The organism is Flavobacterium sasangense DSM 21067, assembly GCF_000686885.1.
Taxonomy (GTDB): domain Bacteria; phylum Bacteroidota; class Bacteroidia; order Flavobacteriales; family Flavobacteriaceae; genus Flavobacterium; species Flavobacterium sasangense.
This window is the reverse complement of the sequence record NZ_JMLU01000002.1, coordinates 57,672-115,342: the sequence shown is the minus strand read 5'-3', so window position 1 is coordinate 115,342 and position 57,671 is coordinate 57,672. Positions and strand designations below refer to the sequence as shown.

The 57,671-nt window shown below is 32.5% G+C and carries 53 protein-coding genes (2 of these 53 cut by a window edge); 21 read left to right on the top strand and 32 right to left on the bottom strand.

Annotated elements, in window-relative coordinates; genetic code table 11:
* Positions 1-239: the start of a glycosyltransferase family 2 protein gene (locus tag BP92_RS0102500; RefSeq protein WP_026724597.1), read on the bottom strand. The gene continues 880 nt to the left of window position 1, outside the view; 239 of the gene's 1,119 nt are visible here — the first part of the coding sequence; its start codon is at positions 237-239; its stop codon lies beyond the left edge, outside the window.
* A gap of 183 nt (positions 240-422) precedes the next feature.
* Between BP92_RS0102500 and BP92_RS0102495 the strand changes: the two genes are divergently transcribed.
* The 6 genes from BP92_RS0102495 (at position 423) to BP92_RS0102470 (ending at position 6,231) form a co-directional block, all read left to right on the top strand.
* Positions 423-2,285 carry an ABC-F family ATP-binding cassette domain-containing protein gene (locus BP92_RS0102495; RefSeq protein ID WP_026724596.1) on the top strand — a complete coding sequence of 621 codons (1,863 nt, stop codon included), beginning with the start codon at positions 423-425 and terminating at the stop codon, positions 2,283-2,285.
* 80 nt (positions 2,286-2,365) lie between these two features.
* Positions 2,366-3,190: an O-methyltransferase gene (locus tag BP92_RS15675; protein ID WP_051604359.1), complete on the top strand. Its 825-nt coding sequence runs from the start codon at positions 2,366-2,368 to the stop codon at positions 3,188-3,190.
* A gap of 93 nt (positions 3,191-3,283) precedes the next feature.
* A complete protein-coding gene (locus BP92_RS0102485) occupies positions 3,284-3,985 on the top strand; it encodes an ABC transporter ATP-binding protein (protein ID WP_026724595.1) in 702 nt (233 codons plus the stop codon).
* 27 nt (positions 3,986-4,012) lie between these two features.
* Positions 4,013-4,522 carry a hypothetical protein gene (locus BP92_RS0102480; RefSeq protein ID WP_026724594.1) on the top strand — a complete coding sequence of 170 codons (510 nt, stop codon included), beginning with the start codon at positions 4,013-4,015 and terminating at the stop codon, positions 4,520-4,522.
* Between the two features lie 61 nt (positions 4,523-4,583).
* Positions 4,584-5,954 (top strand): MATE family efflux transporter, encoded by a 1,371-nt coding sequence (locus tag BP92_RS0102475; RefSeq protein ID WP_026724593.1) that lies wholly within the window; start codon positions 4,584-4,586, stop codon positions 5,952-5,954.
* A 46-nt stretch (positions 5,955-6,000) separates the two neighbouring features.
* Positions 6,001-6,231 (top strand): hypothetical protein, encoded by a 231-nt coding sequence (locus BP92_RS0102470; RefSeq protein WP_008253940.1) that lies wholly within the window; start codon positions 6,001-6,003, stop codon positions 6,229-6,231.
* A 42-nt stretch (positions 6,232-6,273) separates the two neighbouring features.
* On the opposite strand, the gene meaB is transcribed toward BP92_RS0102470, so the two are convergent.
* Positions 6,274-7,365 (bottom strand): methylmalonyl Co-A mutase-associated GTPase MeaB, encoded by a 1,092-nt coding sequence (gene meaB / locus BP92_RS0102465; protein ID WP_026724592.1) that lies wholly within the window; start codon positions 7,363-7,365, stop codon positions 6,274-6,276.
* Positions 7,366-7,461: 96 nt separating this feature from the next.
* Between meaB and BP92_RS0102460 the strand changes: the two genes are divergently transcribed.
* Together BP92_RS0102460 and BP92_RS0102455 are read left to right on the top strand one after the other, a co-directional pair.
* On the top strand, positions 7,462-8,373 hold the full coding sequence (locus BP92_RS0102460; protein WP_026724591.1) for an AEC family transporter: 912 nt from the start codon (positions 7,462-7,464) through the stop codon (positions 8,371-8,373).
* Positions 8,374-8,398: 25 nt separating this feature from the next.
* Positions 8,399-9,796 carry an FAD-binding oxidoreductase gene (locus BP92_RS0102455; RefSeq protein ID WP_026724590.1) on the top strand — a complete coding sequence of 466 codons (1,398 nt, stop codon included), beginning with the start codon at positions 8,399-8,401 and terminating at the stop codon, positions 9,794-9,796.
* Between the two features lie 30 nt (positions 9,797-9,826).
* On the opposite strand, the gene BP92_RS0102450 is transcribed toward BP92_RS0102455, so the two are convergent.
* The 7 genes from BP92_RS0102450 to BP92_RS0102420 all read right to left on the bottom strand — a co-directional run bounded on the left by BP92_RS0102450 (position 9,827) and on the right by BP92_RS0102420 (position 16,746).
* Entirely contained in the window at positions 9,827-10,306 is a 480-nt protein-coding gene (locus BP92_RS0102450) for a hypothetical protein (RefSeq protein ID WP_026724589.1), read from the bottom strand.
* A 24-nt stretch (positions 10,307-10,330) separates the two neighbouring features.
* Positions 10,331-10,732, bottom strand: a complete 402-nt coding sequence (locus BP92_RS0102445; protein WP_026724588.1) for a hypothetical protein — start codon at positions 10,730-10,732, stop codon at positions 10,331-10,333.
* A 1-nt stretch (position 10,733) separates the two neighbouring features.
* Positions 10,734-11,306 (bottom strand): hypothetical protein, encoded by a 573-nt coding sequence (locus BP92_RS0102440; protein ID WP_026724587.1) that lies wholly within the window; start codon positions 11,304-11,306, stop codon positions 10,734-10,736.
* A gap of 87 nt (positions 11,307-11,393) precedes the next feature.
* On the bottom strand, positions 11,394-14,750 hold the full coding sequence (gene secA / locus BP92_RS0102435) for a preprotein translocase subunit SecA (protein ID WP_026724586.1): 3,357 nt from the start codon (positions 14,748-14,750) through the stop codon (positions 11,394-11,396).
* 87 nt (positions 14,751-14,837) lie between these two features.
* A complete protein-coding gene (locus BP92_RS0102430) occupies positions 14,838-15,059 on the bottom strand; it encodes a DUF2795 domain-containing protein (protein ID WP_002986941.1) in 222 nt (73 codons plus the stop codon).
* 167 nt (positions 15,060-15,226) lie between these two features.
* Positions 15,227-15,796 (bottom strand): cob(I)yrinic acid a,c-diamide adenosyltransferase, encoded by a 570-nt coding sequence (locus BP92_RS0102425; RefSeq protein ID WP_026724585.1) that lies wholly within the window; start codon positions 15,794-15,796, stop codon positions 15,227-15,229.
* A gap of 68 nt (positions 15,797-15,864) precedes the next feature.
* Positions 15,865-16,746: a PPK2 family polyphosphate kinase gene (locus BP92_RS0102420; protein ID WP_026724584.1), complete on the bottom strand. Its 882-nt coding sequence runs from the start codon at positions 16,744-16,746 to the stop codon at positions 15,865-15,867.
* Between the two features lie 65 nt (positions 16,747-16,811).
* Between BP92_RS0102420 and BP92_RS0102415 the strand changes: the two genes are divergently transcribed.
* The 7 genes from BP92_RS0102415 to BP92_RS0102385 all read left to right on the top strand — a co-directional run bounded on the left by BP92_RS0102415 (position 16,812) and on the right by BP92_RS0102385 (position 21,968).
* The gene (locus BP92_RS0102415; protein WP_026724583.1) at positions 16,812-17,633 is read left to right on the top strand and encodes a DUF6929 family protein; all 822 of its coding nucleotides are present in this window, start codon (positions 16,812-16,814) and stop codon (positions 17,631-17,633) included.
* Between the two features lie 152 nt (positions 17,634-17,785).
* Positions 17,786-18,319, top strand: a complete 534-nt coding sequence (locus BP92_RS0102410; protein WP_026724582.1) for an RNA polymerase sigma factor — start codon at positions 17,786-17,788, stop codon at positions 18,317-18,319.
* Positions 18,320-18,321: 2 nt separating this feature from the next.
* Positions 18,322-19,215, top strand: coding sequence for a hypothetical protein (locus tag BP92_RS0102405; protein ID WP_026724581.1), 894 nt, complete (start codon positions 18,322-18,324; stop codon positions 19,213-19,215).
* A gap of 39 nt (positions 19,216-19,254) precedes the next feature.
* Positions 19,255-20,379 carry a carboxypeptidase-like regulatory domain-containing protein gene (locus BP92_RS16645; protein WP_051604358.1) on the top strand — a complete coding sequence of 375 codons (1,125 nt, stop codon included), beginning with the start codon at positions 19,255-19,257 and terminating at the stop codon, positions 20,377-20,379.
* Positions 20,369-20,710, top strand: coding sequence for an FEKKY domain-containing protein (locus tag BP92_RS0102395; protein WP_150111850.1), 342 nt, complete (start codon positions 20,369-20,371; stop codon positions 20,708-20,710). Before BP92_RS16645 ends, BP92_RS0102395 begins: the two co-directional genes overlap by 11 nt.
* A gap of 103 nt (positions 20,711-20,813) precedes the next feature.
* Positions 20,814-21,416 carry a leucine-rich repeat domain-containing protein gene (locus tag BP92_RS0102390; protein WP_150111849.1) on the top strand — a complete coding sequence of 201 codons (603 nt, stop codon included), beginning with the start codon at positions 20,814-20,816 and terminating at the stop codon, positions 21,414-21,416.
* A 15-nt stretch (positions 21,417-21,431) separates the two neighbouring features.
* A complete protein-coding gene (locus BP92_RS0102385) occupies positions 21,432-21,968 on the top strand; it encodes a hypothetical protein (RefSeq protein ID WP_026724578.1) in 537 nt (178 codons plus the stop codon).
* Between the two features lie 24 nt (positions 21,969-21,992).
* Here BP92_RS0102385 and BP92_RS0102380 read toward each other — a convergent pair whose 3' ends face one another.
* Positions 21,993-23,627 carry an ABC-F family ATP-binding cassette domain-containing protein gene (locus BP92_RS0102380; protein ID WP_026724577.1) on the bottom strand — a complete coding sequence of 545 codons (1,635 nt, stop codon included), beginning with the start codon at positions 23,625-23,627 and terminating at the stop codon, positions 21,993-21,995.
* A 181-nt stretch (positions 23,628-23,808) separates the two neighbouring features.
* On the opposite strand from BP92_RS0102380, the gene BP92_RS0102375 reads away from it, so the two are divergent.
* Positions 23,809-25,929, top strand: coding sequence for a M3 family metallopeptidase (locus BP92_RS0102375; RefSeq protein WP_026724576.1), 2,121 nt, complete (start codon positions 23,809-23,811; stop codon positions 25,927-25,929).
* 38 nt (positions 25,930-25,967) lie between these two features.
* Here BP92_RS0102375 and BP92_RS0102370 read toward each other — a convergent pair whose 3' ends face one another.
* The 8 genes from BP92_RS0102370 to BP92_RS0102330 form a co-directional block, all read right to left on the bottom strand.
* Positions 25,968-26,582 carry a DEAD/DEAH box helicase gene (locus tag BP92_RS0102370; protein ID WP_026724575.1) on the bottom strand — a complete coding sequence of 205 codons (615 nt, stop codon included), beginning with the start codon at positions 26,580-26,582 and terminating at the stop codon, positions 25,968-25,970.
* A 78-nt stretch (positions 26,583-26,660) separates the two neighbouring features.
* The gene (locus BP92_RS0102365; protein ID WP_026724574.1) at positions 26,661-27,824 is read right to left on the bottom strand and encodes a sigma-54-dependent transcriptional regulator; all 1,164 of its coding nucleotides are present in this window, start codon (positions 27,822-27,824) and stop codon (positions 26,661-26,663) included.
* Positions 27,825-27,894: 70 nt separating this feature from the next.
* On the bottom strand, positions 27,895-29,193 hold the full coding sequence (locus BP92_RS0102360; protein WP_026724573.1) for an ABC transporter permease: 1,299 nt from the start codon (positions 29,191-29,193) through the stop codon (positions 27,895-27,897).
* A gap of 2 nt (positions 29,194-29,195) precedes the next feature.
* A complete protein-coding gene (locus BP92_RS0102355) occupies positions 29,196-30,116 on the bottom strand; it encodes an ABC transporter ATP-binding protein (RefSeq protein WP_026724572.1) in 921 nt (306 codons plus the stop codon).
* A 163-nt stretch (positions 30,117-30,279) separates the two neighbouring features.
* Positions 30,280-31,398, bottom strand: a complete 1,119-nt coding sequence (dnaJ, locus tag BP92_RS0102350; RefSeq protein ID WP_026724571.1) for a molecular chaperone DnaJ — start codon at positions 31,396-31,398, stop codon at positions 30,280-30,282.
* A 55-nt stretch (positions 31,399-31,453) separates the two neighbouring features.
* Entirely contained in the window at positions 31,454-32,017 is a 564-nt protein-coding gene (locus tag BP92_RS0102345; RefSeq protein ID WP_026724570.1) for a nucleotide exchange factor GrpE, read from the bottom strand.
* A 141-nt stretch (positions 32,018-32,158) separates the two neighbouring features.
* Positions 32,159-33,067 carry a TIGR01777 family oxidoreductase gene (locus BP92_RS0102335; RefSeq protein ID WP_026724569.1) on the bottom strand — a complete coding sequence of 303 codons (909 nt, stop codon included), beginning with the start codon at positions 33,065-33,067 and terminating at the stop codon, positions 32,159-32,161.
* 112 nt (positions 33,068-33,179) lie between these two features.
* Positions 33,180-33,635 carry a DUF4442 domain-containing protein gene (locus BP92_RS0102330; RefSeq protein WP_026724568.1) on the bottom strand — a complete coding sequence of 152 codons (456 nt, stop codon included), beginning with the start codon at positions 33,633-33,635 and terminating at the stop codon, positions 33,180-33,182.
* Positions 33,636-33,866: 231 nt separating this feature from the next.
* Between BP92_RS0102330 and BP92_RS0102325 the strand changes: the two genes are divergently transcribed.
* The 4 genes from BP92_RS0102325 (at position 33,867) to BP92_RS0102310 (ending at position 37,809) form a co-directional block, all read left to right on the top strand.
* A complete protein-coding gene (locus BP92_RS0102325) occupies positions 33,867-34,196 on the top strand; it encodes a PadR family transcriptional regulator (RefSeq protein ID WP_026724567.1) in 330 nt (109 codons plus the stop codon).
* Positions 34,197-34,201: 5 nt separating this feature from the next.
* Positions 34,202-35,959, top strand: coding sequence for a PspC domain-containing protein (locus BP92_RS15665; RefSeq protein ID WP_051604357.1), 1,758 nt, complete (start codon positions 34,202-34,204; stop codon positions 35,957-35,959).
* Between the two features lie 2 nt (positions 35,960-35,961).
* Positions 35,962-36,687, top strand: a complete 726-nt coding sequence (locus tag BP92_RS15660; RefSeq protein ID WP_051604356.1) for a head GIN domain-containing protein — start codon at positions 35,962-35,964, stop codon at positions 36,685-36,687.
* A gap of 285 nt (positions 36,688-36,972) precedes the next feature.
* On the top strand, positions 36,973-37,809 hold the full coding sequence (locus tag BP92_RS0102310) for a GIN domain-containing protein (RefSeq protein ID WP_026724566.1): 837 nt from the start codon (positions 36,973-36,975) through the stop codon (positions 37,807-37,809).
* A 68-nt stretch (positions 37,810-37,877) separates the two neighbouring features.
* On the opposite strand, the gene BP92_RS0102305 is transcribed toward BP92_RS0102310, so the two are convergent.
* From BP92_RS0102305 to BP92_RS0102275, 7 genes are all read right to left on the bottom strand, one after another.
* Positions 37,878-40,142 carry an aconitate hydratase gene (locus BP92_RS0102305; RefSeq protein ID WP_026724565.1) on the bottom strand — a complete coding sequence of 755 codons (2,265 nt, stop codon included), beginning with the start codon at positions 40,140-40,142 and terminating at the stop codon, positions 37,878-37,880.
* Positions 40,143-40,256: 114 nt separating this feature from the next.
* Positions 40,257-43,028, bottom strand: coding sequence for a bifunctional aconitate hydratase 2/2-methylisocitrate dehydratase (locus tag BP92_RS0102300; protein ID WP_026724564.1), 2,772 nt, complete (start codon positions 43,026-43,028; stop codon positions 40,257-40,259).
* 280 nt (positions 43,029-43,308) lie between these two features.
* The gene (locus tag BP92_RS16640) at positions 43,309-44,418 is read right to left on the bottom strand and encodes an acyltransferase family protein (protein WP_051604355.1); all 1,110 of its coding nucleotides are present in this window, start codon (positions 44,416-44,418) and stop codon (positions 43,309-43,311) included.
* A gap of 40 nt (positions 44,419-44,458) precedes the next feature.
* Positions 44,459-45,412, bottom strand: a complete 954-nt coding sequence (locus BP92_RS0102290; protein ID WP_026724563.1) for an AAA family ATPase — start codon at positions 45,410-45,412, stop codon at positions 44,459-44,461.
* 95 nt (positions 45,413-45,507) lie between these two features.
* Complete coding sequence (locus tag BP92_RS0102285) at positions 45,508-46,866, bottom strand: peptidylprolyl isomerase (protein ID WP_026724562.1); 1,359 nt, start codon at positions 46,864-46,866, stop codon at positions 45,508-45,510.
* The gene (locus tag BP92_RS0102280) at positions 46,850-47,701 is read right to left on the bottom strand and encodes a hypothetical protein (RefSeq protein ID WP_026724561.1); all 852 of its coding nucleotides are present in this window, start codon (positions 47,699-47,701) and stop codon (positions 46,850-46,852) included. The genes BP92_RS0102285 and BP92_RS0102280 overlap by 17 nt, the downstream gene beginning before the upstream one ends.
* A gap of 4 nt (positions 47,702-47,705) precedes the next feature.
* Positions 47,706-49,673: a peptidylprolyl isomerase gene (locus BP92_RS0102275; protein ID WP_026724560.1), complete on the bottom strand. Its 1,968-nt coding sequence runs from the start codon at positions 49,671-49,673 to the stop codon at positions 47,706-47,708.
* Positions 49,674-49,799: 126 nt separating this feature from the next.
* On the opposite strand from BP92_RS0102275, the gene BP92_RS0102270 reads away from it, so the two are divergent.
* Positions 49,800-51,395 (top strand): peptide chain release factor 3, encoded by a 1,596-nt coding sequence (locus BP92_RS0102270; RefSeq protein ID WP_026724559.1) that lies wholly within the window; start codon positions 49,800-49,802, stop codon positions 51,393-51,395.
* A gap of 251 nt (positions 51,396-51,646) precedes the next feature.
* Here the strand turns inward: BP92_RS0102270 and BP92_RS0102265 are convergent, their stop codons facing one another.
* The 7 genes from BP92_RS0102265 to BP92_RS0102235 all read right to left on the bottom strand — a co-directional run.
* On the bottom strand, positions 51,647-52,273 hold the full coding sequence (locus BP92_RS0102265) for a DUF6705 family protein (protein WP_026724558.1): 627 nt from the start codon (positions 52,271-52,273) through the stop codon (positions 51,647-51,649).
* Positions 52,274-52,359: 86 nt separating this feature from the next.
* Entirely contained in the window at positions 52,360-52,986 is a 627-nt protein-coding gene (locus BP92_RS0102260; RefSeq protein WP_026724557.1) for a DUF6705 family protein, read from the bottom strand.
* Between the two features lie 12 nt (positions 52,987-52,998).
* Positions 52,999-54,423: a hypothetical protein gene (locus BP92_RS0102255; RefSeq protein WP_150111847.1), complete on the bottom strand. Its 1,425-nt coding sequence runs from the start codon at positions 54,421-54,423 to the stop codon at positions 52,999-53,001.
* Between the two features lie 192 nt (positions 54,424-54,615).
* Entirely contained in the window at positions 54,616-55,497 is an 882-nt protein-coding gene (locus BP92_RS0102250) for a bifunctional 5,10-methylenetetrahydrofolate dehydrogenase/5,10-methenyltetrahydrofolate cyclohydrolase (RefSeq protein WP_026724555.1), read from the bottom strand.
* A gap of 63 nt (positions 55,498-55,560) precedes the next feature.
* Positions 55,561-56,898 (bottom strand): signal recognition particle protein, encoded by a 1,338-nt coding sequence (gene ffh / locus BP92_RS0102245; RefSeq protein ID WP_026724554.1) that lies wholly within the window; start codon positions 56,896-56,898, stop codon positions 55,561-55,563.
* Between the two features lie 134 nt (positions 56,899-57,032).
* A complete protein-coding gene (locus tag BP92_RS0102240) occupies positions 57,033-57,500 on the bottom strand; it encodes a hypothetical protein (RefSeq protein ID WP_026724553.1) in 468 nt (155 codons plus the stop codon).
* A 46-nt stretch (positions 57,501-57,546) separates the two neighbouring features.
* Positions 57,547-57,671, bottom strand: the 3' portion of a protein-coding gene (locus BP92_RS0102235; RefSeq protein ID WP_026724552.1) for a hypothetical protein. The gene runs 907 nt beyond the window's last position; the window shows 125 of its 1,032 coding nt (coding positions 908-1,032); its start codon lies beyond the right edge, outside the window — the gene reads right to left on this strand; the stop codon is at positions 57,547-57,549.

Genomic DNA, 57,671 nt, shown 5'->3' with positions numbered 1-57,671 from the left:
CCTTTGGCTTGAGCAACTCCAATGTTATTTCCTTTTGGGAAACCTAAATTATCTTTATTTTCAATGAGTTTGATGTGCGGAAATTTGGTTTTCATCATCTCACAACTATCATCTGATGATGCGTTGTCAATGACAATAATTTCACCGTCAATGCCTTCCAATGCTTTTTGGACACTTAGCACACACTGCTCTAAAAAATAGCGCACATTGTAGTTGAGAATGATTACGGATAGTTGCATGGATTTAATTTTCAATATTCAATTAGTCAATGTGCCAATTAATTGATAAGTCAAAGTTGCAATATTTATTTATAAAATACAAAAATACGAATTTGAAATAATAAAGCTATTTTTGCAAAACGATTGGCTCAACTTGTTCCGAAAGTTGGAATTGCCATATTGTCTAATTGACAAATTAAAATAATGAATTACCTATCAGTCGAAAATATATCAAAATCTTATGGCGAACGTGTGTTATTTGACAACGTTTCGTTCGGAATTAACAAAGATCAAAAAATAGCTTTTATCGCTAAAAACGGTTCAGGAAAAACCACGATTATGAACATGATTAATGGTTTGGACGAACCTGATACCGGTCAAGTGGTAGTTCGAAAAGAGATTAATATGGCGTTTTTGTCGCAAAACAATAATTTGCAAGACGAATTAACCATTGAGGAAAATATTTTTGCTTCGGATAATGAAATTCTGAAGGTAATTGAACGCTACGAAAAAGCTTTAGAAAATCCGAATGACGAAGAAGCGTATCAAAGAGCTTTTGACGATATGGACCGCCATAACGCTTGGGATTTTGAAACGCAATTCAAGCAAATTCTATACAAGCTAAAGTTGGAAGACTTAAAAATGAAAGTCAAAAACATGTCGGGTGGACAAAAAAAACGTCTTTCGCTAGCCATTATTTTAATTAGTAAACCTGATTTATTAATTTTAGACGAGCCAACCAATCACCTTGATTTAGAAATGATTGAATGGTTAGAAGATTATTTTGCAAAAGAAAACATCACGTTGTTTATGGTAACGCACGACCGTTTCTTTTTGGAACGCGTTTGTAACGAAATTATCGAATTAGACAACGGAAAAATCTACCAATACAAAGGCAATTATTCTTATTATCTAGCCAAAAAAGAAGAACGTTTGGCTTCAGAAAATGCAACAATTGACAAAGCACAAAACTTATTCGTAAAGGAATTGGCATGGATGCGCCGTCAACCAAAAGCTAGAACGACGAAATCAAAATCGCGTCAAGATGATTTTTACAAAATTAAAGAAGTTGCCGAAAGTCGAAGAAAAGAAAATGTTGTAGAGCTCGAAATCAACATGGAACGCATGGGAAGCAAGATTATCGAAATGGTAAAATTGAATAAGAATTTCCCTGACCGAACCATTTTAAAAGATTTCAGCTATTCCTTTCAACGTGGCGAACGCATTGGAATTATTGGTAAAAACGGAACCGGAAAATCGACTTTTTTAAATATTTTAACCCAAACCATTCAACCTGATTCGGGTAAAGTGATTATTGGTGACACGATTAAAATTGGGTATTACACACAAAGTGGTATCAACCCGAAACCAGGACAAAAAGTAATTGATATCATCAAAGAATATGGCGAATATATTCCGTTAACTAAAGGAAAAATTATTTCGGCTTCGCAATTATTGGAACGCTTTTTATTTGATGCCAAAAAACAATACGATTTCGTTGAAAAATTAAGCGGTGGCGAATTGAAACGTTTGTATTTATGTACTGTTTTAATTCAAAATCCGAATTTCTTGATTCTGGATGAGCCAACGAATGATTTGGATATTGTAACATTAAACGTTTTAGAAAGTTTTCTTTTAGATTATCCAGGATGTTTATTAGTCGTAAGTCACGACAGATATTTCATGGATAAAATTGTAGATCACTTATTTGTTTTTAGAGGTGAAGGCGAAATTGAAGATTTCCCAGGAAATTATTCTGATTTTAGAGCGTATGAAGATTCGGCGGAACCAAAAGTTTTAAATTCGGTAAGTACTGAAAAAACAAATTGGAAGGAAAAACAAACGGCTTCAACTGGATTAAGTTTCAACGAACAGAAGGAATTCAATAAAATTGAAAGAGAAATCAAAGATTTAGAAATTCAAAAGAAAACCATCGAACAAGAATTCGCCGACGGAAAAGTTGCTGATGATAAAATTGAAGCAAAAGCGAATGAATTACAAAAAATCATTCAAACTTTAGAAGAAAAAGAAGAACGTTGGTTTGAATTATCGAGCAAAATGGAATAATAATTAGTATTCAGTCGCAGTCGCAGTAAGCAGAGAAAACTGTGACTGAAAACTGTGACTGAAAACTGTGACTGAAAACTGTGACTATAATTAAATCCTACATAAAATTCCTTTTCCATTCCAAAAACGAACATGGAGTGCATTCGCCATTTGTGTTTGATTTAGTTACGAAATGTTTTTATGACAACACCAAATATCCAGAATACGAAACCTTAAAATCGTATAGAAAATCGCTTTTAGAAAATAAAAACACGATTGAAGTAACCGATTTTGGTGCTGGTTCACGAGTTTTTAAATCAAATACCAGAGCAATTTCAAAAATCGCACAAACCGCTGGAATTACTCCAAAAAATGCAGAACTACTTTTTAGAATTGTTCGTTATTTTCAACCAAAAAGCGTTTTAGAAATTGGCACTTCATTAGGATTGGCTACTTCTGCACTTTCATTGGGAAATAAAAATTCGGACATTATCACTTTAGAAGGTTGTCCAAATACGCAAAAGCAAGCGCAAGTTCAATTGCAAGAACAAAATTCAAATTTTCAAAATATTGAATTCGTTAATACCGAATTTTCAAGCTATTTTAAAACCCTTGACCTTTCACCCATAACCCATCACCTAATCTATTTCGATGGCAATCATTCCAAAAAAGCGACTTTAGATTATTTTGAAGCCTTACTTCCTACGATTTCAAATGATTCTGTTTGGATTTTCGATGATATTCATTGGTCAACTGATATGGAAGAAGCTTGGGAAATCATAAAAAATCATCCAAAAGTTTCCGTTACGATTGATACTTTTCAATGGGGAATCATATTCTTTAGAGCCGAACAACAAAAAGAACATTTCATCATCAATCCGAATAAAACGATTAGTTCACACTTGTTTGAAAGAATTCGTTTTTAGTTGTAACAAATTCCTTTCTTTTTCTACTTATAATAGAATCGGAATTTAAAACTTCTGAAATCATAATTCGTTAATCAACATTCGACATTCAACATGGCAAATCCGTTAATCAAAATAACCAATATCAAAAGAGATTTCCCTTTAGGAAACGAAATCGTGTATGTGTTAAAAGGCATCGATTTAGAAATTAATAAAGGGGAATATGTAGCGTTGATGGGACCTTCAGGTTCTGGAAAATCCACTTTGATGAATATTTTAGGTTGTTTGGATACGCCAACTTCAGGAACTTACATTTTGAACGGAAAACACGTAAGTGAAATGCAAGACGATGAATTGGCGGGAATTCGTAATAAAGAAATTGGATTCGTTTTTCAAACGTTTAACTTAATGCCTAGAACAACGGCTTTGGATAATGTAGCTTTACCAATGGTTTATGCAGGTCATTCTAAATCGGAACGCGTGGAACGTGCAACTGAAGTATTGACACAAGTGGGACTTCAAGACCGTATGGATCACAAACCGAATCAGTTATCGGGTGGTCAACGTCAGCGTGTTGCGGTTGCGAGAGCTTTGGTTAACAAGCCTTCTATCATTTTAGCCGATGAGCCAACAGGAAACTTAGACAGTAAAACTTCAGTAGAAATCATGAATTTATTCAACGAAATTCACGCCAACGGAAACACTGTAATTCTTGTAACTCACGAAGAAGATATTGCCGCTTACGCTCACAGAATCATTCGTTTACGCGACGGACTTATTGAAAGTGATTCACAAAATCCGAATATTAAAAAGTAAAGTTACTTTCAATCCTCAATTGCATAAATGAATAATGTAATAAAGATATATTCGGCAGTAAATGTAAAATCATTTGTCACACTTTTTTGGACTATCATTGGACTTGCAGTATCGGTAATTGCTTCAATTTTTGCATATACTTTAATTAAAGATGGATATTGGAAAATATCTTTTTTCACTTTACCCTTTATTTTATTATCACCTTATATAATATTTTTTATTATAAAATCTAAAATAATATTAACTAATGATTCTATAATACGAAAAGTTCCATTTAGCAGAAAAGAATTGAAATATTCTGAAATTAAAACATTTAGAATTTACGATACAATTGGAAATGGATATGGTTCAGTTTCTTATTTTGAAACTAAAAAACCAAATTCAAAAAGTCTATTTACTTTAAAAACAATTTTTGTATCGGATATAGAAAATTCTCATCCAAATAAATTCACAAAGGGAAAACAATTTACTTTTCATGACACAAATGATATTTACTCATTTCTTGAAGAGAAAATTTCTAGTAATCAAGTTCATTAAGTAATATTTTATTATTGAAAAATCTTTTTCAAAATAACTACCTTTGCTCAAAATTGCCAAAATGACTTTTTCCGACTACACAAAAGAATTTTCACAAAACTTAAAACTCGCCTACCCTATTATTTTAGGAATGTTAGGTCATACCATTGTGGGAATTGTGGATAACATCATGGTCGGAAAATTAGGTCCAACAGAATTAGCGGCGGTTTCATTAGGAAACAGTTTTGTCTTCATTGCCATGTCATTAGGAATTGGATTTTCAACAGCCATTACACCTTTAGTAGCCGAATCTGATGGAAAAAATGATGTAGCTGGTGGTCGTTCGGCTTTTCATCATGGGTTGTATTTGTGTACGATTTTGGGTGTCGCTTTATTTACCTTAATTTTCTTTTCGAAACCACTTATTGCATACATGGGGCAACCGGAAGCTGTAGTGGATATGGCAAAACCGTATTTAGATATTGTTGGTTTTTCGTTGATTCCGTTAATTATGTACCAAGCTTACAAACAGTTTGCTGATGGTTTGAGCGAAACTAAATATTCCATGTGGGCTACTATCATTGGAAATATTACCAATGTAGTTATCAACTATTTTTTAATTTACGGAATTTGGATCTTCCCAAAATGGGGCATCGTTGGAGCTGCCGTAGGAACTATCGCTTCTCGTTTTGTGATGTTAGGTTTTATGCATTATATGATGAATTTAAAACCAAAATTTCATCCGTATTTTAAAGGATTTAGCTTGAAAGAAATTAAAAAAGAAGTCAACCAAAAAATCATTAAAATTGGAATGCCTTCTGCTATGCAAATGTTCTTTGAAGTCGCTTTATTTACAGGAGCCATTTGGTTATGTGGAATGATTGGAACTACAAGTCAAGCTGCAAACCAAATTGCGTTGAGTTTGGCTTCGTTAACCTTTATGTTTGCCATGGGATTGAGCGTTACAGCTATGATTCGTATTGGAAACCAAAAAGGATTAGAAGATTATGTTACCTTACGAAAAGTTGCAATTTCCATCTTCTTATTAACGATAATAATTGAAGTAGTTTTCGCCTTGTTATTTGTACTATTACATACGAGTTTACCCTATATTTTCGTAGATATTAACGATTTTAAAAACCTAACCGAAAACTTAGAAGTAATCGCAATTTCGGCTAACTTACTTTTAGTAGCGGCTGTTTTTCAAATTTCCGATGGCTTGCAAGTGGTGGTTTTAGGTGCACTTCGTGGTTTGCAAGATGCGAAAATTCCAATGTATATAACCTTTGTAGCATATTGGGTAATTGGTTTTCCAATATCGATTTACTTAGGATTAGAAACCGAATTAAAAGCCGTTGGCGTTTGGATTGGACTTTTGGCCGGATTAACAGCTGCAGCGATATTTTTGTATATTCGCTTTAATTACTTAACGAAAAAATTGATTAAAAATTAATAACGTACAGACAAGCCATTGACTTGTCTCAACTAAATTTAAAAACATGAACTTACCAAAATTTGTTATCGGAGATAATACCGATTTTCCAGAAGATATTTTCGTAATCCATTTAGAATATCCACGATTCGTAATCAATTTAAAAGATGACGAAGTAGAATTTTTAGAAGATATTGAAGAAGAAGACGAAAAAGAATTAGAATCAGAAATGGAACATTTAATTACCATTGCTGGGGAATTCTACGATAGAGAAATTGAACGTTACGAGCAAGAATAATCTTTGATTATGATTACGTAGGGACAAGTCGCGACTTGATCCCTACCTGTCATTATTAAAATACTGTTCCAACAAACTCATAGCCGCTGCAAAAGGTGAAATTTCATTGTTTTGCACGGCTTTTTTATTTTCTTCTAATAATTGAATGATATTCGGATGATTATAAAAATGTGATTTCAATTGTTCATTAATCGTTTCCATCATCCAAAATTGGTTTTGATTTTGACGTTTTTCTTCGAAATAATGATTTGCTTTTACCAATTCAAAATATTCGGAAATAATGTCCCAAATCGCATCAATTCCTGTTTTCTCATAAGCACTACAAGTCGTCACTTTCGGAATCCAACCTGAAGATTTGGCTGGAAATAAATGTAACGCTCTATTGAATTCGGTTTTCGCTAATTTGGCTTTCGCAACATTATCGCCATCGGCTTTATTGATTACGATAGTGTCTGCCATTTCCATGATGCCGCGTTTGATGCCTTGTAATTCATCACCAGCACCTGAAATTTTAAGCAACAAAAAGAAATCAACCATACTGTGAACAGCCGTTTCGCTTTGTCCTACTCCAACGGTTTCAATAATTATCGTATCGAAACCACAAGCTTCACACAAAATAATAGTTTCACGCGTTTTCCTAGCAACGCCACCTAACGTATCGCCCGAAGCACTTGGTCGGATATAAGCATTTTCATCTTTTACCAATTCTTCCATTCGGGTTTTATCGCCCAAAATACTTCCGTGACTAATAGAAGAACTTGGGTCAACAGCTAAAACAGCCACTTTCTTTCCGATAGAAGTTAGATATTTTCCAAAAGCTTCAATAAATGTACTTTTTCCAACACCAGGAACACCCGTAATTCCTATACGAACAGAGTTATTTGCATGTGGCAAACAACCTTTTATCACTTCATTCGCTTTGGCTAAATGTTCAGGATTCGTACTTTCAACCAAAGTAATAGCGCGACTCAAAGCGGTTTTATCACCATTTAAAATTCCAGCAATTAATTCTTCTGCCGAAGGTTGTTTTCTTCGGAATTGTTGAATTTGATGTGCGACAACCGCACTCAAAGTTTCGGGTTGGGCAACGCCGTGAATTTCTGAAAGTGCCGATTTTTTATTAGGTGTTTTCAAAAGAGTTTTGCTTTGTGTAAAAATACAAAAAATGTAGGAATATGAAACATCGAAATCTCAAGGTTTAATTACCTTTGTATTCTCGATTTTCGACATATGGAAAACATCATTCTTTTATTTTTATGTTTGATTTTAGGCGTTGCGCTTCAAAAAGTGCCGCAATTTCCTAAAAACGCCTATCAAAGTTTGAATCAATACGTGATTTACGTTTCGCTTCCGGCTATGGCGTTGTATTATATTCCGAAAATCACTATTTCATTGGCTCTGCTTTATCCTTTAGGAATTGCATGGTTAGGTTTCGGATTATCGTTCGTATTTTTCTATGCGTTGGGAACCTATTTCAAATGGTCAAAAAAGTTAATTGGTTGTTTGATTTTGACTGGTGGATTGAGCAATACTTCATTCGTAGGATTTCCCATCATTGAAGCTTTATTTGGATCTGAAGGATTGAAAACTGCCATTATCGTAGACCAACCTGGTTCATTCGTAGTAGTAACTACCTTAGGAATATTAGTTGCAGCTAGTTTTTCAAGAGGAAATTTAAGTACTTCTGAAATCGTATTAAAAATTGTAAAATTCCCACCTTTTATTGCGTTTACGATTGCTCTTCTCTGTACCATATTCACTTTAGAATTTCCAGAAGCATTACAAAACTCGTTTTTAAGAATTGGAAACACCGTAACTCCAGTTGCTTTAGTAGCTGTTGGATTGCAATTAAAAATTGATACGCGAAGCAAACATTGGCGTTTTCTAACTTTAGGCTTACTTTTCAAATTGATTTTAATGCCCGCTTTTTTCTTTTTGCTATACAAAATCGTATTAAACGGAAAAGGTTTAGAAATTGATGTTTCTATTATGGAATCTGCCATGGCGCCGATGATTACGGGTGCGATTTTAGCCTCTAACTACGGATTAAAACCGAAATTAAGTAGTATGATGATTGGGATTGGAATTCCATTGTCGTTGATTACTATTGCTATTTGGTATTGGGTTTTAAGTAGTTTTTAATATCTTTACTTTTCAATTTTACACTATGAATCCTGAAATAATACTGGCGCTTGAAAACATTGTAGGTTCGGCTTATATTTTTACTGATGAGGCTACTCGAAAAGCGTATGGACATGATGAAACGGAAGATTTGAGTTTTCCACCTCATGTTGTGGTAAAACCTGCGAATACGGAAGAAGTGGCGCAAATTTTAAAAGTTTCCAACACTTATAAAATTCCCACAACTCCGATTGGTGCGCGTACTGGTTTGAGTGGTGGTGCTTTATCGATTTATGGTGGTATTGCGATTTCGATGGAGAGATTTAATCAAATTATTGAAATTGACGAGCAAAATTTACAAGTTACTACCGAACCTGGCGTAATTACACAAGTTTTACGTGAAGCTGTTGCTGAAAAAAGCTTGTTTTATCCTGTAGATCCAAGTAGCATGGGAAGTTGTTTTATTGGTGGAAATATTGCAGAAAATTCGGGTGGTGCGAGAGCTTTGAAATATGGTGTTACCAAAGATTATGTCTTAAATTTAGAAGTAGTTTTACCAACAGGCGATATCATTTGGACAGGTGCGAATACCTTGAAAAATTCGACTGGTTACAACATTACCCAATTGATGGTGGGTAGCGAAGGAACTTTGGGAATCGTAACTAAAATTGTATTGAAATTATTACCTCAAAACAAACATAACGTATTGCTTTTGGTTCCGTTTTATAAAGCGGAACAAGCGTGTGAAGCGGTTTCAGCCATTTTTAGAGCCGGAATTGTACCAAGTGCTTTAGAGTTTATGGAACGCGATGCGATTGATTGGACATTGAAATTTGTCGATGGTTTAAATGTGAAAGTAAAAGAGATCGTTCAAGCGCATTTGTTGATTGAAGTAGATGGAAATTACCCAGAAATTTTGATGCAAGAAGCTGAACAAATTTTAGCAGTCGTAGAACAATTTGAAATCGACGAAGTTTTGTTTGCTGATACCGAAGAACAAAAAAATGCACTTTGGAAAATGCGTCGTTCTGTGGCAGAAGCAGTAAAAGCGAATTCGATTTATAAAGAAGAAGATACGGTTGTACCAAGATATGAATTACCAAAACTATTAAAAGGTATCAAAGAAATTGGAGCAAAATATGGGTTTCAATCCGTGTGTTATGGCCATGCGGGCGATGGTAATTTACACGTTAACATCATCAAAGGTAACATGAGCGATGACAATTGGAAAACTGAAGTTCCAAAAGGTATTCGCGAGATTTTTGAATTGACGGTTGGTTTAAAAGGAACACTTTCTGGCGAACACGGTATTGGTTTAGTACAAAAAAACTACATGGATATTGCCTTTTCAAAAGTACATTTGGAATTAATGGAACGCATCAAAGCGATTTTTGACCCCAATAATGTGTTGAATCCTGGGAAAATTTTTCCGGATGGGGAATAGATTATAAAGAATATTGACACAGAATTTCTCTTATTTTTGAAAATATGATTCAATAATTAATTCATCTTTTGTAATAATATCTCTAATGCTTGAATTCCATTCAATTAACCATTGTGCAGCATAAGTTCCTGCTCCATCAGAAAAGATACATTTGAGAAGATGATGATTTTCTCCACTATGAATTATTTTAAAAAAATTAACATTTAATTGATCTCCTGTCCAAGGATTATACATATTGTCAACTTGTAAATTATAACTTTTATCTTTAATTTTAAGTGTAGCTTTAATCAATTTATATTTTGGAATTTCACCATCAGAACCGAATAAAGGAGAATCATTAATTCCTAAAACAAAACCGTTCTTTATCTCGAGTTTATTTATTTCAGGATTAAATTTTTCTCTAACAAGATGTAACGAAGTAATGCTATCAATTTTAATATTTGCAGAATTTACTTGCCCATGAGAAAAAAAAGAACAAAACAACAATAAAATTATAGAATAACACTTCATAAGAATTCTATTATTTAACTATAATTATCTATTCAAAAACTCCAATAAATTTGCATCTGCATTTTTAAACGTTGGCGGTTGTTCGATAATACTTGCCACGCGTTTTTTATTTAATTTCATGGTAATATCGGCTTCGGTAGTAAATAACAGAGCAGATAAAAATGGATTATTGATGTGCGGAATTAACTCTGCTTCTAAATCGTCTAATTTACAAATTTTTACCAATTCTTGCTTTTCAGTCGTGTAAATTTTATACGTCATCGACAATTTTAAGATGTTGTCTTCTACGATAGTTTTTACGTAAATATTTTGTAATTCGGGTTTTCCAACGGTTTTGGCTAGCGTTAATTTAGCAAATGTGCCATTCGCAATACTCGCTCTAACTTGGTTGAAAAATTCGGTGTAAGTGATATTATTTTCGTTCATATTACAATCCTAAAGCTTTTAAAATTTTTGCATCAAATAACATCGAAAACATTTTGTTTTCTTTGTCTTTATTTAAAAATTTCCATTGGTTTTTTGTCAAATCATCCGCAACTGCGATTAGTGTAGAACGCATTTCGATACGGAATGTATTGGTTAACTTATCATAGGTAACTTTATCTGCTTCCATAGACGATCTGAAAATATCTACCATAGATTCTGCATCATCCATTGGTTGTTTGAATTTCATCGTCATTACGTTATTGTACGTTACCATACAAAACGATTTTCCTTCTATTTTTTTGATTTCGCCAAATGAAAAATTAGGCTCTACTTCCACTAACTTTATTGAAAATTGTTCATTTTCCATCATTTGACCAAACATTTTTTTCATTTGGTCTTGCGGAATAATATCAAACACTTTTGGATAGGTAGTAGCGAAAATATCGTCAAAATTCATATTTACACTCGCTTTGTATGATTTTAAAGCTTCCGTTTTTAATGAAGCCATATCTTGTGCTAAAACAGCAATAGTTTGAAAAAGAAATAATACGACAAATAGGAATTTAGATTTCATTTTGGGAGATTTATAATTTTACCAAAGATAAAAAATCCCCAACTACTTTTAGCAATTGAGGATTAGTTTATTTTTATGTGTTTTTGATTATTCGTTAACCAAAACCCATTCGCCAGAAGCAATCATGCTTTCTGCTTTTTTGTATTTCATGGTTTCGCTTTTGCCACTCATTACGTGTTTGATAGTAACAGTGTCATTACGATTGATTTTTGGCATTTCTCTAGTAATTGTTTCCGTTACTTGAGGTCTTTGACTTGCCATTTCTCCGGCTCTTCTTGCTTGTGCTGCTGTATCTTCGCTATCTAAATCTTCTTTAGATTCAGTATAGTTTTCTTTTTGTTGCACTTGCTTAGCTTCCTGAATTTCCGATGTATTATGAGAAGGTAAATCACCTTTGAACAAGAACGAAATTACTTCTTTATTCACATCGTCAATCATTTTCTTGAACAAGTTGAACGCTTCAAATTTGTAAATCAATAAAGGATCTTTTTGTTCGTGAACCGCTAACTGAACCGATTGTTTCAATTCGTCCATTTTACGTAAGTGTTTTTTCCAAGCTTCATCCACAATTGCTAATGTGATGTTTTTCTCGAAATCTGCCACTAACGAACGTCCTTCTGAAGTATATGCTTTTTCTAAATCGGTAACCACATTTAATGATTTGATTCCGTCAGAGAAAGGCACAATAATTCTTTGGTACTGACCATTATTGTTTTCGTACACATTTTTGATGATTGGATACGCTTCACGAGCATCTCTCGCAATTTTTTCCTCATAATGAGCTAAAACTGCTTTATATGTTTTTCCAGTAATTTCTCTTGCTGATAATTTTGCAAATTCCGCTGGTGTAACTGGTGCACTGATTGAGAAGTAACGAATCAATTCAAACTCGAAGTTTTTGAAATCATCTGCTAGTTTGTTTTGCTCAACAACTAATTCGCACGTATCGTACATCATGTTCGCAATATCCACTTTCAAACGTTCTCCGTGCAAAGCGTGACGTCTTCTTTTGTATACTACTTCTCTTTGTGCATTCATTACGTCGTCGTATTCTAACAAACGTTTACGAACACCAAAGTTATTTTCTTCTACTTTTTTCTGCGCTCTTTCGATAGATTTTGTCATCATCGAATGTTGAATCACTTCTCCTTCTTTCAGACCAATTCTATCCATAACTTTCGCTACTCTTTCTGAACCGAATAAACGCATTAAGTTATCTTCCAAAGAAACATAGAATTGCGAACTACCCACATCTCCTTGACGACCCGCACGACCACGTAACTGACGGTCAACACGACGTGAATCATGACGTTCTGTTCCGATAATAGCTAAACCACCTGCTTTTTTAACTTCATCAGATAATTTAATATCGGTACCACGACCTGCCATGTTGGTTGCAATCGTAACTACTCCAGGCTTACCTGCTTCTGCTACAATTTCAGCCTCGCTTTTGTGCATTTTAGCATTCAATACATTGTGTTGAATACCTCTTAATTTCAACATTCGGCTTAATAATTCCGAAATCTCTACTGAAGTTGTTCCAATCAATACCGGTCTTCCTGCATTTGATAATTGTACTACATCTTCGATAACAGCGTTGAATTTCTCACGAACAGTTCTATAAATTAAATCGTCTTTATCTTTACGAGCAATTGGACGGTTAGTTGGAATTTCTACTACATCTAATTTGTAGATTTCCCAGAACTCTCCTGCTTCGGTTGAAGCTGTTCCCGTCATACCTCCCAACTTATTATACATACGGAAATAATTCTGTAACGTAATTGTTGCAAAAGTTTGCGTTGCTGCTTCAATTTTTACGTTTTCTTTAGCTTCGATTGCTTGGTGTAAACCATCCGAGTAACGACGACCATCCATGATACGTCCTGTTTGCTCATCTACAATCATTACTTTATTGTCCATGATAACGTATTCTGTATCTTTTTCGAATAACGTATACGCTTTTAATAACTGCGTTAACGTATGAATACGTTCAGATTTTACAGAGAAATCACGGAATAATTCTTCTTTTTTCTCAGCTGCTTCTTCCGGAGATAAATTTTCTTTTTCGATTTGGGCAATTCCTGAACCAATATCAGGTAAAACGAAGAATTGAGAATCCGTATCGGTTGATAAAAACTGAATTCCGTTATCTGTTAATTCAACTTGGTTATTTTTTTCTTCGATAACAAAGTACAACGCCTCATCGATTTTTGGCATTTCTCTGTTGTTATCTTGCATGTAGTAATTCTCTGTTTTTTGAAGTAATTGTTTTACTCCTTCTTCCGATAAGAATTTAATTAACGCTTTACTTTTTGGTAACGCTCTGTATGAACGATATAAGTTGAATCCAGCATCTTTAGTATTTCCTTCTTTGAATAAACGTTTAGCTTCCGTTAAACAATCTGTAGCTAATTTACGTTGTAACGTAACTAAGTTTTCAACTTTTGGCTTTAATTCTAAGAACTCGTGACGATCTCCTTGCGGCACTGGACCAGAAATAATCAATGGCGTTCTAGCATCATCAATTAATACCGAGTCAACCTCATCGACAATTGCATAATTGTGTTTGCGTTGTACCAAATCTTCTGGAGCATGCGCCATGTTATCTCTCAAATAATCGAAGCCAAATTCGTTATTAGTACCATAAGTAATATCCGCTTCGTATGCTTTTCTTCTTTCTGGAGAGTTTGGTTGGTGATTATCAATACAATCAACTGTTAAACCATGGAACTCAAATAAAGGAGCTTTCCACGTACTATCACGTTTTGCTAAGTAGTCATTCACTGTTACTAAATGCACTCCGTTTCCTGTTAAAGCATTTAAGTATAATGGTAATGTTGCTACTAATGTTTTTCCTTCACCTGTTTGCATTTCGGCAATTTTACCTTGATGCAAAACCACTCCACCAATCAACTGAACGTCGTAGTGAATCATATCCCAAGTGATAGCTTTTCCAGCCGCATTCCAAGAGTTTGCCCAAGTAGCATTATCACCTTCAATTGTGATATACGATTTAGTTGCTGATAACTCTCTGTCTTTTGGAGTAGCAGTAACTGTAATCGTTGTATTATCTTTAAAACGACGCGCTGTTTCTTTTACAACTGCAAACGCTTCTGGAAGAATTTCGTTTAATACTTTCTCAGAAATCTCATAAGCTTCTTTCTCAATTTTATCGATTTCAGCATAAATATCTTCACGCGCATCGATGTCTTGAGTTTGTTCTGCGTCTTGTTTTAAAGAAGCAATTTTAGCGTCTTTGTCAGCGCGAGCTTGTTGAATTTTAGCTTTGAATTCGGCTGTTTTAGCACGCAATTCATCATGAGACAATGCTTGTAAAGCACTCTCAAAAGATTTTACTTTGTTAATAAGTGGTTGAATCGCTTTTACATCTTTCTCCGATTTGTCTCCCACAAAAGCTTTCAATATGGAATTTATGATACTCATAATTTTTTATTTTCTAAAAGGTTTGCAAATATAACCACAAAAAAAGTCTCAGTAAAGAGACTTGTTTCTGTTGTGTTTATTTATTTTTTAATATTCATCCTCATTCCAAAGATAATCTTCGTCAGTAGGATAATCAGGCCAAATCTCTTCCATTGATTCATAGATTTCTCCTTCGTCTTCTATAGATTGTAAGTTTTCCACTACTTCTAATGGAGCTCCAGTTCTGATAGCATAGTCGATAAGTTCATCTTTGGTTGCTGGCCAAGGCGCATCACTTAAGTATGACGCTAATTCTAATGTCCAATACATCTTTTATCGATTTAAGTTTATGCAAAAATAAATTTATTACCCAATAAGGCAAGTTTTTTTTTACTTTTTTTATTAAAATTTAAGAACGTTTTTTTTTAAGTACTCAAAACATGACTTTTCATCGCTGTTTTCAGACATAATGAACACTTAAAACTGATTACTGAACACTATTTTCTAGGAATCCATTGTACTTCGTCAGCGTTCAAATCATGGGACAACTTTCGTGCCAACACAAAAAGATAGTCAGAAAGTCGGTTTAGGTACTTAATTACACGTTCATCTGTCGGTTCTATGTCATTCAAATGAACAGCTAAACGCTCGGCTCTACGGCACACACAGCGTGCAATATGACAATATGACACCGTTGTATGACCTCCTGGCAAAACAAAATGTGTCATTGGCGGTAACGCTTCTTCCATGGTATCGATTTCGTTTTCCAAAAATTCAATATCTGATTCCACAATTCCAAGGTTTTGCAAGCGTGGTTGACCGTTTTTAAGAGTTTCTTTTTCGGGTGGTGTGGCTAAAATAGCTCCGACTGTGAATAATCTATCTTGAACTTCGATTAGTACTTTTTTGTATAAATCGCTCATATCTTGGTCGCGAATTAATCCGATATGCGAATTTAATTCATCAACTGTTCCATAACTTTCTATTCGGATATGATGTTTGGGTACACGCGTTCCGCCAAATAATGCTGTGGTTCCGGTGTCACCTGTTTTCGTATATACTTTCATTGTATCAGTTTATTGTTTTTAATTTTAGTTATTCATATAACTTGAAATTGTTCTTGACTCTTTCAAATTTATTGTTCACTTGCCAGTTTATCTCGATACATTTTAATATTATCTTTTATTTCTTGCTCAAGCTCTGGTTCTTTTATATCCGTATATTTTTCTAGTTCTTCTAAGATTGATTTTGCTACTAAATATCGAGCTGTTTCTTTATTATCTGCTGGAATTATATACCAAGGAGCATATGCTTTAGATGTTTTATTGATTGCTTCTTCATAACATCTTTGATATTCATCCCACAATTCCCTTTCGTTTAAATCACTTGGAGAAAATTTCCAATTATGTTTTTCAGTTTCTAATCTTCTAATCAAGCGGTGTCTTTGTTCTTCTTTGCTTAAATGCAAGAAAAACTTCAATATGATAATGCCATTTTGAGAAATATGTTTTTCAAAATTATTAATACTTTCAAAACGATTTTCCCAAAATTCAGTTGTAATGTCTTCTACAGTTGTAATACCTGGAATATTCTCATTTAAAATATAATTAGGATGCACTCTGGTTACCAAAACATTTTCATAATGTGTTCTGTTAAAAACAGAAAATTTGCCTTTTTCTGGTAAAGCTATGTAATGACGCCATAGAAAATCATGCTCTAATTCGTTTGCGTTTGGTGTTTTAAAACTATGTACCACTACTCCACGTGCATTAAATTCTTTAAATACTTCACGAACAAGACTATCTTTTCCGGCAGTATCCATACCTTGTAAACAAATAAGCACACCATATTTATTGTGCGCATAAAGTTTATCTTGTAATTTACTTAATTTAATTCTGATTTTATCGAGTTCTTTTTCCTTTTTCTTTTTCGAAGCCTTAACATTCATATGAGTTGGAATTGAACTCAATTTAATATTTGAAGAAACTTTTAGGTGATCAATTTCGATATTTTTCATTTTTATAGGTAATAATGTGGTAAAGTTAGTATTTTTAAATCTTAAAAAATCGCATTTGTAAAAATATGGAAAATTTTAAACTTACTACTTTCGTAACCATACAAGGCATTTCTTCAGCATCTGGATTGGTGTATTCCCAAAATGTTTTATTTGTTATTTCGGATTCGAGTAACTTTTTGTACCAATTCGACATCGACAAGAAACTTTTGTTGAAATTTCCATTGGTAAAAGAAGCGAGAGAAAACATTGAAAAAGAAAATAAACCTGATTTAGAGAGCATTACCCAATATGGAAATCAACTAATTATGTTAGGTTCGGGTTCAACCCAAAAACGTAATACGATGTTTACTTTAGATTTGGGTTCGGATGCTTTACAAACGCAAGATTTAACCGCATTATACCAAAATTTAAAAACCGTTGGTTCGTTTTCGGATGACCAATTGAATATTGAAGGCGCTATTTATGCGCATCAAACGATGTTGTTGTTCCAAAGAGGAAATTCAAAAAACAGTCAAAATGGCATTTTTATTATTCCAAACAATCAAGAAGACGGTATTCGATTTGTACCGATTTCACTTCCAACGTTAGATGATATTGAAACCACTTTTACTGATGCGATTTTAGTGAACGATAAAATTTATTTCTTGGCTTGCGCCGAAAACACCGAATCTACTTATGAAGATGGCGAAGTCTTAGGAACCGTTTTAGGAATCATGCACGCACCGACATTTGAAATTATTAATGTGCAATTATTATCGGAACATCAGAAATTTGAAGGCATTACGTTTTACAAAGAATCAGAAACCGAATTAGAATTTTTATTGTGCGAAGACAATGATACGGAGACTTTAGAAACTACAATATACCAATTAACATTGAAAAAATAATTTTTTTCACTTCCTTCCCAACCTTTTACCAACTTTTCTGCTCTATATAAAAAAGGAAGTCAAGTTCAAGTACAATGTCAAGTTCAAGTACAAAAAGTAAAAAATTGAACATTGAAGTTGAAATTGAACTTGATTTTTGAAAAAAATACTTTATGGATGTAAAACACATACAAGGCTGCCGAAAACAACACCGCGAAGCGCAACGCATGGTGTATGAAATTATGGCGCCAAAACTTTATCGTTTGTGCAAACGGTATTTAAAAAAGGAGGAAGAAATAGAAGAAGTATTGGCCGATGCTTTTTTTACCCTATTTACAAAAATAGATCAACTAAAAGAAGATTTGGCTTTTGAAGCTTGGGCGCGAAAAATAACCGTAAACAATTGTCTGTTACAAATTAAAAAGAACATCAACTTTAATTTGTATTTGGAAGATGTGAGCTACAATTCGCAACCTTTAGCAGATGAAGTCACTGATTTAGAAGAAGAAGATTTGCTCAATTTACTGAATTATATTCCTGATGGATGCCAAACGATTTTTAATTTGTTTGTGATTGAAGGCTATTCACACAAAGAAATTGCAGAACAACTTGGTATTAGCAAAGGCACATCGAAATCGCAATTGAATGCGGCAAAAAGTAAATTAAAAGAATTGGTAAGAACTTTTTATTATCAAAAAGCAAAATAGTCATGGGAACAGAAGAAAAATTATATAAAAAAATACAACAAGCTACCGAAAACGCCGAGCAAAAAGACTTTCCAGGTATGGAGAAGATTTGGGCTCGAGTGGAAGACAAGCTAGAAACACAAACGCTTCAAAAAGAGAAACATTTGTGGAAAAAATTGGCAGTGGCAGCATCGATAATTTTGGTAGGAACATTAACGCTTTTCTTATTGCAAGAAAAAGAAAATGTAGTTGTTCCTGAAAATACAGTTACTACTATTGATTCATCAAAAAACACGATTCCAACACCAGAATCGGCTAATGGATTTGTAAATACGACTCCGGAAATTAAAAAAGAAGCGGAACAAATTTTACAACAACAAATCGTAATTCAAAACAACATTGTAATTAACGACACCATCAATTACAAATCGAAAAAAGAAGTTGTTCTTTCTGCTCCAATTGCCATGGAAGAAGTTCAAGAAGTGGCTAAAACGAGTTTAGTTCCTAGTTACAATAATAGTATGTCTAATTCAGCTACAACGAATAATTCAGGTTATTTAGCTAAAGTAAAACGTTATGATATTACAATGAAATCGGCAGAGACAACCCAAGAAAAAGATAAAAAAGTAGCAAATGATGATTTATTACTTATTGATGGAAAATTGAGTAAAAAATCGCTAAATAATTTGAATCCAGATGAAATTGAGTCGGTGGTGGAATTAAAAGAACCTATTTATTATATAAATGGTGTTGAATATTCGGAAGAATCACTATTTGGAGAAAATCCTACAAGTCCATATGCACCATTGAGTAAACAAAAAATTGACACCATCATTATTTTAGAACCTGAAAGAGCTATTCCGATTTATGGCGAAAAAGGGAAAAAAGGAGTTGTGATTATTACGATTAAGAAATAACAAGAATAGGTTTAAAACAAATTTAAAAAAAACAAAATAATGGAATCATTAAAAATACTACTGTTTTATCTATTCACGATAACCACCTTTGGACAAGAAAAACCAAACAATGAAGCTCTAATTGTTGTAAACGAAAAAATTGTTCATAAAGATATTTTAAATGCAATTGATCCAAAAAATATTGAATCTGTAAATGTTTTAAAAGATAAAGAGGCAATAGCAATCTATGGACAAATTGGTAAAAACGGTGCCATTCTAATTACTACAAAAGATATTTCTAAACGAGAATTAAAGAAATTATATAAAAAATATTCCCCTGAAAATTCAATAAAAAACGAAAGCGATGTTTTTAAAATTTCTGGAACAGTTTACGATTGCGAGAAACTTCCAATACCTGGAGCCTATATAAAAAATTTAAATTCAAAAGCAGAAACACAAGCCGATTTTGATGGGAAATTTTCTATTGAAGTTAAAATAAATGACATTTTAGAAATTTCATTTTTAGAATTTAAATCACATAAAATTAAAATAGAAAACAATGAGAATCTTGTAGTTAATCTCAAAGCCGACCAACAAATTATGTTGGAAAAACCAGTGATTTATCTTTATCCAACTGAAAAAACAGCAATTGATATAAAACTCGATTTAAAAGGAAAATTACTAACTACTTTTCCTAAATACGATAAAAAGTGGGAAGTAATTGCTGAACCAAACGGACAAATCTTTGACAAGAAAACCAATCGTTATTATAGTTCTTTATTTTGGGACGGAACCATTGATTTTCCTTCAGCACATTATAAATATGAAGATGGTTTTATTGTTCCAAAAGAAAAGTTAACTGAATTTTTCATCGAAAAACTTGAATACATTGGTTTAAACAATCAGGAAACGAATGAATTTATTCAATATTGGTTACACATATTAGAACGAAATAAATATAATTTTATTCATTTCTTAATCAATGAAGAATGTAATGAAATAGCTACTTTAAAGGTAAATCCAAAACCAGAAACTACAATTAGAATTTATATGGATTTTTATGGTTTAGAAAATTTTACTCAAATTAACGAACAACAACTTCCAAAAACCGAAAGAAAAGGTTTTACACTTGTCGAATGGGGAGGTTCAGATGTTTCATCAAAAATTAAAAACAATGAACTTTAAATTAACAACCATAGCATTATTTTTCTCCTTTGCAATCCATGCACAAGAGAAAAAACAAAACGACACGATTAAAATCGAAATCAATTCGAACACCAAAACGATTTATGTTTTAGGCGGAATTGCCTCTGTAATCACAAAAGAAGATTTAGCTTTTGCTAAAAAATACAATATTCAATTTCACGATTTTGGTTGCATTGCTCCAACTAATTTTGAAGAATATGAAGCTAAAAATGAATTGGTTTTTGAATATTTAAACAAAAATTACGGAAATCAATGGCAAAAAGAAATCAAGCCAAGTGTTTTAGGTTTTGAGAAGTGGAAGAAGAAATAAGTTTTGGAATGAAATTTGAAGTAAATATATACAAAACGGCATTATGAAAAGTGTACTAATTTTACTCGCTTCATTTTTAATTTCTTGTAAAAAGGAAATCCAAATGAAAACAAATTTACCTCAACAAGAAAAAGAGAAAAGTGTTGCTGAAATTTTATCAAATCTAAGCAAAACTGATACCATACTAAAATTAGATTTATCCTATAAAAAATTAGACTCACTTCCTGATTTATCTATGTATAAAATTATTGCATTGGATGTATCACACAATAATTTAGACACAATACCACTTAGCAAATTACCTTTGACATTGAGAAAATTGAGATGTACAGATAACACTTTACGAAACTTTTATGTTTTTAACAGTAAAAATTCGTTCTTTGGAATAAAGGAAAAAGAAATAAAAAATAATACTACCATTAATTTTGAAGAAATTGATTTGTCAAATAATAAATTAAAACTCTTCTCATATAGTTTTTTTGATAATAAATCAACCCTAAGAAAGACAGTCCTTTCAAACAATTTAATTGAAAATATTCATTTACATGACAATATCCATTATTTAGACATTTCAAATAATCCAAATATTAATTCCGAAGTTTTATTCGCTGTTGAAAAAATTGACACTTTAATACAAACTAACAATCCAAAGAAATTAAAAACTAAACGAATTCCTCGACCAACAAAACCAATTATTTGTTTTTAAATTAATTTAAACCTTATGAATAAAATCATCGTATTACTTCTACTTTTCCAACTATCAAGCTGCAAAACTTACACAAAATTCAATAGTAATGAATTAAGTCAATCCGATACAATTTATCATCTTGATTTATCGAATAGAAATTTAAAAACACAACCTGATTTATCAAAATTCACGATAATTGAACTTAATATTTCTAAAAATAGAATTACTACTTTCGATGAAAATAAATTACCTAAAGGAATTCAAAAACTAAATTTTAGTCATAATAGAATTTCAAAAAAAGTTGTTTTTAATGAGGTTAGAAATCTTGAAGCTGTTAATTTTTCTGACAATAAAATAGTATCTTTCTATTACACAAATGGAATTATCAAAAATCTGAACTTGTCTAACAATAAATTAGTTAGTATTCAAATGCCTTTATATAATGACAAAAGAGCTGACACTTTGAATGTAGCAAATAATCTAAAATTAGAAACAACAGAAATTAACAATATTGGTTTTCCTAGATTTTACAAAACGTTAATTAATTATTCAATAAGCACTAAAAATTAAAAAGCTCCAATTGGAGCTTTCATTTTATTTTTCAATCTCTTTCAACGATTCCATTTTCTTGTGCGCTAAGAATCCTTTAATATCTTCGAAATGTTCTTTCACACGTTTATTTCCAAATTCAAATACTTTTTCAGCTAAACCATCTAAGAAATCACGATCGTGAGAAACTAAAATTAAAGTTCCATCAAAATCACGCAATGCATCTTTGATGATGTCTTTCGTTTTCATATCTAAATGGTTCGAAGGCTCATCTAAAATTAAAAGATTCACGGGTTCTAACAATAATTTAATCATTGCTAAACGCGTTTTTTCTCCTCCAGAAAGCACTTTCACTTTCTTTTGAATATCATCACCTTGAAACATAAAGGCACCCAAAATATTTTTAATTTGTGTTCGAACATCGCCAACAGCAATTCTATCAATCGTTTCAAAAATAGTTGCATTTTCGTCTAATTGTGCGGCTTGATTTTGAGCAAAATACCCAATTTGTGCATTGTGACCAATTTCTACCGAACCGCCATTAATTTCAATTTCTTTCATAATGGTTTTAATCATAGTTGATTTACCTTCACCATTTTTCCCCACGAAAGCTACTTTTTGACCGCGTTCTATAACTAAATTCGCATCTTTAAAAATTAGTTTATCTCCATACGATTTTTCTAAATCTTTAACAATTACAGGATATTGTCCTGAACGCGCAGATGGTGGAAATTTCAATTTTAAAGCAGAAGTATCTATTTCATCAACCTCAATAGGAACAATTTTTTCTAACATTCGAACACGTGATTGTACTTGCTCCGTTTTAGAAAATGTTCCTCTAAAACGTTCAATAAACGCTTGATTATCTGCAATGAATTTTTGTTGTTCTTCGTATGCTTTTTGCTGGTGAACGCGTCTGTCTTTTCGCAATTCTAAATAATGAGAATATTTGGCTTTATAATCATAAATTCTTCCCATTGTAACTTCGATAGTACGATTTGTGATATTATCAACAAACGCTCTATCGTGCGAAATTACCATAACTGCTTTGGCTTGGGTAATCAAAAATTCTTCCAACCATTCTATACTGTCCATATCCAAGTGATTGGTTGGCTCATCTAGAAGAATTAAATCAGGTTTTGTTAATAGAATTTTTGCCAATTCAATTCGCATTCTCCAACCTCCAGAAAATTCTTTTGTTGGGCGATTGAAATCTTCTCTTTCAAATCCTAATCCTTTTAATATTTTTTCAACTTCGGCTTCATAATTTACTTCTTCAATTGAATAATATTTTTCAGATAATTCCGAAACTTTTTCAATCAATTTCATGTACTCATCGCTTTCATAATCGGTACGAACAGTCAATTGTTCATTGATTTCGTCGATTTCTTTTTTCATGTTCAACACCGAAGCAAATGCTTTTGATGTTTCTTCCATTACAGTGCAATTATCTTCCGTTAGCAAATGCTGCGGTAAATAAGCAATTACAGCATCACTTGGCGCCGAAATAACACCACGAGTTGGTTTATTTACTCCTGCAACAATTTTTAAAAGCGTAGATTTTCCTGCTCCATTTTTACCCATAAGGGCAATTTTATCGGATTCATTAATGGCAAAAGTTACTTCGCTAAAAAGAGTGGTTCCGCCAAATTCTACGGCAATGTCGTTTACTGTAATCATAATGTAAGTTTAAAAGTTTAAGGTTTAAAAAGGTTAAAAGTGTTTCCTTAAATTTTTGAAGGTGCAAAGATAACTTTAAAATTCAGATTTTGGAATGCTGTGAACACATTTCATAAAATATCGTTAAGTTTTAGACTTAGCAATAGAAATCTCTTATTTTTACGTTTTAAATTTCACCAAAATGAAAATCAAAACATTACTTTTATTTTCAGCCTTAACAAGTGCTGTCATAGTTAATTCACAAGACAAAAACAAAACCGTTATGAATCCGTTTTTTGAAACATATACTACGCCTTATCAAGTTCCGCCATTCGATTTAATTAAAAATGAGCATTTTAAACCTGCCATTTTAGAAGGAATAAAAAAACAAGAAGCCGAAATCAATGCGATAGTTTCCAATAAACAAAAACCATCGTTTGACAACACGGTTTTAGCAATGGAAAATTCGGGAAAATTATTAGCTAGAGTAAGCACCGTTTTTTACAATTTAAACAGTGCGAATACCAACGAAGATATTCAGGCAATTGCAAAAGAATTGGCTCCAAAATTATCAGCACATAACGATAATATTTATTTGAATGATGCTTTATTCCAAAGAGTAAAAAGCGTTTGGGACAACCAAAAAAACTTTAAGTTAAATAAAGAACAAGCTAAGATTTTAGAGAATCTTTACAAAAACTTTGTTAGAAGTGGTGCTAATTTATCAGAAGAAAATAAAAAACGCTTAAGAGAAATCAACTCTGAAATGGCGGTTGCTACTTTAAAATACGGACAAAATATCTTAGCCGAAACCAATTCGTATGAATTAATAATTTCTGACGCAAAAGATTTAGCTGGATTACCAAACGAACTTATTGAAACAGCTGCTGCTGATGCTAAAGCGAAAGGAAAAGCTGGAAAATGGGTATTTACGTTATCTAATTCTAGTGTGATGCCATTTTTACAATACAGTTCAAACAGAAACTTACGTAAGGAAATTTGGAATGCTTACCAACTGCGAGCGAACAACAATAACGACAAAGACAACAAAGAATTAGCAATCAAAATTGCAAACTTAAGAAGTGAAAAAGCACGTCTTTTGGGTTATGAAACACACGCAGATTATGTGTTAGAAAAATCGATGGCTAAAAATCCTGAAACCGCTACTAAATTGCTGATGGATTTATGGACTCCAGCTTTAAACATGGCTAACAAAGAAGCAGCTGACATCAAAGAAATGATGTTAAAAGACGGAATCAAAGATGAAGTTCAACCTTATGACTGGAGGTATTACGCTGAAAAAATCAGAAAGGAACGTTTTGATTTGGATGAACAAGAAATGAAACCTTACTTCAGTTTAGAAAAAACAAGAGAAGGTGTTTTTACGGTTTGTAAAAATTTATATGGCTTACAATTCAAACAATTAAATAATGTACCAAAATATCATGAAGACGTAACCGTTTGGGAAGTTATAGAAGCTAACGGAAATCATGTCGGAATTTTATACATGGATTTCCACCCAAGAGCTTCTAAAAGAGGTGGCGCTTGGATGACATCGTATCGTACTCAAAAAATGGAGAACGGAAAACGAATTGCTCCAGTAGTTTCAATCGTTTGTAATTTCACCAAACCAACAGAAAACGCTCCAGCTTTATTAACTTTTGATGAAGTAAGTACGTTCTTCCATGAATTCGGACACGCTTTACACGGATTATTATCAAATGTAAATTATGAAAGCTTAGCAGGAACAAGTGTTCCGAGAGATTTCGTAGAATTACCATCGCAAATTATGGAAAACTGGGCAGCCGAACCAGAAGTAATGAAAATGTATGCAAAACACTATAAAACAGGAGAAGTTATTCCGGATGCGTTAATTGAAAAAATGCAAAAAGCGGGAACTTTTGATCAAGGATTTGCTACTACAGAATATTTAGCGGCTTCACTTTTAGATATGCAATATCACACTCAAAAAGGAAACATTACGGTTAATGCTGAAACTTTTGAAAAAGAAGCGATGAACAAAATTAACTTACCAAGTACCATAATTCCAAGATATAGAAGTACCTATTTCAATCATATTTTTGCGGGCGGTTATTCAGCAGGATATTACAGCTATATTTGGTCTGGAGTTTTAGATACCGATGCGTTTGAAGTATTCAAAATAAACGGATTATTCAACCAAGATTACGCAAAATCATTCCGAAAAAATGTATTAGAAAAAGGAGGAACTGAAGATCCAATGGAACTTTACAAAAGCTTTAGAGGTGCTGAACCAAGTACAGAACCATTACTAAGAAAAAGAGGTTTAGACCAAGCTAAATAATAACAAAAACGCCTGAATTACTTCAGGCGTTTTTTATTTTAATCTTCCATTTCAAAGAAAAGCGGTTCAATCATTATTCTATCAGCTAAAACTTCCACTCTTTCTGTAATTTGGGAACAGAAGAATAAACGTTGGGTTTTTTCTGCACTCATAGAAAGTCTTTGAATGATTGAATCTTCTCGTTTACGCAACATTTCATCCACATCATCTACCACAAACATTTTAATGGTAGTCATATTGAATCCGGCTGATGAAAACATTTCGTTGATACGAATTGGCGTTCCAATCAATACATCCATTCCTAAGGAAATTTGGTTTTTATCGTAATCGATATCCCCTTTTTCGTGAGCACCAAAAACTCTTAAGTTGTTATAACGGTTCAATTTCTTAAAAGTTTCAACTGCTTCAAGTACTTTCTCTTTATCTTGAACTAAAATTAAAGCGCGTGTACTTTCTCCAACCGGCTTTTCCATTTTCTGAATCACATTCATCAAAATAGTAGTGGTTTTTCCAGAACCATTTGGCGCTTGAATAACGGCATCAACACCACTCTTGATGGTTGAAAAAGTCTCTTGTTGCAACTCATTCGCTTCGATTAAATCGTTTTCAATAAGTGCTTTTTGAAGATTGGGATTTATTTTTTTTAATTGCATTTTTTATTTAGTAATTAGTGAATAGTGATGAGTAAATAGCAAACTTATCACTAATTACTTATCACTATTCACTTGATATTATTTACTCGCAAACAGTTTTACATCTTGTTCCGAAATTTCATTTCCTCCTAAAATAATTAAGCGTTCTACTACATTTCGTAATTCACGGATATTTCCTGTCCAATCGTATTCTTGTAATAATTTGATGGCTGATTTTGAAAATGATTTTGGAGAAGTTCCTTGTTCCGAAGCAATCTTAGCAGCAAAATGCTCAATTAATTCTGGAATATCGTCTCTTCTATCATTTAAAGCTGGAACTTTGATTAAAATCACAGCTAAACGATGATATAAATCTTCTCTAAATCTACCTTCTTCGATTTCTTTTTTCAAATCTTTATTGGTTGCAGCAACCACACGAACATTGACTTTAATGTCTTTGTCAGCACCAACACGTTGAATTAAATTTTCTTGTAAAGCACGTAACACTTTGGCTTGAGCCGATAAACTCATGTCGCCAATTTCATCTAAGAAAATGGTTCCGCCATCAGCAGCTTCAAACTTACCAGCTCTGTCTTTCACAGCTGAAGTAAAAGCACCTTTAACGTGACCAAACAATTCGCTTTCAATTAATTCAGATGGAATAGCCGCACAATTCACTTCAATAATAGGAGCTGATGAGCGCTCGCTTCTTTCGTGTAATTGATGCGCTACTAATTCTTTTCCAGTTCCGTTCGGACCTGTGATTAAAACTCGGGCATCGGTTGGAGCGACTTTATCAATCATTGTCTTGATGTGATTGATAGCTTCGCTATTTCCAATCATTTCGTAGTTTTTAGAGACTTTCTTTTTCAAGATTTTGTTCTCTACTACTAATTGCTTTTTATCTAAAGCGTTTCGGACCGTATTCAATAAACGATTTAAATCAGGTGGTTTTGATATGTAATCAAAAGCTCCTAAACGCATCGTATTAATAGCAGTTTCCAAATCACCATGACCTGAAATCATCACCATTGGAATCTCAGGTTTGATTTTTTTAACGGCTTCTAATACCTCAACACCGTCCATTTTTGGCATTTTGATATCACAAAGAATCAAGTCATAATCTTCATTTTTGACTTTTTCAATTCCTTGTAAACCGTCTTCTGCTTCTTCAACTTTATACGAATCATTTTCTTCGGAAAGTATTTTTGTTAATACTCTTCGAATAGCTGCTTCGTCTTCTATGATAAGGATTTTACTCATTTTTTTAGGTAATAGGTTAAGGGTAAAAGGCTAAAGGTTTACTTTTAAACTCCTTAACTTTAAACTTACTTTAATATTTCAACCATTTATATAATTCTTTCCAACTTGGTTTTTTTCCGTACATTAAAATACCTACTCGGTAGATTTTTGCCGCAAACCAGACTACAAAGATAAACGTTCCGTACAATAAAACTACAGAAAGTGCTAATTGCCATAATGGCACTCCAAAAGGAATACGCATCAACATCACAATTGGAGATGTTAATGGGATTAATGAAAAGATTACAGCAACCGTTCCATGAGGATCATTCATAACCGTTAAAAAACCAACATAAACTGCTAACATCAAAGGCATGATGATTGGCATTAAAAACTGTTGGGAATCAGTTTCAGAATCTACTGCAGCTCCAATAGCAGCGTAGAACGAACTGTATAAAAAGTAACCTCCAATAAAGAAAATTACAAATGAAATTAAAATAGAAGCCAATGGAATTTCATGCAAATATAATTGAATTTGACTCATAAAATTAGTTGCCACTACAGCTTGTTCAGCAGTAATTTGTGATGTAGCCACAGCTTCTTGGTTGCCTCCCATAAAAAAAGTAGCCCCAATCATTATAATGCTTCCTAAGATAATCCAAATTAAAAACTGCAAAATTCCGGCTAATGAGGTTCCTATGATTTTTCCCATCATCAATTGGAAAGGTTTTACCGAAGAAATGATAATTTCAATAATACGATTCGTTTTTTCTTCAATAACACTTCGCATTACCATGTTTCCGTAAATAATAATGAACATCATGATTAAATATCCGAAAGCGAAACCAATTCCGATTTTGATTTCATTTAAATATTTTAATCCGTCTTCTCCTGAAAATTTCGCAAATTGAACTTCTGACTTAATTTTTGCTTTTTCAATGGTATCGGCATTAAATCCTAACTTTTCTAAATTCTCTTTGTTTAATTTAGTATCAATAACTTTTTGTAAATTCATTAAGAAATCCATTTTCGGACTATCATCTGAAATATAAGTAGTTTTAGTAGCCAATTCTTCGATATTTTGAACTTCTGGCACATAAATTAAACCCTCAAAAGCGTTACTTGATGAATCTTTTGCCTTATCAAATGACAAACCTGAAAGATTTACATACTTGATATCTTCCGAATTTTTAAAATCGTTTACAAACACATTAGCTCTATCGTGAACTCCAATTGTTTTAACTTCTCCTTTGTTTACACTAGATAAATAAGCAATTAAAAAGGTCATTCCTACAATCAATAACGGACCTAAAAACGTCATTACGATAAATGATTTATTGCGTACTTTTGCAATAAATTCTCTCTTGATAATTAAAGATAATACGCTCATAATTATTGACTAACAGTTTGAATGAATATATCGTTTACACTTGGAATTTTTTCTACAAAATGAGTTACTTGTCCGAATTGAGTTAGAATTGAAAGTAACTCATTTGAATTGTACTGACCTAAATGCACTTCTAATTTTAAATCATCATTTAACGATTTGAAATTGGTTTGATTTAATGTGAATTTATGCGTCAGTTGCAACATTAAACCTTCAATATTATTGGTTACAATTCCTACTTGGAATGTGTTGGTACGATGTTGGCGTTTTACATCTTCTAACTTACCTTCGATTAATTTATTCGATTTGTGAATTAACGCAATATAATCACACATTTCTTCTACCGATTCCATTCTGTGTGTAGAAAAAATTACAGAAGTTCCTTTTTTATTTAGTTCGATGATTTCGTCCTTGATTAAATTCGCATTAACAGGGTCAAAACCTGAAAATGGTTCGTCTAAAATCAGTAATTTAGGTTGGTGCAAAACCGTTACAATAAACTGAATTTTTTGAGCCATACCTTTTGAAAGTTCCTGAATTTTCTTGTCCCACCAACCTTGAATTTCAAATTTTTCAAACCAATATTTTAATTGTTTTTTAGCTTCAGCTTCGGGCATTCCTTTAAGTTGGGCCAAATACAAACATTGCTCGCCAACTTTCATAGTCTTATACAAACCGCGCTCTTCAGGCATGTATCCAATGTGTTTTACATGTTCTGGATTTAACTTTTCGCCATCTAAGAAAACAACCCCACTATCAGGCATTGTAATTTGGTTGATAATTCGAATTAGTGATGTTTTTCCAGCGCCATTCGGACCTAAAAGTCCGTAAATACTACCTTTTGGAACTTGAAGCGAAACATTATTTAAAGCGGTATAATCGCCATATTGTTTCACTACATTTTGTACTTCGAGAATATTGCTCATATATGAAAAGTATGAATTTGTGTTATTTATAAGTAGTAAATATACGGATTTTGTTACAAAAAAAACCCACCCTTTATTGCTAAAGGATGGGAAAAATTGCTATGAAAAAGAAAAACTCACTCTCCTAAGAAAGTGAGTTTCAAATGTATTAATATTTATTTAATTATGAAAACATATCTTTAACTTTTTCAAAAAAAGATTTGTCTGACTTTTCAGGCTTTGGAATAAAGTTTTCATCTGTAAGCATTTTCTCAAAAAATTGCTTTTGTTCTTTGTTTAAAGTTTTTGGAGTCCAAACATTTACATGAACTAACAAATCACCATTTCCGTAAGAATTTAAACTTGGAATTCCTTTTCCTTTTAAACGAAGAATTTTACCTGATTGAATTCCTTCTTCTAATTTAATACGAACTTTTCCTGAAACAGTATCAATTTCTTTAGAAACTCCTAAAGCTGCTTCTGCAAAACTGATGTATAAATCGTAATGTAAATTTTCGCCTTCGCGTTTTAAAGATTCGTGTTCAATTTCTTCAATAGCAACTATTAAATCACCTGGGATACTGTTTGTACCTGGTGCTTCGTTACCTTTTCCGGCAACTTTTAACTGCATTCCATCTACAACTCCAGCTGGAATTTTGATTGAAACAGTATCATCTTCTAACAACATCCCTTGTGCATCAGCTCCAGCAGGTTTTTGATCTAAAATTTGACCAGAACCACTACAAGTATGACAAGTTGTTGCAGTTTGCATTCTACCTAAAATGGTATTAGCAACTTTCATAATTTGTCCAGAACCATTACAAGTTGGACAACTTCTATACGTTACACCAGAAGCTTGAACTTTACGTTTTACTTTGACTTTCTTTTCAACTCCATTAGCAATCTCTTCCAAAGTTAATTTTACTTTGATACGAAGGTTACTTCCTTTTACTCTGCGTTGACCTCCGCCACCGCCAAATCCTGAAAATCCGCCACCACCAAAAGCACCACCAAAAATATCACCAAATTGACTGAAGATATCATCCATGTTCATGTGATGACCACCACCAAATCCACCACCATCAAAAGCTTGGTGACCGTATTGATCGTATTTTGCTTTTTTGTTGGCATCGCTTAAAACTTCATAAGCTTCGGCAGCCTCTTTGAACTTTTCTTCTGCTTCTTTATTACCTGGATTTTTGTCAGGATGAAACTCAATTGCTTTCTTGCGATAGGCTTTCTTTATTTCTTCGGCTGTAGCATTTTTTGAAATGCCTAATATTTCGTAAAAATCTTTTTTCATTTTAAAATATTATAATAATGATTAAAACGCGACGAATCACGTTTCTACAGTAAAATTATTGTCCGATTACCACCTTTGGAAAACGGATAATTTTGTCACCTAATTTGTAACCTTTTTCAATTACATCAACAATTTTACCTTTCAATTTATCGTTTGGTGCTGGAATTTGGGTAATAGCTTCTGCAAAATCAGCATCAAAAGCATCACCCGCTTTAACCTCTACTTCTTCTAATCCTTTAGAAACTAAAGTCGATTTCAATTTATCATGAATCAATTGAACACCTGTTACCAATGCTTCATCTCCCGAATTTGAAATTTGCGCCCAAGCTCTGTCAAAATCATCTAAAACTGGCAACATGGCTTGTAAAACCTCTTGATTAGCAGTTTTAAATAAATCTAAACGTTCTTTAGCAGTTCTTCTTTTATAATTTTCGAATTCAGCAAAAAGACGCAAAAATTTATCTTTTTCATTGCTCAATTCTTCTTGTAATTGCTCTTCTAAAGATAATTCTGGCGTTGGAATTCCTTGAGTTTCTGAAACATTTTCCTCATTAATGTTCTCCTTTTCGATGTTTTCAGTACTTTCTTGACTCATATTTTTGAATATTTTTTTAAACATTTTTACTTTAGTAAATGGGATTGCAAATGTATTGCCAAAAGTTGAAAAATGTCAAATTGTCAGTGAAAAAGTTGACTGAAAATAAAAATAGCAACAATTTACATCGTTGCTATTTTAAATAATTAAGTTTAAACTATTGTTTTACTCCTTTAGCAAATCACATAAAGCTTTGTCTAAAGATGCAAATTTGAATTGGTATTTCAAATCGAGTAATTTTCTACAACTTACATGTTGACTTGAAAATAGAATTTGATGCATTTCGTCAAGAATAAGTTTCATTACAAATTGGGGAATATTTGGCAAAAACAATGGTTTTCCTAAAGTTTTAGCAATCGCTTTTGTTAATTCAGCATTCGTAACAGGGTAAGGCGCAACTCCATTAAAAACTCCGGAAAGTTGATTTTGAATTACAAATTGAAAAATACCTACTAAATCCTGAATATGAATCCAAGATTGATATTGTTCTCCTGAACCAAAAGCAGCTCCAACACCTATTTTAATTGGTTTTGCCATTTCTTGTAGTGCGCCACCATTTTTCGCCAAAACAATTCCAATTCTAATTTTAGCTACCTTAATATGAAGTTTTTCAAATTGGTTCACTTCCTCTTCCCATTGTTGCACTACATTTCCTAAAAATGAATTGTCTACCTTATTATCAGTTTCATGATAAATATAATTTAAATCATCTGGATAAATCCCAATTGCAGAAGCTGAAATAATCTGTTTTACCTGATGCGAATTCTTTTGAAGTGTTTTATAAAGCAATCTTGTAGATAAAACTCTACTTTCAATTATTTCTTCTTTGTAAGAAGATGTCCATTTTTTTGCAACCGAAGCTCCAGCCAAATGCACTATCACCTCAACATCTGTTAAAGCATTTAAATCGATTTCAGATGTTTTGGGATTCCAATAAAAACCTTTGTAATTGTTTTGTGAAACTAGCTTTGATTTTGAAGTAGACAAATAATGAACTGTAAATCCATTTTGAAGTAATAAACCTACCAATTCTTGTCCAACTAATCCTGTAGCCCCTGTAATTAAAACCGTCATTTTCTTTTCCTTTTTCCTCAAATTTACTATCAATTAATTGGTAATGAAAGCAAATTAACTTATGTTTAGGATTAGTTTTAAGTTAGTAACAGAAAGTTTAGAATTAAAACTGCTAAGCTCTTACTTTAATAGTCCACTCAAATTGCATTTCGGAAACTTGTTCGCCTTTTTCGTTTTTACCTATAGAAGTCAACCAAATCGTTTGTCCTTCATTCGAATCAATTGCTTTTTGGATGGTTTCTTTAATTAAATCACCTTGATTACATGTAAAAGTAATTCTTCCAGTTGCTTTTTTTGTAAAGACACTTTTATTTTGAGCTACTAACATTGATATACTTTTTCCACTTTGCTTAATTTGAAACATAACCAAAGCTCCAGTAGTAAACTCGGCTGCCATAGCTTGCACCGCAAAATACATAGAGTTAAATGGATTTTGGTTAAACCAACGATGTTTTACGGTTACTTCACAAACTTCTGGTGAAATTGATTTTACTCTTACCCCACTCCAAAAAGCAGAAGGTAATTTAAAAAACATAAAAGCATTTAATTTTGATGGTGTAAACTGCATATCTTATTGATTTTGTTGTAAAAATACAAAAAATACTATGCATTCCTACTATTTTTTTAAATGTTAATTTTTTGTTAAATATAGGTACTATGCGTAACATAATACCTGCTTTTAGACTTATCTTTGTATAAGAAAATAATAGGTAATCTAATTTTCAATCATCAAATCAATCAATGCGCAAGCAAAAGAATCAAAAAATGAACAGTCTAATTAAAAAAAACAAGGGGAATTATGAACATTGAAAACACTAAAGCACAAATGCGAAAAGGTGTTTTAGAATTCTGTATCTTATCAGTCTTAAAAGAAAAAGATGCATATACTTCTGAAATATTGGATACGCTAAAGAATGCTAAATTACTAGTTGTGGAAGGCACCGTTTACCCACTTCTAACAAGATTAAAAAACGATGGATTATTAAATTATCGTTGGGAAGAATCCACATCGGGTCCACCAAGAAAATATTACGGTTTAACCGATGAAGGCAAAGAATTTTTACAAGAATTAAATGGCACCTGGAAAGAATTATCAGATGCAGTAAACATAATAACAAGTCAAAACTAAAGGTCATGAACAAAACAATAAGTATAAATTTAGGAGGATTTTTCTTTCACATCGACGAAGATGCCTATCAAAAATTATCGCGTTATTTTGATGCGGTGAAACGTTCACTTTCGCCTGATGGAAGAGACGAAATCATGAAAGATATAGAAAGTCGCATCGCCGAATTATTCCAAGAGCGCATACAAAACGAAAAACAAGTCATTGGTTTAGTAGAAATTGATACTGTAATTGCAATCATGGGGCAACCAGAAGATTACAAAATAGATGAAGATGCTACCAAAAGTTCAAGCTTTAGCTCAACAAATAAAATATACACAAGAGCAAAAAGACTATATAGAGATAAAGACAACTCCCTTTTAGGTGGTGTTGCCGCAGGTTTTGGTCACTATTTAAATATCGATCCTTTATGGGTAAGAATTTTATTTATCATCTCTCCGTTTATCAGCTTTGGTACATCAATTATTATCTATTTGATTTTATGGATATTAATTCCTGAAGCAATTACTACTTCTCAAAAATTAGAAATGAAAGGCGAACCTATCAATATTTCCAACATTGAACGAAAAGTAAAAGAAGGAATTGATGAAATTTCAGATAAAATAGGAAGTTTAGACCATCAAAAAATTGCCGATAACGCAAAATATGGAGCTGAAAAAGTGGGAAGTACAATTTCGGATATTTTAGGAACCATTTTTAAATTATTTGCAAAATTTATTGGGGCATTAATTGTAATAATTGCTTCGTTTTCACTTTTGGGATTTTTCATTACTGGTATAATAATGATGTTTTCATCAACAATGCCTGATAATTATATTTTAAATAATATTCAAACTCCTATTGGATTAGAAACTCCACTTTGGGCTCAAGGAATATTGCTTATTTTAGTATTCGGAATTCCGTTCTTTTTCTTACTTTTATTAGGATTAAAATTATTAGTAAACAATTTAAAATCAATAGGAAATATTGCTACATACACATTAATTGCTACATGGGTAATTGCTTCAGGAATTGCAATTTCATTAGGAATTAACGAAGCATCGCAGTTAGCATTTGAAGGAAAAGCGGTTCAAAAAGAAATGATTGCAATTGCGCCAACTGATACTTTAAAAATCAAATTCAAAAACAATGATTTTTATTCGAAAAACAATTACAGAGATCACGATTTTAAGATAACACAAGACGAAGCCGATAATGAAATTATCTATTCAAATAATGTTTCTATCGAAGTTAAATATACAGATGAAGCAACTCCATACATGTTAATTGAGAAATTAGCCAACGGAAAATCAACTTCTCAAGCTAAGAAAAGAGCTGAAAAAATTAAGTATAATTACAAAATTGAAGGAAACACTATTGTTCTTGACAATTATTTGTTAACCGCCGTAGAAAATAAATTCAGAGGTCAAGAAGTAGAAATTTATTTGTACCTACCAAAAGGAACCATCTTCCAAACCGATGAAAGTTATAGCAATTACGATAGAAGCGATTACGACTTTTTTGATGAAAATGAATATGACACGAAAAATCCAATTTATAGAGTGGATTCTGATAAAGTAAAATGCTTAAATTGTTTAACTGATGAGCTTGATGATAGTTTAAGTATAAAAGTTGAAACAGGTGACACTTCGGCAACTATTTACTATGATGAAAATGGTGTTTTGGTAAAAAAAACTGTCACAAATAATGGTGAAAGAAAAATCGAAACAATCGAAAACACACCTCCAGACATACAAAAGAAAGAAGAACCATCTAAAAATAAATAATTATGAAAACGACTCTAAAACTAATCGCTCTCTTTATTACACTTACTTTAGCCTCTTGCAATGCTAACCTAAATTTAGGAGATGGTATTGATGGAAGCGGAAACGTAGTTACAGAAAAAAGAAACATAACTACTCCTTTTAATAAAATTTCTGCCAGTACAGGTGTTGAAGTAATTGTAGATCAAAGTGAAACTACAGAAGTAGAAGTGGAAGTAGATGATAACTTGATGGAACATATTGTTACTAAAGTTGAAAATGGTACATTAATTATAAAAATTGATGGCAACATTAATACAATGGAAAGCGCAATTGTTCGTGTAAGCACGAAAACTATTGAAGGATTAGAATCTTCTAGTGGCGCTAGTATCCGTTCAAAAAGCACATTAAAAGGAGCTAACTTAATGGTTAAAACAAGCAGTGGAGCTACAATTAATACAGATTTAGAATACGAAAAGGTAAGTAGCGAATCAACAAGTGGTAGCGAAATAAAACTATCTGGAAAAGCACTTGCATTAGACACTAAATCATCAAGCGGAAGTGAAATAGATGCAAAAGACTTAGCAGCAAACGAAATTACAGCACAATCAACAAGCGGAAGTAATACAATTGTAAATCCAATTGTATTATTAAACGCGAAAGCTTCAAGTGGAAGTTCAATTGATTACATTAAAGAACCCAAAAAAGTAATCAAGGAAGAAACTTCTGGTGGAAGTGTGAGCCTTAACTAATTAACAAATAATTAGTATTTAATTAACAGCATTATTTTAAGCATTTTATAATTTTACATGCATAAACTAAAATTCAACTCTCATGATTAAGTTAATAATTCAAGTCGTAGAATTTGTTTTTACTTTGATAGTAAATCTTATCGAATCCATCATATAACATTAAAGCATCAGCTAAAACTGGTGCTTTTTTATTTACTAAATTTCATAAAGATTGAACTTCTGATCTTGAAAAAATGAAATTTGGAACAAATTTTGTGTATGTTTGTGATATCAAATCATCATAAAATGACAAAAAAAATAGCATTATTTTTTACTTTTTTATTTCTTACTACAATTGCTGTAGCACAAAAAAAAGAAAAAATCAAAGGTTCAAAAATCGTAACGGTTTCAATCAAAGAAATCCCATCTTTTGAAAACATTGAAATCAATGACAATTTTGAAGTCTTTTTAGTAAAATCAGACAACCCATCCTTAGAAATTGAAGCTGATGACAACCTTCATGAAATCATCAACTATGAAGTAGCAGGTGGAACATTAAGAGTTTCTTCTTTAAGAGAAGCAATTGGTGCCAAAAAATTTGCTTTACGTATCAACTATACTTCCGAATTAAAATTAATTACTGCTAAAAACGAAAGTTCAGTTCATGCTTTGGCAGATTTAGAATTAGAAAACATTACCATAAAAAACTACGATAATTCAAGAGCATTCTTAAATGTAAAGGCAAATTATTTTGCATTGGTTTTAAACGATAAAGCAGAAGCAGAAATTAACGTAAAAGCAGAAAACACTTCTTTAGAATTAAGCAAAAATGCCGAATTAAAAGCATTAGTAACTTCTCCTGAATTGAAACTTGACATGTATCAAAAAAGTCAAGCAACAATAGAAGGAAATGTAAACAATGCTAAAATGAGATTAGATAATTATGCCGTATTAACTGCAAAAAAACTAGTAATTGCTACTTTAGAATTATCTATCGAAAGTTATGCTAAGAGCTTTATTAATGTAACAAACACTCTTAATTTAGCTGCTTCAGGAAAAACAGAAACAGAATTATTAGGGGAATCAAAAATTCAAATTACAAAGTTTATGAATAACGCCACTTTGTATAAAAAAGAAAAATAAACATGTATTTAATACATAAAAAAGGGATAGAATTAACTTCTATCCCTTTTTGTTTAATATAATTTAAATTACGCTTTTCCAGCTGCAATTAAGTTTAAAGCAGAACCAGCCACAAACCAGCCAATTTGGCTATCATTATAAGTGTGATTCGCTAAAATTATATCCTTAGAACCATCAGCGTGAACAAATTCTAACGATAATGGTTTTCCTGGTGCAAATTCTGTTAAATCAAGAAAATTAATCGTGTCGTCTTCTTGAATTTTATCGTAATCCAATTCGTTTGCGAAGGTTAAAGCTAACATTCCTTGTTTTTTTAAATTCGTTTCATGAATACGCGCGAATGATTTTACTAAAACCGCTTTCACACCTAAGAATCGAGGTTCCATAGCCGCGTGCTCACGAGATGAACCTTCTCCGTAGTTATGGTCACCAACAACAATGGAAGGAATCCCAGCAGCTTTGTAAGCTCTTTGTACTTTTGGCACTTCGTCATAAGCGCCAGTTAATTGATTTTTTACTGAATTCGCTTTTCCATTGAATGCATTTTCTGCACCAATTAACATGTTATTCGAAATATTATCCAAATGGCCTCGGAAACGCAACCAAGGTCCAGCCATCGAAATATGATCTGTCGTACATTTCCCGAACGCTTTGATTAACAATTTGGCACCTGTATAGTTTTTACCATCCCAAGCCTCAAAAGGCGCTAATAGCTGTAATCGGTCTGAAGTTGGAGAAACCACAACTTCTACTTTAGAACCATCAGCTGCAGGCGCTTGAAAACCAGGATCTTTTACATCAAAACCTTTAGTTGGTAATTCATCTCCAAAAGGCGGAGTTAATTTTACCGCTTCTCCTTTATCATTTATCAAAGTATCCGTAATTGGATTAAAATCCAAACGACCTGAAATCGCTAACGCCGCTACCATTTCTGGCGAAGTTACAAAAGCATGCGTATTTGGATTTCCATCGGCTCTTTTTGAAAAGTTTCGGTTGAACGAATGCACGATGGTATTTTTTTCTTGTTTGTCCGCTCCTTCTCTATCCCATTGTCCAATACAAGGTCCGCAAGCATTAGTAAATACTTTAGTTCCCATTTTTTCGAAATCAGCAATAATTCCATCTCTTTCAATAGTGTAACGAATTTGTTCCGAACCTGGATTAATTCCGAATTCTGCTTTTGGAGTAATTCCGTGAGCCACCGCTTGTCTTACAATGGAAGCTGCACGCGACATATCTTCGTAAGAAGAATTCGTACACGAACCGATTAATCCCCATTCGACTTTTATTGGCCAACCATTAGCTTGGACTTCAGCTTTCATTTTGGAAACTGGAGTTCCTCTATCCGGAGTAAAAGGTCCATTGATGTGTGGCTCTAATTCAGATAAATTGATTTCGATTAATTGGTCAAAATATTTTTCTGGATTCGCATAAACTTCGGCATCAGCAGTTAAGTAAGACGCTACTTTATCGGCAGCATTTACCACATCTTGACGACCTGTTGCGGTTAAATATCTTCTCATAGAATCATCGTAACCAAATGTTGAAGTCGTAGCTCCAATTTCAGCTCCCATATTACAAATAGTTCCTTTTCCTGTACACGACATCGATTCAGCACCTTCTCCGAAATATTCTACAATTGCGCCGGTTCCACCCTTTACGGTTAAAATATCAGCAACTTTTAGAATAACATCTTTTGGAGCAGTCCAACCATTTAATTTTCCTGTAAGCTTTACTCCGATTAATTTTGGAAATTTCAATTCCCAAGACATGCCTGACATTACGTCAACCGCATCAGCACCACCAACACCGATAGCTAGCATTCCTAAACCACCTGCATTTACGGTATGAGAATCAGTTCCAATCATTAATCCACCAGGAAAAGCGTAGTTTTCTAAAACGATTTGATGAATAATTCCTGAACCCGGTTTCCAAAATCCAATGCCGTATTTATTAGATACTGATGATAAGAAATCGAAGACTTCTTTTGATTGTTTATTGGCTAACTCCAAGTCTTGTTTTGCCCCATTTTTTGCTAAAATTAAGTGGTCACAGTGAACCGTAGTTGGAACTGCTACCGTTTTTTTTCCAGCATGCATAAATTGTAATAATGCCATTTGCGCTGTCGCATCCTGACAAGCTACTCTATCGGGAGCAAAATCAACATAATCTTTTCCTCTTGTGAAGGCTTGGGTTGGCATCCCTTCCCATAAATGCGAATACAAAATTTTCTCGGACAACGTCAATGGATGACCAACTACGTCTCGAGCTTTATCTACTCGTGCTGCCATGTTAGCGTACACTTTCTCAATCATTTCAATATCAAATGCCATAGTAATTTATTTTGTGTGTTATTTAATCCCACTAATTTACAAAAAATTGAACAGATAAAAACAAAAAAGCCCAAGTTAAAACTTGAGCTTTTCATTTTGATATCATAGGTTTAATTATCCTACTAACAATTTATGCGATGGAGCAAATTTAGTTAAGTTGATTCCTTCTACTGCTTTTTTGTATTCTTCAATTGAAGGTGTTCTACCTAAAATAGTAGACAACACTACAACTGGAGTAGATGATAATAATGATTCTCCTTTTTTCTCTGCTGTATCTTCAACTACACGACCTTGGAATAAACGTGTTGATGTTGCCATAACGGTATCTCCTTTAGACGCTTTTTCTTGGTTCCCCATACAAAGGTTACAACCTGGACGCTCTAAATACAACATATTTTCATACTCAGTACGAGCAACAGCTTTTGGTGCATTATCATCAAATTCGAAACCTGAATATTTTTGTAATACTTCCCAATCACCTTCTGCTTTCAATTCGTCAACGATGTTGTATGTTGGAGGAGCCACTACTAATGGTGCTTTGAATTCTACTTTACCTTGTTGTTTTTCGATATTTTTCAACATCTGAGCTAAGATTTTCATATCGCCTTTGTGAACCATACAAGATCCGATGAATCCTAAATCTACTTTTTTGTCACCACCATAGAAAGAAAGTGGGCGAATTGTATCGTGCGTATAACGTTTTGAAACATCTTTATTGTTTACATCTGGATCAGCAATCATTGGCTCAGCGATTTGATCTAAATCAACCACTACTTCTGCATAATATTTTGCATTAGCATCTGGACGTAACGCTGGTTTTTCACCTGAACGGATTTCTGCAATACGTTGGTTTGCTTTGTCGATTAATCCTTGAAGTACATGATTTTTGTTATCCATACCTTTGTCAATCATGATTTGGATTCTTCCTTTTGCAATTTCTAATGACTCGATTAACGTTTCATCTTCCGAAATACAAATTGAAGCTTTTGCTTTCATTTCAGCAGTCCAATCTGTAAATGTGAACGCTTGATCAGCAGTTAATGTTCCAATGTGAACTTCAATAATTCTTCCTTGGAAAACATTTTCACCACCAAATTGGTGCAACATTTGCGCTTGAGTTGCGTGAACTACATCACGGAAATCCATATAATCTGGCATACTTCCTTTGAAAGTCACTTTTACTGATTGCGGAATTGGCATAGAAGCTTCTCCAGTAGCTAAAGCAAGAGCAACTGTTCCTGAATCCGCTCCGAACGCAACACCTTTAGACATACGTGTATGAGAGTCACCACCAATAATAATAGCCCATTCATCAACTGTAATATCATTTAATACTTTGTGAATTACGTCTGTCATGGCATGGTAAACACCTTTAGGATCACGAGCTGTAATCAATCCGAAATCGTTCATGAATTTCATTAATTTCGGGATGTTGGCTTGTGCTTTTTTATCCCAAACCGATGCTGTATGACAACCAGATTGGTAAGCTGCATCAACAATTGGAGAAATCACAGTAGCCGCCATCGATTCTAATTCTTGAGCAGTCATTAAACCTGTAGTATCTTGCGAACCTACAATGTTTACAGTAACACGAACATCAGAACCTGCGTGTAACACATTTTTAGAAAGTGTCCCAACAGCGTTTTTGTTGAAGATTTTTTCAACCGCCGTTAATCCTTGACCTTCGTTATGAATTTCTTTTGAAGGAGCATAAACAAGAGGAGCTTCGATTCCTAAAGTTTTAGCAGCAAATGTTTGTAGTTTTTTACCAAAAACAATAGCGTAAGAACCACCTGCTTTGATAAATTCCATTTTTTGTGGTGTGAATGATCTTGAAATATCAATCAATTCTTTATCACCATTGTATAATTTTTTAGTTTTTGTATTGATAGTTAAAACTGTTCCAGTTGCAACTGAATATACTTGCTCTAAAATTGGCTCTCCATTTTCATCACGAACTAATTCACCGTTTGCGTCTGTTTTTTTAACCCAGTTTTTCAAGTCGATTCCGATACCACCTGTTACGTCAACTGTCGTTAAGAAAATTGGAGAAATTCCGTTAGTTCCTCCTACAATTGGAGCGAAATTTACAAATGGCACATAAGGACTCGCTTGTTTTCCTGTCCAAAGTGCTACGTTATTTACACCCGACATACGAGAAGAACCAACTCCCATCGTACCTTTTTCAGCAATTAACATTACTGATTTATCTGGATGTTGTGCTTGTAAGGCTTTAATTTCTTCTTGCGCTTGAGGCGTAATCATACATTTTCCGTGTAATTCACGGTCAGAACGCGAGTGCGCTTGATTTCCTGGAGATAATAAGTCGGTTGAAATATCACCTTCTCCAGCGATGAAAGTTACTACTTTAATTTCTTCTGCAATTTCAGGAAGTTTAGTGAAGAATTCTGCTTTAGCATAACTTTCTAAAATATTTTTAGCAACAGCATTTCCGTTTTCAAAAGCTTCTTTGATACGAGCCATATCAGCATCGTAAAGATATACTTGTGTTTTTAAAACTTCAGCCGCTTGATTTGCAATATTTGAATCATTTCCTAATGCTAAATCTAAAAGTACTTCAATTGAAGGTCCACCTTTCATGTGAGATAATAACTCAAAAGCAAAAGTTGGAGTGATTTCAGCAACAGCTTCTTGACCAAGGATAATCTCTTTTAAGAATTTTGCTTTAGCACCAGCTGCAGGAGTTGTTCCTGGCAATGTATTATAGATAAAAAACTTCAAACAATCTTGTCTGTTTGCGTTGTTTGTATCTTTGATTTGAGCAATGATTTCGTTTAATAAATCAGCACTATCAATTGGTTTTGGGTGTAACCCTTGACCTTTTCTTTCTTCGATTTCTTTAATATACTCGTTATAAAGATTCATTTCAGTAGCTAACGCCATACTATAAATAGGTTAATTATTGGTTGTTGTATTTTTTTTGTGGTACAAATTTAATAAATCTTAATCAGATTTAAAAATTTTTAATAAAAAGCCTAAATAGAAGAATTATTATTTATAAAGATTCTATTTTAATACTTATTTTTCAATAAAAATGATTAAAACAAGAATATATTGAATAATTCGTAATTTAAAATCAAAGTTTTATTAAATTATCAAAAAACGATATCCAATTTTAAAAGAGTGTCAAAACGAAGGAATTAAATTATCTTTTATCTCTCCAATTCATGATTGGTTTTTCATAGAATCGATATAAAAGATACGATGATAAAAAAGTAATTAAAAGATAAACCACAGTAAAGAAATGACGCTCGAAATCTGACATTTGAGAAGAATCAAAAAAAGCTTTTAAGAGTAATAAAATCACACTGTAATGAAGTAAATAAATAGAATATGAAATTTTACTAATTAATTCAATAGGATATAAAAATGCATTAGTATATGTTTTCCAATTTGAGAAAAAAGGGAGCAAAAATGCGAAAGCGATTGAAGTAATTGGCAAATACAAAACATTCCAAAAAAACGGATTTTGCTCGATTGTTAAATTCAGAGGAAGAATTCCAAACATTAAAAAGAATATAAATCCAAATCCTATCAAAGCAAAAATAGTTTTTGACTTTTTCCAAAACTCACTAAAATTTAATGAAATCCAAGCAGCTAAAACTCCCATCAAAATAGCATCAATTCTGTAAATCAAAACTGATTTTAAATTCAGATTCCATTCTAATAAATTCGAAATGGTATGTTGGGAATGATAATAAAATTTATTCATCCAGAAAACTAAAATTAAAGCTACAACAACAAACAAAAATGCTTTTGATTTGTTTTTAACTTTAATTAATCCGATAAAAAACAATGATAATGGTAAGAGTAAATATGTAAATTCTTCAATAGACAAACTCCAAGATTCTGGGAAAAAAACTGGTGATTTTGATGCAAAATTTTGCAAAAAGAGGAAATAACTTCCCATATTTTCAATCGAAAATCCAAGCAAATAAGCAATCAAAATATTTAAAAGCAATACCAAATAATAGTTAGGTAATGTTCGAAACCAACGTCTTTTTAAAAAATAAAAAACTGATTTTAAAGTAAAACTTTCATTTACAAAAGTTTTGTATAAAATGGAACCTATCAAAAATCCGCTTAAAACAAAGAAAAGTTCTACGCCCCAAAATCCAAAAAGTTCAAATAATGTTGGGATAAACGCATTACTTTTTGGATAAATCCAAAGGATATGCGAGCAAACTACCATGATAATAGCTGTCGCTCTCAAGACATCTAATCCGAAGATTCTTTGTTTTAAATTGGGTTCCAAATTGCAGTAATTGATTTACTAAAGTAATAAAAAAAGCTGTTTAAAACAGCTTTTTAATAATATCATCTTCCGAAATTCCTTCGGCGTCCGCTTTATAATTTTTAACGATTCTGTGTCGAAGAATCCCAACAGCTACTGCTTTTACATCTTCAATATCTGGAGAGAATTTCCCATTAAAAGCAGCATTAGTTTTGGCTGCTAAAATTAAGTTTTGAGAAGCACGAGGACCTGCACCCCAATCAATATAAGTCTTGACAAACTCATTAGATAACGGATTATCGGGACGCGTTTTACTTACTAACGAAACGGCGTATTCAATTACATTATCAGCTACAGGTAACTTACGAATTACGTTTTGAAAATCGATAATTTCCTGAGCTGTAAATAAAGCGTTCACTACAGGTTTAAAATCAGAAGTTGTTGCTTTTACCACATTCACTTCTTCTTGAAAACTTGGGTAATCTAATTTTACCGCAAACATAAAACGGTCTAATTGCGCTTCTGGTAACGGATACGTTCCTTCTTGCTCAATTGGATTTTGTGTTGCCAAAACAAAATATGGCAAATCTAATTTATAATGATGTCCCGCAACGGTTACAGCACGTTCTTGCATGGCTTCTAATAAAGCAGCTTGCGTTTTAGGTGGCGTTCTGTTTATCTCATCTGCTAAGATAATATTGGAAAATATTGGTCCTTTGATGAATTTAAAATGACGATTTTCATCTAAAATTTCACTTCCTAAAATATCCGAAGGCATCAAATCGGGCGTGAACTGAATTCTTTTAAAATTCAATCCTAAAGCTTGTGAAATGGTATTTACCATCAAAGTTTTTGCTAATCCAGGAACACCAATAAGCAAAGCGTGACCTCCAGAAAAAATACTCATCACAATTTGATGTACTACTTCATCTTGACCCACGATTACTTTAGCAATTTCTTGTTTTAATGCTTTTTGTCTTTGAACTAATTCCTGAATGGCTGCTACGTCTGACATATTGAATTTAGAATTTAGAATTCGGAAAATTGATCTTAATTATTAAACCTCTAAAATAATAAAAAACCCTCTGAAAACTCAAAGGGTTAGTCAATTTATTTTTTTAACCAATTATTAGTAAAGTTGCAATCTTTATAATCATCTGAAATCTTAATGTAAGTTTCTTTGATTTTTTCTTCACTCCATTTTGCAATTACTTTAATTTGCTTATCTCTAAGAGCTAATTCTTTAATTTTTAAATAATCTTTAGAAAAATCAGCAGTATGTTCTTCTGTTCTATTGTTTACTGTAATGATTTTATAAAATTTGGCACCTCCTCCTTTTTCTTCATCTAAAATTGGTAAAGAAACATCACCATCTTTTAAAGAAGAAACCTGAGCATACAATGTAGGATCCATTTTTGTTAATTCAAAACGAGGCTCCATGGTTCTTGGGTTTAATAATACCCCACCATTATTTTTAGTTTCTTTTTCATCTGAAGATGATTTAGCAGCATCTGCAAATGTAATTTCTTTGTTTAATACTTTTGTTCGAATAGCTTCAATTTTAGCTTTAGCATCTTTCATTGCTTGAGTTGAAACTTTAGGAGACATCAAAATGTGTCGTAACTCTACTTCTTGACCTTTAATTTTTTCTACCATAATAATATGATATCCAAATTCTGTTTCAAATGGTTCCGAAATTTCTCCTTCAGCTAGGCTAAACGCAACTTCTTTGAATTCTTTAACAAATCCAGTTTTTCTATTAATTTTATAAAAACCTCCATTTGAACTTGACCCTGGATCTTCTGAAAACAAAACAGCTTTACTAAAAAAACTAGAACCATTTAGTACATCTTGACGAATTTCATTCAATTTATCAACAATTCTTTTCTTTTCTTCTTCTGTAATAACTGGTTTAACTACTATTTGAGCTACTTCCATTTCCGCTCCAAAAGTTGGAATTTCATCAGCTGGAATTCCTTTAAAGAAATTTCTAACTTCTTCAGGAGTAATGGTAACTTCATCTACAATTTTCTTTTGCATCTGAGAAGTCAGCTTATTCATTTTGATAATTTCAAAGAAATAAGATTTAAACTCTTCTAAATTTTTTTTCTTATAAAACTTAACTACTTTTTCTAACGAACCTACTTGCTCAACCATAGCGTCAAGTTGTTCATTCATGTAGCTGTTAACTTCTGCATCTGTAACTACAATACTATCCTGAATAGCGTGGTGTGCATATAATTTATCTTCTAATTGTTTACCAAATAATTCACAACGTGTGATATTTTTGGTATCAATTCCTTGTGCTCTTAATTGAATTAATTCTAAATCAATATCGGAATCCAATACTACATAATCTCCCACAACTCCTATTACTCCGTCCACTTTTTCTCGTTTTGTCTGTGCAAAAACGGTGGTTGATACTAAAATGAAAAGGGAAAAAAGGAATTTTTTATTTATAAATTTCATACTTATTGTCTTTGATAGCGTCATTGGTAATCTCTTTTTCTATTGTATTAATTAATTCTAACTTTCTATTATTTATTATAATTTGCTCTATTGTTGGTTTTAAAAACTCTAAAGGTGTTGGACTGTCCTTTGGCAATACTTTATTTACCTTAACCAACCAAACCGTTGTAGAATCTGGATATTGAAAATTTATTCCACTAGAGATGTATTTTTGCTTATTCTCTAAATTAATAAAAGGAATTTTTTCATAAACCTGATTAATATCCACCCAGATAGAATCATTAAAAGCATAACTTTTGAACTGAACCGCAAGCTGTTCTAACTCTTTTCTATCTTTTTTGGTAAAGGAACTAAACTTTGATTTAATTTTTGCGAATTTTGGATTTTCTTTAACTAAATTAATATAGCGAAGTTTTACCAACTCTGAAGAATTTTTAAAATACTGCTTATTTTTTGCATAATACGCTTCAATCTGATCCTCAGTAACAACAGTATCTATTTGTCTTATTACCAAACTTTCAATATAATCTTTTGTATATAAATCAACTTTGTACTGATCTATTAAAGCACTAAATTCTGATATCTTATCTTTTCCTATATTACGTTCCGCTGCTTCAAATAATAATTTTTGAGTAGCCCATCTATCAATAAACGCTTTTACTATCGCAATACTATCTTTTTTTGAAGTTCCCTTAGGTACTAAGTCTACAATATCATCTTGAAATAAATAACTTTCACCTACACGTGCGATGGCTTTTGGTTTCTTAGGTGCTCTAAAATAATCGCACGAAGTAACCATAGTGGTAAGTAAAAATAAGGATATCCAAAATTTCATGTGTTTATTTCGATAATTGTTGTTTTACTTTTGCAAAAACATCTGCATTAACTTTTATTTGGAACTCATTTTTTAATTCGCCAACCCAATTATTCTCTAAATACTGTTGGTAATCGCTAATCACTTTTCCTTTACAATCTGCAAATTCTTTAGGACCTGCTTCTTTTGTACTTTTTACATTAACTACAAAGTAATATTTATCTTTTAAAACCACCGAAGTTACGCCTGTTGCAACATTTGGATATTGTGATAAAACATCATAATCTTCTTCATACAAACCTGATTTTACCATGATATTCACCTTACCATCTTTATTCAATTTCTCTTTGATATAATCGATAGATTTTCCTTTTTTAAGGAAACTTTGTGCTTTTTCAATTGTAACTTTATCCGTTGATGATAAAATATCTACATCATGTCTTTTTTTCCACTGATAGTTTTGAATGTTAGCTTTATGGAAATTCATTAAACCTGTTGTATCGGATTTAGCTCTGTTCCAAATTTCTTTTTCCATCAAATCGAATAACAATAAACCATCACGATATTCATCCATCACATATCTAAACTCAGGAAATTCATTTTCTAAATTTTCATTGTAATAACTAATCAACTGCTCGTCTGTAAATTTCTCGAACAACTCATCAGTTAATTTAGCAATTGGTTTTGTTTTAATATTAGCTTTCTGTTGCGAATACACAAAATTAAGAAATGCTGGTGAAGTTATTTTCTTTGTTTTATCAATAGTTAAAACGGTTACATTTCCTTCTTTTGTATTTGCTGGTACTTGCCAAGTCTGAGAATAAAATTCATCTGTAATTGACTTTTTAACTTGAGCCAATGCTTTAACATCTTTAACAACAGTATATTTTGCTCTTAATTTTTTAGCTAATGAATTTGTAATTAATAAAGAACGCTCGTCTTTTCTAATTTTATCTTCTAATTCCCCTTTCATATCATCAAAAGAACGAACCGGATGTTTCTCAATCAATTTAATAATATGCCATCCAAATTGCGATTGAAATGGTGCCGAAATATCATCTTTTTTAGCCAAACTAAAAGCTACATTTTCAAATTCTTCAGAACTCAATTGTCCTGAACCAAAACGTTGTAAAACACCACCCTTTGGAGCAGAAGATTTATCTTCAGAAAATTGCTGAGCTAAACTCTCAAAATTTTCACCTTGTTGGATTTTTTTATAAATATCTTCAATAGTAGCTTTTGCTTTTTCCTGTTGAGCAGCATCAGAAACATTTGGCTTAACAATCATAATGTGAGCCACCGTAACTTCACCTCTATTTGCTCTTTTATCTACTACTTTTACAATGTGATATCCAAAACGAGTACGAAATGGTTTTGAAATTTTTCCAACATTAGTTTTAAAAGCAGCATTTTCAAACGGATACACCATTCTAAAAGCAGAAAAATAACCTAAATCACCATTATTTTCTTTTACCGATGGATCCTCAGATGTTTGTTTTGCAACAGTTACGAAGTCTTCTCCAGCTTCTAATCTTTTTTTAATATCTAAAATTTTATTGTAAGCTTTTAAAGTATCTTGTGGTGATGCGCCTTCGTCAACTAAAATTAAAATATGTGAAGCTCTAACTTCTTGTTGCATTCTATCATAAGCTTCATGCACCAATTCGTTGGTAACTTTAGAATCGTTTACATAATTCTTAGATAATTGATTTCTATATGATTTCAATTCGTTTTGATACGAAGTTCCGTTTTGCAAACCTATTTTATTCGCTTTTTCAACTTTTAATTTGTACCCTAAAAACAAATCCAAATATTTGTCTAAATCTTTCTGAGAATCATCTTTAACTAAATCTAAATTTTTATTATAAACTCTAATAAATTCATCTGTATAATACGGATGATTATCAATCGTAAATAATACTTCTTTCGTTTGGGCAAACAAAAACGATTGAACAAGTAAAAAACCAAAAATAAGTAGGCGATTAATTTTCATATTAATTTATACATTTTAAGTTGTAATCGACAAAAATAACAATTCGAGACTATTCCACAACATTTATAAGCTACTATTAACAGAAATTTCTGCAAAAAAAGTTACTTTTGCACAAAATTTTGAATAATGAGTTTTATAGAAGAAATAGCAAGAAGACGAACTTTTGGAATTATCTCGCATCCCGATGCTGGTAAAACGACTTTAACCGAGAAATTATTGTTGTTTGGAGGCGCAATTCAAGAGGCTGGAGCTGTAAAAAGTAACAAAATTAAAAAAGGAGCTACTTCCGATTTCATGGAGATTGAAAGACAAAGAGGAATTTCGGTAGCGACTTCTGTCTTAGCTTTTAATTATAAAGATAAAAAAATCAACATCTTAGATACGCCAGGTCACAAAGACTTTGCTGAAGATACTTTCAGAACTTTAACTGCCGTAGATAGTGTTATCGTAGTAATCGACGTTGCAAAAGGGGTTGAGGAACAAACTGAAAAATTAGTGGAAGTTTGTAGAATGCGAAACATTCCGATGATTGTTTTCATTAACAAATTAGACCGTGAAGGTAAAGATGCCTTCGATTTAATGGATGAAGTGGAGAAAAAATTAAAACTTCGCGTTACACCATTAAGTTTTCCTATTGGAATGGGATACGATTTTCAAGGAATTTACAATATTTGGGAAAAGAACATCAACCTTTTCGAAGGTGATAGCCGAAAAAATATTGAAGAAACGATTGCTTTCAACGACATCAATAGTCCTGAATTAGAAGGAATTATTGGAGAAAAACCAGCGAATCGATTAAGAGAAGAATTGGAATTAATCGATGAAGTGTATCCTCCATTTAGTAGAGAAGAATATTTAGAAGGCGATTTACAACCTGTTTTCTTTGGTTCGGCTTTGAACAATTTTGGAGTTCGCGAATTGTTAGACTGTTTCGTTGAAATTGCTCCAACTCCAAGACCAAAAGAATCCGATACTAGATTAGTAAGACCAGAAGAAGAAAAATTAAGCGGATTTGTATTTAAAATTCATGCCAACATGGATCCAAAACACAGAGACCGTTTGGCGTTCATTAAAATTGTATCGGGAACGTTTGAAAAAAACAAACCCTATTTACACGTTCGTTTAGGAAAGAATTTAAAATTCTCGAGTCCGAATGCGTTTTTTGCGGAGAAAAAAGAGATTGTAGATATTTCATATCCTGGTGATATCGTAGGTTTGCACGATACGGGTAACTTCAAAATTGGAGACACCTTAACCGAAGGCGAAATCATGAATTTCAAAGGAATTCCAAGTTTCTCTCCAGAGCATTTTAGATATATCAATAACGCCGATCCATTAAAATCGAAACAACTAGAAAAAGGAGTTGACCAGTTAATGGACGAAGGTGTAGCCCAGTTGTTTACCTTAGAAATGAATGGAAGAAAAGTAATTGGAACCGTAGGAGCGCTTCAATACGAAGTTATCCAATACCGTTTAGAGCATGAATATGGTGCGAAATGTACGTATGAAACTTTCCCTGCGTTTAAAGCGTGTTGGGTAAAACCACAAGATCCAAAAAACACTGAGTTTGCCGAATTTAAACGTGTGAAACAAAAATTCTTAGGACATGACAAATACGGGCAATTGGTGTTCTTAGCCGATAGCGATTTCTCTATCCAAATGACGCAACAAAAATATCCAACAGTAGAGTTATTCTTTACTTCGGATTATCAGAAGAGATAAGCAAAGAAGCCATTTCGTTTGAAATGGCTTTTTAGTTTTTTTGTAATTAACACTTTCATGTAAATTATCAGCATAAAGCACAGTTAATAAACAAACTCAAACTTTACTATTTAATGCTACATAAAGTTAAACGTTTTTTTTCAAACGTTAGATAGCTTGTATCAGTAGCGGTAAATTTTGGCTTATTACAAAAGCGACTTACAGACAAGACCAAAAGCCGCTATTACTAGAAACTGTAGTTGTAAGTAGTTTTACATTTTTGTTAATACGATATTTGTTGGTACTACAAAACTAGTAGGTTCTCCTTCTTTATACCATTTTTCATGAATAGGAGTAACCGTCCATTTTGCCGTTAATGGATTTGTATTATTATTTATGGTTATTTTTAAATCTCCTTCCATACCCATTGCAAAGTTTGGGTTATTATTAGCTCCAACCACGTCATATATTCGACATATAATATTTAAATAGCTTGTTTCAGGGCTTAATGAAAATATTTCCATAGGTCTATTACCTGTCAAATCTTGTGAATTGTATATTTCATTTTCAGTAGGGAGTCCAAAGTCTTCTACTAGACGATAATGTCCATAAATATCATCCATATAATAGGCTATATTATCATTCCAAAAGGCAGCCTCTTTTGTTTTTTTATACAAAGTTACAATGAATGTTTTATTACCTTCAACATACTTCCATGAGCCGATAAAAGGAATAAAATGATTATATGTGTCTTTATAATATACTGGTTGTACAAATAATAAATTATCGCCATAATAATCTTTAGAGTCGGTATAATAACTTTTTAAAGGCTTTATACTTTGTGCTTGTGTTGTTAATGACACAAAGCATATTAATAAATAAAATGTTATTTTTTTCATAAATATTTAACTTTAATTATTCTATGAAAACAAAATTTATAATAAACTACACCGAATAAATAGGTAGAGCTTATTATTTTTAGATTTTACATTTTTATTAATACAATATTTGTTGGCACTACAAAACTATTAGGTTCTCCTTCTTTATACCATTTTTCATAAATAGGAGTAACTGTCCATTGTGCAGTTAATGGACTAGTACTATTATTTATGGTTATCTTTAAATCGCCTGTCATACCCATTGCAAAATTAGGGTTATAATTAACCCCTACAACGTCATATATACGAAATTCAATATTCATATAGGTTGTTGTTGGACTTATAGAATTTATTTCAGCTGGTCTATTACCAGTTAAATCTTGCGAATTGTAAATTTCAGTTTCAGAAGATAATCCGTAATTTTCCACCAATCGATAATATCCAAAAATGTAATCCATATAATATATAACATTGTTATTATGAGTTATAGGCTTTTTTGTAACCTTATATAAAGTTACAATAAATGTTTTATTACCTTCAACATATTTCCATGAACCTATAAAAGGAGTAAAATGATTAAAGGTGTCTTTATAATAGACTGGTTGTATTAATACAGTGTCGTCGTTTGAGTAATTTTGTGTACCTGTATAAAAACTTGATAATGGTTTTATAGTTTGTGCTTGTGCTGTTAATGACACAAAGCATATTAATAAATAAAATGCTATTTTTTTCATAATATTGATTTTTTAGTTACAAGTTTCTCTTTTTATAGTAGTTCCATCACTTTTTAAACTCACTTTTGTATAGGTTGAAAATGATGGGTCAACCTCAAATAAGGTAAAATCTAATTTTAACTCTTTTTGCATTTTTAAAAAGATTATTAAATCATCATTTTTATTACTTGTTAAATGGATTTTGTTTGCTAATGGGGCATTGCTATAATACTTTTTTTCAGGAGCGTCTAACTTGAGAGCTTTGTTATAATCTAGATTAGTTTGGCTTTCAGGTATTCCATAAGTTTTTCTTCTATCAAAATAATCGGCAAACGCAGTTGGCCATTCAGTAGTTAGTGCATATCTTGTGCCATCAGCAGTTGCAAGATAGAAAACAAAATTGTCATTATCAATGTATCCATCATGTATTAACTCTGCTAATCGGGTTAAATCTTGCCACGAAAAAATGGAATATGACCCTGTCCCTAAAGGACCCGCCGCATCATGTATATGAGCAATAACTGTATATTTATTAGGAGCAGTAGGATTTGGCAACCCCACAGCTGTTACCCCTGCTATAGTTACACTTGGAAGATTTTGAACAGGATTTGGTGTTGTTGAAGTTGCGGTATCATAAATAAAAATACCATTTTCTTGAGATCCTGATGTTGTATTAGCCATAGCAACAAGTGCAGGTTTTAATGCAGTATATTTATCTAATTGGTTTTTTGTTTTTTTGCAAGGACTAACTAGCGTATTAGAACCACCACCACCGTGATTAGAATCAATAGGACTAGTTAAAATTCCACCACCACTATTTTCTGCTGAACCTCCCGAATCACCACCTCCACTACCTGTAGAATTCGACCAAAAGCAATATGAACCAATAATTACCCAATCAAAAAAAGGTTCCGAATCTGCACCTACAAGATCGCCTGTATTTTCATATGAATATTCCTCCATACAAATTAATTCCAGAGCACTAAATTTATTAGTAATATTAATGAATATTACATCTGTAGCAATGAGCTCTTCTTTTGTAAGATTGTTTAATTCTGTTTTTAATAAATTATATTTAGCAATTATAACATCATAGTCTCCATTTGTTGTTTTATTGAATACAATATTTGTTACCAAGGAATCTGTTTCGTTTTTATATGCAGGGAATGTGTACGATTCTAAATTATCTTTTTCTATGTAAACACCATTTTCTTCATCAATAAAAAAATCATATTCACTATTAAATTCAAAACGATTTATAGCATTGTTAGATTGGTTTTTAAGTAAATTATCTACGCTTTTCATTAATTTATGATTCTCTTTAAACTTAGTATCATTCATCGAAATTCGCTGAATTTTAATATTTGATTTGTTAATTTGCTCATCAAACAATTCTTCACTGCAACCAAATAACATGAGAATTGTATTAAAGAATAGGAGTTTTAAAATTGTTTTCATTTTTTGCTTCATAGTTGTCATGCTTAAATTAATAAATTTTTCTTGAGTTTGTCCTTAATTATTTAAAATTTCAACAAATAAAAGAAACCTTTATGGATACCTTGCTGTAGTTTTTCTGCACATTTTGTTAAAATTTCAAATAAAAAACCCAAACTCTTTCGAATTTGGGTTTAAAAAATTTTAATCTCAATATTATCTATTTCTCTTCTGTTCTCTTGCTAATAAAGTATTTTTCAACAACATTGCAATTGTCATGGGTCCTACTCCGCCTGGTACTGGCGTAATATAAGATGCTTTTTTAGAAACGTTTTCAAAATCTACATCGCCAACAATACGATACCCTTTTTCAGTAGTTTCGTCTTCTACTCTAGTGATACCAACGTCGATAACAACCACATCGTCTTTTACCATTTCAGCTTTTAGAAAATTTGGAACCCCTAATGCTGAGATAATAATATCGGCTTGAGACGTAATTTGATTAATATTTTTAGAGTGACTGTGCGTAACCGTTACTGTTGAATTTCCAGGAAATCCTTTTCTTCCCATTAAAATCCCCATTGGTCTTCCTACAATGTGACTTCTTCCAATAACTACAGTGTGTTTACCATCGGTTGGCACATTATATCTTTCTAATAATTCTAAAATTCCGAAAGGTGTTGCTGGAATAAAAGTAGACATATCTAAAGCCATTTTTCCAAAGTTTTCAGGATGGAAACCATCTACATCTTTACTTGGATCAATCGCTTCAATGATTTTTTGGGTATCGATTTGTTTTGGTAAAGGTAACTGAACAATGAATCCATCAATATCGTCATTTTCGTTCAATTCTTTGATTTTTTTCAAAAGTTCCGTTTCAGAAGTCGTGCTTGGCATTTTAATCAAAGTCGATTCAAATCCTACACGTTCGCACGATTTTACTTTACTTCCTACGTAGGTTAAACTCGCTCCGTCATTTCCAACAATGATTGCTGCTAAATGAGGTACTTTTTCACCTTTGGCTTTCATTTGCGCTACCTCAGCCGCAATCTCATTTTTAATATCTTCCGATACTTTTTTTCCGTCTAATAATTGCATTTTGTTGTGTTGTTTGTTGTGTTTATGCTATAAAAAAGACGCGATTAATCGCGCCTCTTCTTATTATCTCATACCTTTCATTCCGCCCATGGCTTTCATCAGGTTTTTACCCGCACCACCTTGCATCATTTTCATCATTTTGCTCATTTGGTCGAATTGTTTCATCAATTGATTGACTTGCTCAATTTTTGTCCCCGAACCTTTGGCAATTCTGGTTTTACGTTTTACATCAATTAAAGAAGGTTTACTTCTTTCTGCTGGTGTCATCGACTGAATGATAGCTTCAATATGCTTGAATGCATCGTCTTCAATTTCAACATCTTTTAACGCTTTTCCAGCACCTGGAATCATTCCAACAAGGTCTTTCATGTTCCCCATTTTCTTGATTTGTTGGATTTGCGCTAAGAAATCGTCAAAACCAAATTCGTTTTTAGCGATTTTCTTCTGTAATTTTCTTGCTTCCTCTTCATCGTATTGCTCTTGTGCTCTTTCTACTAAGGAAACAACGTCTCCCATTCCCAAGATTCTATCCGCCATACGATTTGGATAAAACACGTCGATAGCTTCCATTTTTTCACCTGTACCAATGAATTTAATTGGTTTATTCACTACCGATTTAATCGAAATCGCAGCTCCACCACGTGTATCACCATCTAACTTGGTTAAGATAACTCCGTCGAAATTTAATCTATCGTTGAATGCTTTTGCTGTGTTTACTGCATCTTGTCCTGTCATCGCATCCACCACAAATAACGTTTCTTGTGGTTGAATGGCTTTGTGAACATTTGCGATTTCGTTCATCATTTCCTCATCCACAGCCAAACGACCAGCGGTATCGATGATAACTACATTGAAACCATTTGCTTTTGCATGTTTGATTGCGTTTTGAGCAATTTCAACTGGATTTTTATTTTCTGGCTCTGAGTAGACTTCAACACCAATTTGTCCACCCACTACATGCAACTGATTAATTGCAGCAGGACGATAGATATCACAAGCTACCAATAAAGGCTTTTTGTTCTTTTTAGTTTTTAAAAAGTTCGCTAATTTTCCAGAAAAAGTAGTTTTACCAGAACCTTGTAAACCCGACATTAAAATCACAGAAGGATTTCCTGATAGATTTACTCCAGCAGCATCACCACCCATTAATTCAGTCAACTCGTCTTTAACGATTTTAATCATTAACTGACCTGGTTGTAACGTAGTTAATACGTTTTCACCAATTGCTTTTTCTTTTACTCTTGTGGTAAAATCTTTTGCAATTTTAAAATTTACGTCGGCATCTAATAAAGCTCTACGAACTTCTTTAAGAGTATCGGCAACGTTAACATCGGTAATTTTACCGTGTCCTTTTAATATATGAAACGCTTTATCTAACTTATCGCTTAAATTATCAAACATGATTCTGTTTTTGTTTAATGAAGTGCAAAGATAAGATAAAGTTATAAAGTTGCAAAGTGAGAAAATGGGTTTGTTTTAAATAAAAAACCAGCTATAAAAAGCTGGTTTTTTATTGGGACAAAAAGAATACATTCTTAATTTTTTTCAAATGTTAAGTAATCTGTACCACCATTACCTCCACTAACATCTACTAATTCAATTTTTGTAGCAGTGTAACTAACAATATCCCAATCGTCAGATAAATCATCAACAAAACTTGCTGGTGAAGGTGACGTAAATAGGATATTAAAATCTAAATCCTCACTTGGGCTATCATCATTAATATCATCGCTAGTTACTGACCAAGAACCTGTATAAGTATTCGTATTAGCTGCCGTTAAAACATTGTTAGCACCAAATGTAAATATGTAATTTGAATAATTAGTTGTTTCATCAACACCTGAATCTTCATACAAAGTGATTCTCCAAGTTCCTTGATTAACGGTATTGATAATTGGAGTAGGATCTGCTGTGTTAGTCGTATCATCATCGTCGCTACACATGGAAGCTACGTTTAACATAAAGATCAAAGAAAGTAACGGAATTAAGGTTAGTTTTTTCATAATGTATCAATTTTAAATTTATTTGTATTTGTTTTTAAAAATATTATTAATTTTTTGTTAGATATAAATAATCAGTAGTTCCATCACCACCACTTACATCTTTTAGTCGAATTTGAGTTGATGTAAATTCAATTACTTCCCAGTCATCTTCTAATTCATCTAATGTAATGC

Bases quoted from the DNA above. Each gene is read 5' to 3' on its own strand.
- BP92_RS0102495 (WP_026724596.1), top strand. From the start codon at position 423: ATGAATTACCTATCAGTCGAAAATATATCAAAATCTTATGGCGAACGT.
- BP92_RS0102485 (WP_026724595.1), top strand. From the start codon at position 3,284: ATGGCAAATCCGTTAATCAAAATAACCAATATCAAAAGAGATTTCCCT.
- BP92_RS0102480 (WP_026724594.1), top strand. From the start codon at position 4,013: ATGAATAATGTAATAAAGATATATTCGGCAGTAAATGTAAAATCATTT.
- BP92_RS0102475 (WP_026724593.1), top strand. From the start codon at position 4,584: ATGACTTTTTCCGACTACACAAAAGAATTTTCACAAAACTTAAAACTC.
- BP92_RS0102470 (WP_008253940.1), top strand. From the start codon at position 6,001: ATGAACTTACCAAAATTTGTTATCGGAGATAATACCGATTTTCCAGAA.
- BP92_RS0102460 (WP_026724591.1), top strand. From the start codon at position 7,462: ATGGAAAACATCATTCTTTTATTTTTATGTTTGATTTTAGGCGTTGCG.
- BP92_RS0102455 (WP_026724590.1), top strand. From the start codon at position 8,399: ATGAATCCTGAAATAATACTGGCGCTTGAAAACATTGTAGGTTCGGCT.
- BP92_RS0102450 (WP_026724589.1), bottom strand. From the start codon at position 10,306: ATGAAGTGTTATTCTATAATTTTATTGTTGTTTTGTTCTTTTTTTTCT.
- BP92_RS0102445 (WP_026724588.1), bottom strand. From the start codon at position 10,732: ATGAACGAAAATAATATCACTTACACCGAATTTTTCAACCAAGTTAGA.
- BP92_RS0102440 (WP_026724587.1), bottom strand. From the start codon at position 11,306: ATGAAATCTAAATTCCTATTTGTCGTATTATTTCTTTTTCAAACTATT.
- secA (WP_026724586.1), bottom strand. From the start codon at position 14,750: ATGAGTATCATAAATTCCATATTGAAAGCTTTTGTGGGAGACAAATCG.
- BP92_RS0102430 (WP_002986941.1), bottom strand. From the start codon at position 15,059: ATGTATTGGACATTAGAATTAGCGTCATACTTAAGTGATGCGCCTTGG.
- BP92_RS0102425 (WP_026724585.1), bottom strand. From the start codon at position 15,796: ATGAAAGTATATACGAAAACAGGTGACACCGGAACCACAGCATTATTT.
- BP92_RS0102420 (WP_026724584.1), bottom strand. From the start codon at position 16,746: ATGAAAAATATCGAAATTGATCACCTAAAAGTTTCTTCAAATATTAAA.
- BP92_RS0102415 (WP_026724583.1), top strand. From the start codon at position 16,812: ATGGAAAATTTTAAACTTACTACTTTCGTAACCATACAAGGCATTTCT.
- BP92_RS0102410 (WP_026724582.1), top strand. From the start codon at position 17,786: ATGGATGTAAAACACATACAAGGCTGCCGAAAACAACACCGCGAAGCG.
- BP92_RS0102405 (WP_026724581.1), top strand. From the start codon at position 18,322: ATGGGAACAGAAGAAAAATTATATAAAAAAATACAACAAGCTACCGAA.
- BP92_RS16645 (WP_051604358.1), top strand. From the start codon at position 19,255: ATGGAATCATTAAAAATACTACTGTTTTATCTATTCACGATAACCACC.
- BP92_RS0102395 (WP_150111850.1), top strand. From the start codon at position 20,369: ATGAACTTTAAATTAACAACCATAGCATTATTTTTCTCCTTTGCAATC.
- BP92_RS0102390 (WP_150111849.1), top strand. From the start codon at position 20,814: ATGAAAACAAATTTACCTCAACAAGAAAAAGAGAAAAGTGTTGCTGAA.
- BP92_RS0102385 (WP_026724578.1), top strand. From the start codon at position 21,432: ATGAATAAAATCATCGTATTACTTCTACTTTTCCAACTATCAAGCTGC.
- BP92_RS0102380 (WP_026724577.1), bottom strand. From the start codon at position 23,627: ATGATTACAGTAAACGACATTGCCGTAGAATTTGGCGGAACCACTCTT.
- BP92_RS0102375 (WP_026724576.1), top strand. From the start codon at position 23,809: ATGAAAATCAAAACATTACTTTTATTTTCAGCCTTAACAAGTGCTGTC.
- BP92_RS0102370 (WP_026724575.1), bottom strand. From the start codon at position 26,582: ATGCAATTAAAAAAAATAAATCCCAATCTTCAAAAAGCACTTATTGAA.
- BP92_RS0102365 (WP_026724574.1), bottom strand. From the start codon at position 27,824: ATGAGTAAAATCCTTATCATAGAAGACGAAGCAGCTATTCGAAGAGTA.
- BP92_RS0102360 (WP_026724573.1), bottom strand. From the start codon at position 29,193: ATGAGCGTATTATCTTTAATTATCAAGAGAGAATTTATTGCAAAAGTA.
- BP92_RS0102355 (WP_026724572.1), bottom strand. From the start codon at position 30,116: ATGAGCAATATTCTCGAAGTACAAAATGTAGTGAAACAATATGGCGAT.
- dnaJ (WP_026724571.1), bottom strand. From the start codon at position 31,398: ATGAAAAAAGATTTTTACGAAATATTAGGCATTTCAAAAAATGCTACA.
- BP92_RS0102345 (WP_026724570.1), bottom strand. From the start codon at position 32,017: ATGTTTAAAAAAATATTCAAAAATATGAGTCAAGAAAGTACTGAAAAC.
- BP92_RS0102335 (WP_026724569.1), bottom strand. From the start codon at position 33,067: ATGACGGTTTTAATTACAGGGGCTACAGGATTAGTTGGACAAGAATTG.
- BP92_RS0102330 (WP_026724568.1), bottom strand. From the start codon at position 33,635: ATGCAGTTTACACCATCAAAATTAAATGCTTTTATGTTTTTTAAATTA.
- BP92_RS0102325 (WP_026724567.1), top strand. From the start codon at position 33,867: ATGAACATTGAAAACACTAAAGCACAAATGCGAAAAGGTGTTTTAGAA.
- BP92_RS15665 (WP_051604357.1), top strand. From the start codon at position 34,202: ATGAACAAAACAATAAGTATAAATTTAGGAGGATTTTTCTTTCACATC.
- BP92_RS15660 (WP_051604356.1), top strand. From the start codon at position 35,962: ATGAAAACGACTCTAAAACTAATCGCTCTCTTTATTACACTTACTTTA.
- BP92_RS0102310 (WP_026724566.1), top strand. From the start codon at position 36,973: ATGACAAAAAAAATAGCATTATTTTTTACTTTTTTATTTCTTACTACA.
- BP92_RS0102305 (WP_026724565.1), bottom strand. From the start codon at position 40,142: ATGGCATTTGATATTGAAATGATTGAGAAAGTGTACGCTAACATGGCA.
- BP92_RS0102300 (WP_026724564.1), bottom strand. From the start codon at position 43,028: ATGAATCTTTATAACGAGTATATTAAAGAAATCGAAGAAAGAAAAGGT.
- BP92_RS0102290 (WP_026724563.1), bottom strand. From the start codon at position 45,412: ATGTCAGACGTAGCAGCCATTCAGGAATTAGTTCAAAGACAAAAAGCA.
- BP92_RS0102285 (WP_026724562.1), bottom strand. From the start codon at position 46,866: ATGAAATTTATAAATAAAAAATTCCTTTTTTCCCTTTTCATTTTAGTA.
- BP92_RS0102280 (WP_026724561.1), bottom strand. From the start codon at position 47,701: ATGAAATTTTGGATATCCTTATTTTTACTTACCACTATGGTTACTTCG.
- BP92_RS0102275 (WP_026724560.1), bottom strand. From the start codon at position 49,673: ATGAAAATTAATCGCCTACTTATTTTTGGTTTTTTACTTGTTCAATCG.
- BP92_RS0102270 (WP_026724559.1), top strand. From the start codon at position 49,800: ATGAGTTTTATAGAAGAAATAGCAAGAAGACGAACTTTTGGAATTATC.
- BP92_RS0102265 (WP_026724558.1), bottom strand. From the start codon at position 52,273: ATGAAAAAAATAACATTTTATTTATTAATATGCTTTGTGTCATTAACA.
- BP92_RS0102260 (WP_026724557.1), bottom strand. From the start codon at position 52,986: ATGAAAAAAATAGCATTTTATTTATTAATATGCTTTGTGTCATTAACA.
- BP92_RS0102255 (WP_150111847.1), bottom strand. From the start codon at position 54,423: ATGAAAACAATTTTAAAACTCCTATTCTTTAATACAATTCTCATGTTA.
- BP92_RS0102250 (WP_026724555.1), bottom strand. From the start codon at position 55,497: ATGCAATTATTAGACGGAAAAAAAGTATCGGAAGATATTAAAAATGAG.
- ffh (WP_026724554.1), bottom strand. From the start codon at position 56,898: ATGTTTGATAATTTAAGCGATAAGTTAGATAAAGCGTTTCATATATTA.
- BP92_RS0102240 (WP_026724553.1), bottom strand. From the start codon at position 57,500: ATGAAAAAACTAACCTTAATTCCGTTACTTTCTTTGATCTTTATGTTA.